The 56892-nt window shown below is 60.8% G+C and carries 49 protein-coding genes and 5 pseudogenes (1 of these 54 only partly in view); 24 read left to right on the top strand and 30 right to left on the bottom strand.

Translation table 11 applies throughout. From position 1 onward, the window contains the following. Positions 1–260: the beginning of a type I secretion system permease/ATPase gene (locus tag EFR00_RS31170; protein WP_052272551.1), read on the bottom strand. It extends 1492 nt beyond the left edge of the window; 260 of the gene's 1752 nt are visible here — the first part of the coding sequence; its start codon is at positions 258–260; its stop codon lies beyond the left edge, outside the window. A gap of 138 nt (positions 261–398) precedes the next feature. Beyond that, positions 399–5036 (bottom strand): cadherin-like domain-containing protein, encoded by a 4638-nt coding sequence (locus tag EFR00_RS31165; protein WP_125864894.1) that lies wholly within the window; start codon positions 5034–5036, stop codon positions 399–401. A 486-nt stretch (positions 5037–5522) separates the two neighbouring features. On the opposite strand from EFR00_RS31165, the gene EFR00_RS31160 reads away from it, so the two are divergent. Next, positions 5523–6023 carry a GFA family protein gene (locus EFR00_RS31160; RefSeq protein WP_077989441.1) on the top strand — a complete coding sequence of 167 codons (501 nt, stop codon included), beginning with the start codon at positions 5523–5525 and terminating at the stop codon, positions 6021–6023. A gap of 307 nt (positions 6024–6330) precedes the next feature. Here EFR00_RS31160 and EFR00_RS31155 read toward each other — a convergent pair whose 3' ends face one another. After that, entirely contained in the window at positions 6331–6720 is a 390-nt protein-coding gene (locus EFR00_RS31155) for a winged helix-turn-helix transcriptional regulator (protein WP_051649832.1), read from the bottom strand. 126 nt (positions 6721–6846) lie between these two features. On the opposite strand from EFR00_RS31155, the gene EFR00_RS31150 reads away from it, so the two are divergent. From EFR00_RS31150 to EFR00_RS31140, 3 genes are all read left to right on the top strand, one after another. Beyond that, on the top strand, positions 6847–7695 hold the full coding sequence (locus tag EFR00_RS31150) for an SDR family oxidoreductase (protein WP_077989443.1): 849 nt from the start codon (positions 6847–6849) through the stop codon (positions 7693–7695). Positions 7696–7711: 16 nt separating this feature from the next. Next, positions 7712–8107 (top strand): DoxX family protein, encoded by a 396-nt coding sequence (locus tag EFR00_RS31145; RefSeq protein ID WP_077989444.1) that lies wholly within the window; start codon positions 7712–7714, stop codon positions 8105–8107. Between the two features lie 271 nt (positions 8108–8378). Beyond that, on the top strand, positions 8379–10151 hold the full coding sequence (locus tag EFR00_RS31140) for an SLC13 family permease (protein ID WP_077989445.1): 1773 nt from the start codon (positions 8379–8381) through the stop codon (positions 10149–10151). Between the two features lie 87 nt (positions 10152–10238). Here the strand turns inward: EFR00_RS31140 and EFR00_RS31135 are convergent, their stop codons facing one another. From EFR00_RS31135 to EFR00_RS31125, 3 genes are all read right to left on the bottom strand, one after another. Further along, on the bottom strand, positions 10239–11768 hold the full coding sequence (locus EFR00_RS31135; protein WP_077989446.1) for a SulP family inorganic anion transporter: 1530 nt from the start codon (positions 11766–11768) through the stop codon (positions 10239–10241). Between the two features lie 4 nt (positions 11769–11772). Beyond that, on the bottom strand, positions 11773–12477 hold the full coding sequence (locus EFR00_RS31130; protein WP_010058543.1) for a carbonic anhydrase: 705 nt from the start codon (positions 12475–12477) through the stop codon (positions 11773–11775). A gap of 329 nt (positions 12478–12806) precedes the next feature. Next, positions 12807–13433, bottom strand: a complete 627-nt coding sequence (locus EFR00_RS31125) for a class I SAM-dependent methyltransferase (protein ID WP_077989447.1) — start codon at positions 13431–13433, stop codon at positions 12807–12809. A gap of 360 nt (positions 13434–13793) precedes the next feature. Here EFR00_RS31125 and EFR00_RS31120 point away from each other — a divergent pair, with 360 nt between their 5' ends. After that, complete coding sequence (locus tag EFR00_RS31120) at positions 13794–13985, top strand: DUF6494 family protein (protein WP_020920657.1); 192 nt, start codon at positions 13794–13796, stop codon at positions 13983–13985. Between the two features lie 230 nt (positions 13986–14215). Then, positions 14216–14566 carry a DUF2200 domain-containing protein gene (locus EFR00_RS31115; RefSeq protein WP_077989448.1) on the top strand — a complete coding sequence of 117 codons (351 nt, stop codon included), beginning with the start codon at positions 14216–14218 and terminating at the stop codon, positions 14564–14566. A gap of 30 nt (positions 14567–14596) precedes the next feature. Here the strand turns inward: EFR00_RS31115 and EFR00_RS33780 are convergent, their stop codons facing one another. Further along, positions 14597–14956: a hypothetical protein gene (locus tag EFR00_RS33780; protein WP_225888080.1), complete on the bottom strand. Its 360-nt coding sequence runs from the start codon at positions 14954–14956 to the stop codon at positions 14597–14599. 3 nt (positions 14957–14959) lie between these two features. After that, a complete protein-coding gene (locus EFR00_RS31105; protein ID WP_077989449.1) occupies positions 14960–15163 on the bottom strand; it encodes a hypothetical protein in 204 nt (67 codons plus the stop codon). A 600-nt stretch (positions 15164–15763) separates the two neighbouring features. Between EFR00_RS31105 and EFR00_RS31095 the strand changes: the two genes are divergently transcribed. From EFR00_RS31095 to EFR00_RS31085, 3 genes and pseudogenes are all read left to right on the top strand, one after another. Further along, positions 15764–16120 (top strand): response regulator, encoded by a 357-nt coding sequence (locus EFR00_RS31095; RefSeq protein WP_077989450.1) that lies wholly within the window; start codon positions 15764–15766, stop codon positions 16118–16120. A gap of 460 nt (positions 16121–16580) precedes the next feature. Then, positions 16581–17543 carry a sterol desaturase family protein gene (locus EFR00_RS31090; RefSeq protein ID WP_077989451.1) on the top strand — a complete coding sequence of 321 codons (963 nt, stop codon included), beginning with the start codon at positions 16581–16583 and terminating at the stop codon, positions 17541–17543. 168 nt (positions 17544–17711) lie between these two features. After that, a pseudogene (locus EFR00_RS31085) lies at positions 17712–18032 on the top strand (ATP-dependent DNA ligase); the annotation flags it as partial. Between the two features lie 894 nt (positions 18033–18926). Here the strand turns inward: EFR00_RS31085 and EFR00_RS33775 are convergent. Further along, a pseudogene (locus tag EFR00_RS33775) lies at positions 18927–19116 on the bottom strand (CopG family transcriptional regulator); the annotation flags it as partial. A 182-nt stretch (positions 19117–19298) separates the two neighbouring features. Here EFR00_RS33775 and EFR00_RS31070 point away from each other — a divergent pair. Further along, on the top strand, positions 19299–21005 hold the full coding sequence (locus tag EFR00_RS31070; protein ID WP_077989452.1) for an adenylate/guanylate cyclase domain-containing protein: 1707 nt from the start codon (positions 19299–19301) through the stop codon (positions 21003–21005). A 100-nt stretch (positions 21006–21105) separates the two neighbouring features. Continuing rightward, the gene (locus tag EFR00_RS31065; RefSeq protein ID WP_077989453.1) at positions 21106–21471 is read left to right on the top strand and encodes a DsrE family protein; all 366 of its coding nucleotides are present in this window, start codon (positions 21106–21108) and stop codon (positions 21469–21471) included. Positions 21472–21782: 311 nt separating this feature from the next. Here the strand turns inward: EFR00_RS31065 and EFR00_RS33220 are convergent, their stop codons facing one another. The 5 genes from EFR00_RS33220 to EFR00_RS31035 all read right to left on the bottom strand — a co-directional run bounded on the left by EFR00_RS33220 (position 21783) and on the right by EFR00_RS31035 (position 27382). Further along, a complete protein-coding gene (locus tag EFR00_RS33220) occupies positions 21783–22067 on the bottom strand; it encodes a tetratricopeptide repeat protein (protein ID WP_167482310.1) in 285 nt (94 codons plus the stop codon). Positions 22068–22072: 5 nt separating this feature from the next. Further along, entirely contained in the window at positions 22073–23563 is a 1491-nt protein-coding gene (locus EFR00_RS31055) for an adenylate/guanylate cyclase domain-containing protein (protein ID WP_077989455.1), read from the bottom strand. 560 nt (positions 23564–24123) lie between these two features. Beyond that, positions 24124–25551 carry a TRAP transporter large permease gene (locus tag EFR00_RS31045; RefSeq protein ID WP_077989457.1) on the bottom strand — a complete coding sequence of 476 codons (1428 nt, stop codon included), beginning with the start codon at positions 25549–25551 and terminating at the stop codon, positions 24124–24126. Next, positions 25548–26192, bottom strand: a complete 645-nt coding sequence (locus EFR00_RS31040) for a TRAP transporter small permease subunit (protein WP_077989458.1) — start codon at positions 26190–26192, stop codon at positions 25548–25550. Before EFR00_RS31040 ends, EFR00_RS31045 begins: the two co-directional genes overlap by 4 nt. Positions 26193–26251: 59 nt before the next feature. Further along, the gene (locus tag EFR00_RS31035) at positions 26252–27382 is read right to left on the bottom strand and encodes a TRAP transporter substrate-binding protein (protein ID WP_038687480.1); all 1131 of its coding nucleotides are present in this window, start codon (positions 27380–27382) and stop codon (positions 26252–26254) included. On the opposite strand from EFR00_RS31035, the gene EFR00_RS31030 reads away from it, so the two are divergent. After that, positions 27375–27782 carry a hypothetical protein gene (locus EFR00_RS31030; protein WP_125864892.1) on the top strand — a complete coding sequence of 136 codons (408 nt, stop codon included), beginning with the start codon at positions 27375–27377 and terminating at the stop codon, positions 27780–27782. The two genes, EFR00_RS31035 and EFR00_RS31030, sit on opposite strands and share 8 nt — an antisense overlap. A gap of 103 nt (positions 27783–27885) precedes the next feature. Here EFR00_RS31030 and EFR00_RS31025 read toward each other — a convergent pair whose 3' ends face one another. From EFR00_RS31025 to EFR00_RS30980, 10 genes and pseudogenes are all read right to left on the bottom strand, one after another. After that, positions 27886–29094 (bottom strand): MFS transporter, encoded by a 1209-nt coding sequence (locus tag EFR00_RS31025; protein ID WP_077989460.1) that lies wholly within the window; start codon positions 29092–29094, stop codon positions 27886–27888. 59 nt (positions 29095–29153) lie between these two features. Continuing rightward, entirely contained in the window at positions 29154–30134 is a 981-nt protein-coding gene (locus tag EFR00_RS31020; RefSeq protein ID WP_077989461.1) for an AraC family transcriptional regulator, read from the bottom strand. 43 nt (positions 30135–30177) lie between these two features. Beyond that, positions 30178–31446: an MGH1-like glycoside hydrolase domain-containing protein gene (locus EFR00_RS31015; RefSeq protein WP_077989462.1), complete on the bottom strand. Its 1269-nt coding sequence runs from the start codon at positions 31444–31446 to the stop codon at positions 30178–30180. An 18-nt stretch (positions 31447–31464) separates the two neighbouring features. Next, a complete protein-coding gene (locus tag EFR00_RS31010; RefSeq protein ID WP_077989463.1) occupies positions 31465–32523 on the bottom strand; it encodes an ABC transporter ATP-binding protein in 1059 nt (352 codons plus the stop codon). A 13-nt stretch (positions 32524–32536) separates the two neighbouring features. After that, positions 32537–33394 (bottom strand): carbohydrate ABC transporter permease, encoded by an 858-nt coding sequence (locus tag EFR00_RS31005; protein WP_038687489.1) that lies wholly within the window; start codon positions 33392–33394, stop codon positions 32537–32539. Further along, positions 33391–34242 (bottom strand): carbohydrate ABC transporter permease, encoded by an 852-nt coding sequence (locus tag EFR00_RS31000; RefSeq protein WP_077989464.1) that lies wholly within the window; start codon positions 34240–34242, stop codon positions 33391–33393. Before EFR00_RS31000 ends, EFR00_RS31005 begins: the two co-directional genes overlap by 4 nt. A gap of 72 nt (positions 34243–34314) precedes the next feature. Continuing rightward, positions 34315–35589 carry an ABC transporter substrate-binding protein gene (locus tag EFR00_RS30995; protein WP_039618442.1) on the bottom strand — a complete coding sequence of 425 codons (1275 nt, stop codon included), beginning with the start codon at positions 35587–35589 and terminating at the stop codon, positions 34315–34317. Between the two features lie 42 nt (positions 35590–35631). Beyond that, the gene (locus EFR00_RS30990) at positions 35632–36642 is read right to left on the bottom strand and encodes a LacI family DNA-binding transcriptional regulator (protein ID WP_077989465.1); all 1011 of its coding nucleotides are present in this window, start codon (positions 36640–36642) and stop codon (positions 35632–35634) included. A 145-nt stretch (positions 36643–36787) separates the two neighbouring features. Continuing rightward, positions 36788–36943 (bottom strand): annotated as a pseudogene (locus tag EFR00_RS34345) (SDR family oxidoreductase); the annotation flags it as partial. Between the two features lie 406 nt (positions 36944–37349). Further along, positions 37350–37657 (bottom strand): annotated as a pseudogene (locus tag EFR00_RS30980) (DUF982 domain-containing protein); the annotation flags it as partial. 632 nt (positions 37658–38289) lie between these two features. On the opposite strand from EFR00_RS30980, the gene EFR00_RS30975 reads away from it, so the two are divergent. Further along, the gene (locus EFR00_RS30975) at positions 38290–39360 is read left to right on the top strand and encodes an acyltransferase family protein (protein WP_077989466.1); all 1071 of its coding nucleotides are present in this window, start codon (positions 38290–38292) and stop codon (positions 39358–39360) included. A gap of 36 nt (positions 39361–39396) precedes the next feature. On the opposite strand, the gene EFR00_RS30970 is transcribed toward EFR00_RS30975, so the two are convergent. Further along, the gene (locus tag EFR00_RS30970) at positions 39397–39900 is read right to left on the bottom strand and encodes a nuclear transport factor 2 family protein (RefSeq protein ID WP_077989467.1); all 504 of its coding nucleotides are present in this window, start codon (positions 39898–39900) and stop codon (positions 39397–39399) included. Positions 39901–40069: 169 nt separating this feature from the next. Between EFR00_RS30970 and EFR00_RS30965 the strand changes: the two genes are divergently transcribed. From EFR00_RS30965 to EFR00_RS34340, 4 genes and pseudogenes are all read left to right on the top strand, one after another. After that, a complete protein-coding gene (locus EFR00_RS30965; protein ID WP_210299761.1) occupies positions 40070–40852 on the top strand; it encodes an AraC family transcriptional regulator in 783 nt (260 codons plus the stop codon). A gap of 89 nt (positions 40853–40941) precedes the next feature. Beyond that, a complete protein-coding gene (locus tag EFR00_RS30960; protein WP_077989468.1) occupies positions 40942–41907 on the top strand; it encodes an alpha/beta hydrolase in 966 nt (321 codons plus the stop codon). A gap of 11 nt (positions 41908–41918) precedes the next feature. After that, positions 41919–42449 carry a nuclear transport factor 2 family protein gene (locus EFR00_RS30955; protein WP_077989469.1) on the top strand — a complete coding sequence of 177 codons (531 nt, stop codon included), beginning with the start codon at positions 41919–41921 and terminating at the stop codon, positions 42447–42449. 13 nt (positions 42450–42462) lie between these two features. Then, a pseudogene (locus EFR00_RS34340) lies at positions 42463–42561 on the top strand (cytochrome c); the annotation flags it as partial. Between the two features lie 62 nt (positions 42562–42623). Here EFR00_RS34340 and EFR00_RS30945 read toward each other — a convergent pair. Then, positions 42624–43559, bottom strand: a complete 936-nt coding sequence (locus tag EFR00_RS30945) for a DMT family transporter (RefSeq protein ID WP_077989470.1) — start codon at positions 43557–43559, stop codon at positions 42624–42626. A gap of 86 nt (positions 43560–43645) precedes the next feature. On the opposite strand from EFR00_RS30945, the gene EFR00_RS30940 reads away from it, so the two are divergent. From EFR00_RS30940 to EFR00_RS30920, 5 genes are all read left to right on the top strand, one after another. Then, a complete protein-coding gene (locus EFR00_RS30940) occupies positions 43646–44125 on the top strand; it encodes an Lrp/AsnC family transcriptional regulator (protein ID WP_009997140.1) in 480 nt (159 codons plus the stop codon). 326 nt (positions 44126–44451) lie between these two features. Further along, positions 44452–46224: an adenylate/guanylate cyclase domain-containing protein gene (locus tag EFR00_RS30935; protein WP_077989471.1), complete on the top strand. Its 1773-nt coding sequence runs from the start codon at positions 44452–44454 to the stop codon at positions 46222–46224. 159 nt (positions 46225–46383) lie between these two features. Continuing rightward, positions 46384–46911 (top strand): cytochrome c, encoded by a 528-nt coding sequence (locus tag EFR00_RS30930; protein WP_077989480.1) that lies wholly within the window; start codon positions 46384–46386, stop codon positions 46909–46911. Positions 46912–46972: 61 nt separating this feature from the next. Further along, positions 46973–48328, top strand: coding sequence for a PQQ-dependent sugar dehydrogenase (locus tag EFR00_RS30925; RefSeq protein ID WP_208655993.1), 1356 nt, complete (start codon positions 46973–46975; stop codon positions 48326–48328). Positions 48329–48639: 311 nt separating this feature from the next. Then, complete coding sequence (locus EFR00_RS30920; protein WP_077989473.1) at positions 48640–50415, top strand: adenylate/guanylate cyclase domain-containing protein; 1776 nt, start codon at positions 48640–48642, stop codon at positions 50413–50415. 66 nt (positions 50416–50481) lie between these two features. Here EFR00_RS30920 and EFR00_RS30915 read toward each other — a convergent pair whose 3' ends face one another. Then, positions 50482–51576 carry an extracellular catalytic domain type 1 short-chain-length polyhydroxyalkanoate depolymerase gene (locus EFR00_RS30915; RefSeq protein WP_245435286.1) on the bottom strand — a complete coding sequence of 365 codons (1095 nt, stop codon included), beginning with the start codon at positions 51574–51576 and terminating at the stop codon, positions 50482–50484. 446 nt (positions 51577–52022) lie between these two features. Continuing rightward, the gene (locus EFR00_RS30910; protein ID WP_077989474.1) at positions 52023–52901 is read right to left on the bottom strand and encodes an NAD(P)-dependent oxidoreductase; all 879 of its coding nucleotides are present in this window, start codon (positions 52899–52901) and stop codon (positions 52023–52025) included. 136 nt (positions 52902–53037) lie between these two features. Here EFR00_RS30910 and EFR00_RS30905 point away from each other — a divergent pair, with 136 nt between their 5' ends. Continuing rightward, entirely contained in the window at positions 53038–53940 is a 903-nt protein-coding gene (locus tag EFR00_RS30905; RefSeq protein ID WP_077989475.1) for a LysR substrate-binding domain-containing protein, read from the top strand. Between the two features lie 40 nt (positions 53941–53980). On the opposite strand, the gene EFR00_RS30900 is transcribed toward EFR00_RS30905, so the two are convergent. Beyond that, positions 53981–55051: a GlxA family transcriptional regulator gene (locus EFR00_RS30900; RefSeq protein ID WP_077989481.1), complete on the bottom strand. Its 1071-nt coding sequence runs from the start codon at positions 55049–55051 to the stop codon at positions 53981–53983. A 180-nt stretch (positions 55052–55231) separates the two neighbouring features. Here EFR00_RS30900 and EFR00_RS30895 point away from each other — a divergent pair, with 180 nt between their 5' ends. After that, entirely contained in the window at positions 55232–56308 is a 1077-nt protein-coding gene (locus EFR00_RS30895) for a class I SAM-dependent methyltransferase (protein WP_077989476.1), read from the top strand. A 253-nt stretch (positions 56309–56561) separates the two neighbouring features. On the opposite strand, the gene EFR00_RS33215 is transcribed toward EFR00_RS30895, so the two are convergent. Next, complete coding sequence (locus EFR00_RS33215; RefSeq protein WP_167482309.1) at positions 56562–56738, bottom strand: hypothetical protein; 177 nt, start codon at positions 56736–56738, stop codon at positions 56562–56564. Between the last annotated feature and the right edge of the window lie 154 nt (positions 56739–56892).

Here is a 56892-nt window from a genome sequence, read left to right as displayed (position 1 = left end):
ACCCGGTCGGAAAGCTCCCGGTCGAAGCGCTCGCCGATGCGCAGCAGGATGCGCTGGCGAAGGATGTCGAGCGCCGCCTGAAAACCGTAAAGCCAGAGCGCGAGAACACCGAGGCCGACCAGCGTCGGAACGCTTCCGCTCGCCAGAACCCGGTCGTAGATCTGCAGCATGAACAGCGGCGAGGTCAGCGCCAGCAGGTTGATGACGAAGCTCGCGGCAACAAGACCGCCGAAAACGCTGAGGTTCAGGAAAGCAAACATGATACTTCTTCTTTCAAGTACCGCAGGCGGCTTTTACCCGTGCTTCCGTCGTGCCGATCGAAAAGATCGGCTGCAGGCCCGCCACCGCGATGAAACCGCCGCGGTGGCGAGATGGCCGAAAGCTGGCCGCCCTTTTGATCAGAGGAGGAAGTCCGAATCCGTCAAGCCCAGGTTTGTGCCTGTCAAGACGATCGTCGCTTCGTCGGTATTCGCGTCCCCGTTGGTATCGAAGTGAAGGATCGTGTTGCCGCCGCTTTCCGTGTACCAGGCACCGTGGGCCGTCACCGTTGTTCCACCCCAGGCGAAGGCTTGATCACCCGGCGTGCTGGGATTGACCGTGTAGGCGTCGAGCCCGCTCACATCGATCTTGTCAAACCCATGGTGGAAGTCACGGATCGTGTCCGGGGAGACGGACGTGCTGTCGCCCGTGGAGATAAACACAAATGTGTCATTGCCGGAGCCACCCCAAAGGTCATCCTGCTCGCCGCTGCCACTGAGCGTGTCGTTGCCGGAGCCGCCGTACAACGTGTCCAGGCCTTGGCTTCCGATCAGTATGTCGTTACCGGCCTGGCCGTAGAGCTTATCGGCCCCGTTATTTCCATTCAGCGTGTCGTTACCTGCCTGGCCATAGAGGATATCACCAGAGTTGCCGCCGCTGATCGTATTGTCACCCGCATTTCCGACCTTGGTATCGACACCGTTGGTTTCGCCCCAATTTGTCGTCGTGGCGTTCGCCGTGTCCGTATCGTGGTCATTGCTCGTATCGCTGTCGCTTTCGATCACGTCGGTGATGCCGAGATGGAAGTTATGCGAGGCGTCCGGCGTGCCGCCAACCGTTGCGTCATTCACACTAACGGTCACGTCGTAGCCGGCCTTCGCTTCGAAGTCCGCGCCACCGTTGAAGTACAGCGCGCCGTTCAGGATCGTGAATGAGGCGGCGTCACTTCCAGACAGCGACAATACGTTATTGCCGGAATCGACATCCGTGACCGCGATATCGGCAACTTTGATCACGCCCCCATTTTCGGGCGTCGACGTCACTGTGTTCGACAACACAACCGCCGTCGGCGCATCGTTGACCGCATCCAGCGTGAAGCTCTGGCTTGCCGGCACACTGCCGCCATTGCCGTCGGTGACGGTGTAGCTGAGGCTGACCGGGCCGTTGTAGTTGGCATCAGGCATGAAGGTCCAGCTGCCGTCATTATTGTCGATGAGCGCGCCATGATCGGCGGTGAGGCCGGAGACCGACAGCTGGTCGCCGTCGACATCAGTGAAGCCGGCCAGCAGGTCGGCGCTGCTGAACGTGTAGGGCGTGTCCTCGCTGCCCGCCGCCAGCGTCGCCGCATTGCCGCTGAGAACCGGTGCATCGTTGACGGCATCAAGCGTGAAGCTCTGGGTCGCCGGGACACTGCCGCCATTGCCGTCGGTGACGGTGTAGCTGAGGCTGACCGGGCCGTTGTAGTTTTCGGCCGGCGTGAATGTCCAGGTGCCGTCATTATTGTCGATGAGCGCGCCATGATTGGCGGTGAGGCCGGCGACCGAGAGCTGGTCGCCGTCGACATCAGTGAAGCCGGCCAGCAGGTCGGCGGTGCTGAATGTGTAGGCCGTGTCCTCGGTGCCCGCTGAAAGCGTTGCCGCATTGCCGCTGAGAACAGGGGCGTCGTTGACCGCATCAAGCGTGAAGCTCTGCGTTGCCGGCACACTGCCGCCGTTGCCGTCGGTGACGGTGTAGCTGAGGCTGACCGGGCCGTTGTAGTTGGCATCAGGCGTGAAGCTCCAGGTGCCGTCATTGTTGTCGATGAGGGCGCCATGATTGGCGGTGAGGCCGGAGACCGACAGCTGATCGCCGTCGACATCGGTAAAGCCGGCCAGCAGGTCGGCGCTGCTGAACGTGTAGGCCGTGTCCTCGGTGCCTGCCGAAAGCGTCGCCGCATTGCCGCTGAGGACCGGTGCATCATTGACCGCATCAAGCGTGAAGCTCTGCGTTGCCGGCACACTGCCGCCATTGCCGTCGGTGACGGTGTAGCTGAGGTTGACCGGGCCGTTGTAGTTGGCATCAGGCGTGAAGGTCCAGGTGCCGTCATTGTTGTCGATGAGGGCGCCATGGTCGGCGGTGAGGCCGGTGACCGACAGCTGATCGCCGTCGACATCGGTGAAGCCGGCCAGCAGGTCGGCGGAGCTGAACGTATAGGGCGTGTCCTCGCTGCCTGCCGCCAGCGTCGCCGCATTGCCACTGAGGACCGGCGCGTCGTTGACCGACGCCAGCGTGAAGCTCTGCGTTGCCGGGACACTGCCGCCGTTGCCGTCGGTGACGGAGTAGCTCAGGCTGACCGGGCCGTTGTAGTTGGCATCGGGCGTGAAGGTCCAACTGCCGTCATTGTTGTCGATGAGCGCGCCTTGGTCGGCGGTGAGGCCGGCGACCGACAACTGATCGCCGTCGACATCGGTGAAGCCGGCAAGCAGGTCGGCGGTGCTGAAGGTGTAGGCCGTGTCCTCGGTGCCTGCCGCCAGCGTCGCCGCATTGCCGCTGAGAGCCGGTGCATCGTTGACGGCATCAAGCGTGAAGCTCTGGCTTGCCGGCACACTGCCGCCATTGCCATCGGTGACGCTGTAGCTCAGGCTGACCGGGCCGTTGTAGTTGGCATCAGCCGTGAAGGTCCAGCTGCCGTCATTGTTGTCGATGAGCGCGCCATGGTCGGCGGTGAGGCCGGAGACCGACAGCTGGTCGCCGTCGACATCGGTAAAGCCGGCCAGCAGGTCGGCGGTGCTGAAGGTGTAGGGCGTGTCCTCGGTGCCTGCCGAAAGCGTTGCCGCATTGCCGCTGAGAACCGGAGCATCGTTGACCGCCGTCAGCGTGAAGCTCTGGCTTGCCGGCACACTGCCGCCATTGCCGTCGGTGACGCTGTAGCTGAGGCTGACCGGGCCGTTGTAGTTGGCATCAGGCGTGAAGGTCCAGCTGCCGTCATTATTGTCGATGAGCGCGCCATGATCGGCGGTGAGGCCGGAGACCGACAGCTGGTCGCCGTCGACATCAGTGAAGCCGGCCAGCAGGTCGGCGCTGCTGAACGTGTAGGGCGTGTCCTCGCTGCCCGCCGCCAGCGTTGCTGGGTTGCCGCTGAGGACCGGTGCATCGTTGACCGCATCAAGCGTGAAGCTCTGGCTTGCCCCGACACTGCCGCCGTTTCCATCGGTGACGCTGTAGCTCAGGCTGACCGGGCCGTTGTAGTTGGCATCAGGCGTGAAGCTCCAGCTGCCGTCATTGTTGTCGACCAGGGCGCCATGGTCGGCGGTGAGGCCGGCAACCGACAGCTGGTCGCCGTCGACATCGGTGAAGCCGGCAAGCAGGTCGGCGGTGCTGAAGGTGTAGGCCGTGTCCTCGGTGCCTGCGACCAGCGTCGCCGCATTGCCGCTGAGAACCGGTGCATCGTTGACGGCATCAAGCGTGAAGCTCTGGGTCGCCGGGACACTGCCGCCATTGCCGTCGGTGACGGTGTAGCTGAGGCTGACCGGACCGTTGTAGTTGGCATCAGGCGTGAAGGTCCAACTGCCGTCATTGTTGTCGATGAGCGCGCCTTGGTCGGCGGTGAGGCCGGCGACCGACAACTGATCGCCGTCGACATCGGTGAAGCCGGCAAGCAGGTCGGCGGTGCTGAAGGTGTAGGCCGTGTCCTCGGTGCCTGCCGCCAGCGTCGCCGCATTGCCGCTGAGAGCCGGTGCATCGTTGACGGCATCAAGCGTGAAGCTCTGGCTTGCCGGCACACTGCCGCCATTGCCATCGGTGACGCTGTAGCTCAGGCTGACCGGGCCGTTGTAGTTGGCATCAGCCGTGAAGGTCCAGCTGCCGTCATTGTTGTCGATGAGGGCGCCATGGTCGGCGGTGAGGCCGGAGACCGACAGCTGGTCGCCGTCGACATCGGTAAAGCCGGCCAGCAGGTCGGCGGTGCTGAAGGTGTAGGGCGTGTCCTCGGTGCCTGCGACCAGCGTCGCCGCATTGCCGCTGAGAACAGGGGCGTCGTTGACGGCCGCCAGCGTCAAGCTCTGAGTTGCCGGGACACTGCCGCCATGGCCGTCGGTGACGGTGTAGCTGAGGCTGACCGGGCCGTTGTAGTTGGCATCAGGCGTGAAGGTCCAGGTGCCGTCGTTGTTGTCGACCAGGGCGCCGTGATTGGCGGTGAGGCCGGAGACCGACAGCTGGTCGCCGTCGACATCAGTGAAGCCGGCCAGCAGGTCGGCGGTGCTGATCGTGTAGGGCGTGTCCTCGGCGCCTGCCGCGAGCGTCGCTGGGTTGCCGCTGAGGACGGGGGCGTCGTTGATGCCGTTGATCACAACCGTCAGCGTGCCGACGCTGAGCGTGCCGTTCGACATCTTGATCGTGTACTGGATCGTGTCGGTGAAGGTTTCTCCGGCATCGAGCGCGTTGATCTGCGCGCTTAGACCGGCTGCGTCATAATGGATCTTGTTGTCACTGCCGATCCAGAATGTTGCTCCCATCTGGCTGGTTTGGCTGAAGCTAATGCCCACGCCGTCCTGCATCAGCAGGTCCTTGTTGTAATCGACAAACGCCTTGTTGGTGACGATGATCGCTGCCCCTCCGTCATCGTTCTTGACGCCGTCATCCACCGAATAGATCGTCGTCTTCACGCCGCCGCCGCTTGCGCCCAGCACGTCGAACGTGAACTGAAGGCTGCCGTCCTCGGTGCCGGATTGTGTCAGATTGGCTGCCGCACCTGAATTCGAAAACGTGACGGTCGTGCCTGAAACTGTCGTAGTCGCCATTTACAATTCCCCCCAGTGATACTCCGAACGACGAAAGTGTTCGCCGCCCAATTACTATTTCCAATCTGGGTGCCCCACCACGTCGCCGAAGAAAGCGCGGAATAAACATGCCCCATCTGCAAGCTATATTATATTTTTCCAAATAGTAACCCAGAAGATGCATAAAATGGTGCTACCTATACAATAGAGTTAAAGTTGATTGTGGATAAACTCGTTCGACAATTCATATGATTATTTGCGCCGGCGTCCGAATTGTCCGCACTTTCCGTTTATCGACATGGAAGATTCCCCACCTCCGACGGCGTGGTGCGGTGCGCGGAAAAAGGTTGGGGCCTGCTGCGGGAACTCTGTTCCCAGAAAACGCGAACGAAGAGCTTCGATGGTTGGCGGACAAATCCGTGTCGACGCAGGCGATGGAGCTGGACGATCGGAAGACGACAACCTAAAAGAGTTGCGGCCAAACCCGCTTCTTGCAGGAGACGAAAAATGCAGCGGATCGAGAGGGAAGTGAGCGGCGGCTGCCAGTGCGGCGCCGTGCGCTACCACGCAAGCGTCATGTTCGACAATTCGCATCTCTGCCATTGCCGCATGTGCCAGAAAGCCTCGGGCAGCATCTTTGCCGCGCTCGTCGCCGCGCCCGATGATGCGCTGACCTGGACACGCGGCAAGCCGAGCGTCTGGAAGAGCTCGGAGCTTGTCGAGCGCGGCTTCTGCGCCAATTGCGGCACGCCCTTGTTTTTCCATCACCTGGAGAACGGCCGCACCAACCTGTTGATCGGTTCGCTTGACGATCCCAACGCCTTCCCGCCGCTGGCCAACACCTGCACCGAAAACATGGTGACGTGGTTCGATACGATCACCGGCCTGGAAAATACCGGTGCGACCGAAACCAACGGCGCCGACTGGGCGGCGGCGATCAAGGCGAGTAACAACCAGCACCCCGATCACGATACTGCTTCCTGGGCGGTGAGGGGGCGTGACGGCTGAGACCTGCCGCTGCCGGCGGAATGAAGCACCGAAATGGCGCGGGGATCATTGAACATGGCGGTTGCGCTACAGCCATCCGCCTCGGCGCCCCTCCCGCAGATTGCCCGGCAAATCTGCAAGACTGACAATCGCCGGACGCACTGATCGCTTCGCCACGGCGAAGCGGTGCGGCCGGAGGGCCGGGCATGTTTCCGCCATGATCAGAGGCGACCGGCTCGGACGTACCTGGAGGTATGCCCGTCGCCAATTGCCTCTGCCCCGACGAAATCTGCTCCGGCAGAATGCTTCAAGCTAAGCTGGAAAAGCTCTAGCGGTTGTCGAAGTCCGCCCGAGCCTTCTCGATCACAGGGCGATTGTCGATTGCCCAATCGCTGAGTACTCGCAATGGCTCGATCAGCGAACGCCCGGCGTCGGTGAGAGCATATTCCACCTTCGGCGGGATGGTGGCATAGGCCGTGCGCGACACCAATCCATCGCGCTCAAGACTGCGGAGAGTGAGGGTCAGCATCCGGTGAGACACGCCGCCGATCTCGCGCATCATCTGGTTGAAGCGCAACGGTCCCCGTGACAGCACTCCGACAACCATGATGGTCCACTTGTCGCCAATGCGATCAAGAATCTGGCCGAGCGCACGGCAGTTGTTGTGATCTTCGCTCGCAGGCAAGTCCCCGGCCTGCGTGGCGGCGGCGGTGTTCATTGGCAACTCCATCGAGGCACGCACATCCCTGTGCGTGGCGCACTTTCGTGTGCATTCTTGTGCATGTACCCGATATCGATCATATCGTCACGTACATTTTGTTCGTTAACAGAAGAGGACGACGACATGAAGATCGGCATCAACGGCGCAAGTGGGAAACTGGGTGCGGCCATCATCGAAGAACTCAGCTCACGCGGAGGCGGCCACCAAATCGTCGCCATTTCCCGCTCGCCGGAGAAGGCAGGTAGCGGGGTCGAGGCTCGCAAGGGTGACTATGACCAGCCAGAGACGCTTCAGGACGCCTATGCCGGGCTCGACCGTCTGGTGCTGATCCCAAGCGCAGACCTACGTCCGGGCGTGCGCGGTGCACAGCTCAAGTCCGCCATCGACGTGGCCGTGAAGTCAGGTGTGCAGCATATCGTCCTGCTGTCGGCGGCAGGCACACGCGAGGCTGCCATTCCTGCACTCGGCGAGTCCTACTGGACAGCCGAACAGCATCTGATCAGGTCAGCTCCACACTGGACGATCCTGCGCATGAATTACTTTGCACAGTCCATGATCGACGAGGTCATGATGTCACAGAGCCAAGGAATGCTCGCTGGACTTGGCGAAGATCGCGTCGCCTATGTCTCGCGCAACGACGTGGCCGCAGCGACAGCAGGAGCCGTATTGTGCGAAGGTCACGCGGGCGCGATCTACAATCTGACGGGACCAGATGCGCTAACAGGGCATGACGTCGCCGCCGTTGCTTCAGAGGCACTTGGCAAGGCCATCGTGTTTGCCTCGATTACCGAGGAGCAACTGCGTGGCGGCTTAGGCCAGGCCGGGCTGCCCGATCTTGTTGTCAATGCCATCATGGACATCAAGAAGACCTTTGTCGAAGGACACTTTGATGTGCTTACACATGATGTCGAGCGGCTGTCGGGCCGTGCGCCTGTCTCTTTCCGCAACGTGTTCGCGGCAACGAAGTCCTGAGGAGAACCGCGTAAACATGACCCGCAAATACATTTATTGGATCAGCACCGCGCTTCTTTCGGCGTTGTACCTTATGTCCGCCACCTTCTATCTCACCCAAGGCGACACGGTGCGACAACTGTTGGGTCAGCTTGGCTTTCCTGGCTATCTGGTGCCGCTCCTGATTACGGTCAAACTGCTCGGAGTGGCGGCGATTCTTTCCCGCATCAGTGTCGGACTGAGCGATCTCGCCTACTCCGGAATGTTGTTTCACCTGCTGCTGGCGCTATCGGCTCATCTGAACGCGTCCGACTACGCCGGATCCGTTCCGGCACTCCTCGGTCTGGGCGTCCTTGTCGTGTCTTTCACGACCCAAAATGCCGCACGAGCAAAGCCATCGCCGTATGCGGCCTCCCAGCCGGTCGGAAGCTGAAACTTTTGCGATCTGCGTCCCGATCCAGTTTCGGGCGCAGTCGTCATTAGGCCGTCGCGCCTGTCGCATATGCTCGACATGCCGACTTGTTGCTGATGGAGACCCAAACCATCGCTGAGGAGCAGGAGTCGACGGGACCCAACCGCCAGCCAGCTGTGAGCCGTCAGGAGGTTGATCATGACGGCAGGGAACTTGCGCAGGCAAACGACGTTCCCCGACTATCTTCTTCCGCTCGGTTGTCGGCGACATCCCAGCCGCTTTCCAGGTCCGCATGACGACACAGCAGATCATCGCATTTTCTGTCATCGGGCTCATGATGGCGGTCTTTATCTGGGATCGCTTCCGCTATGATGTCGTCGCCTGTTGCGCGCTGGTTCTGGCGGTCGTGACGGGGATCGTCCCGCCGGAAAAGGCCTTTTCCGGCTTTTCGGATGACATTGTCATCATCGTCGGCAGCGCCCTGATCGTCAGCGCCGGCGTGGCCCGCTCGGGCATCGTCGATGTCGCGATCAAGCGGTTTTTCCCGAACCTGAACACGCTTCATACCCAGCTCGCGCTCCTGATGATCGCCGTGGCCTTGCTTTCGGCGTTCATCAAGAATATCGGTGCGCTCGCCATCATGATGCCTGTCGCCTTTCAGTTCGCCAGGAAATCCGGCGCTTCTCCCTCGAAATACCTGATGCCGATGTCCTTCGCTGCCCTGCTCGGCGGACTGATGACGCAGGTCGGCACGTCGCCGAACATCGTCGTATCGCGGCTTCGCCACGAGATGACGGGAGAATCCTTCACCATGTTCGACTTCACGCCGACAGGCGCCATCCTGACCGTCGTCGGCATTACCTTTCTGTTGTTCTTCCACTGGCTGGTGCCGAGCCGCACCAAGCAGGACCACGCCATCGAAGATGTCGTCGAGATCAAGAATTACACCAGCGAAGTCGCAATCACCGGCCAGTCGCCGCTGCTGGAGCGGGCACTGAGCGACCTCGTGAAGCTCGGCGATGGCGAGGTCATCGCCACGGCCGTCCTGCGCGGCGGCACCAGGATGGCGCCCTTTCCTGATCTCACGCTCCGCTCCGACGATATTGTAATGCTGGAAGGTCCCTCGGCGGCAATGGACCGCATCGTATCACAAGGCAAATTGAAGCTGTCCGGCAAGCCGCTGACGAAAGAGGGTCAACCGGACACGCATATTATTTCGCTTGAGGCGATCGTCAGCCAGGACTCCTCCCTCGCCGGTCTTTCGGCCAAGGAGCTGGCGCTTTCCTACACGCGCGGGGTCAACATTCTGGCGATCAGCCGGCGCGGCGAACGCCTCAAGGAACGGTTGGGCAGCTTGACCCTCGGCGTCGGCGATGTCCTGCTGCTGCAGGGCAGCCGGGCAAGCCTGGCCGCACTGCTACAGGATTTTGGCCTGTTGCCGCTCGCCCAGCGGGAGGTGATGCTCGGCACCCGGCGCCGTGCCTTCATTCCGCTTCTGATGCTGACCCTCGCCATGGCAACGACCGCCATTGGCCTCGCGCCGGTTCCGGTGGCTTTCTTCGCAGCGGCGCTGGGCATGGTCGTCTTCCGCGCCATTCCGCTGACGGATTTCTATAAAGCGGTCGACGGGCCGATCCTGGTGATGCTTGCCGCCCTCATTCCCGTCTCGGATTCCCTGCGCACCTCCGGCGGCAGCGACCTGATCGCCGGCTGGCTGGGTGCGGTGGCAATGAATCTACCGGCATGGGGGGCGCTCGGCCTGATCCTGGTCAGCGCCATGGCTGTTACACCCTTTCTCAACAATGCCGCGACCGTTCTCGTCATGGCACCGATCGCCGCGAGCTTTGCGACCAGCCTCGGCTTCAGACCGGAAGCCTTCCTGATGGCGGTGGCAATTGGCGCCGGCTGCGACTTCCTGACCCCGGTCGGCCATCAATGCAACACGCTGGTCTTCGGACCCGGCGGCTACAAGTTTTCCGACTACCCGCGTCTCGGCCTGCCGCTGTCGGCATTGATCATCCTGGTCAGCGTGCCGACGCTGCTCGTTGTCTGGCCGGTGAGATAGCCGCTGGGGCGGTGGCCGCGGTCGGTTTGAAACCTGAGGGACAGGAAGTGGATTGGGGAGGGCGGCGGTTGCCCTCCCCAGTCTCTATCAGGCGACTTCGGTCGCAAAACGCTGAAACAGCGGTGTCAGGCGGGGGTGGCGTGCCGCCGGCGGCGGATGGATTTCAATGGCCCGACCGGCCCTTGCCTCGCGTCGTAGCCATTCGCTGATGGTTTCGGCGCTGGTGTGATCCATGTAATGGAGGTCCTCGCCGACAATCTTGACCTTGCGGCCCTCGGGCAGCTGCTCGAGCGTGTTGAGCAGAACGGGCACATCCTTGCAGGTGGCTGCGCCGCCGAGCCGGACATGGATTTCCTCGTCTATCTCGGCGTGTCTGATCGCGAGTTTGCGCCTGAGGTAGGGCACGATCTCGATGATCGACAGCGCCAGGCCGAGTGCCACGCCGACCAGCAGGTCCTGCAGGACGACCATGGCGACGGTCACCGCCCAGATGCCGACCGGAACCAGTCCATGATGCTCGAACAGGTGTCTGACATGGCGCAGGCTGATCAACCGCCATCCGGTGACGAGCAGAACCGCGGCGAGGGCCGACAAGGGAACCAGGGTCAACAGGCTTGGCGCCAGCGCCACCAGGGCCAATATCCAGATCCCGTGGAAGATGGCGGAGGCCCGCGTGCGTGCGCTGGCCTGAATGTTGGCCGAGGAACGGACGATGACGCCGGTGATCGGCAATCCGCCGAGCAGGCCGCAGAGCCCGTTGCCGACGCCCTGGGCAAACAGTTCCTTGTTGAACCGGGTGCGCACGCCGTCATGCATCCGGTCGACGGCGGCGGCCGAGAGAAGGGTTTCGGCACTCGCGATGACGGCAATCATCACCGCCATGAGAATGACGCCGGGCTCCAGCAACCGGGCGAAGTTTTCCGCGGTCGGCAGTGTGATGCTGTCGACGAGCGAGGTGGGGACTTCGACGCGCGCGATCGGCAATTGCAACGCGGCGGCAAGTACCGTCGCCGCCGCGACACCGACCAGCGCTCCCGGAACCAGCGCCAGCGATTTCGGGCGGCACTTCTCCCAGCACACCATTGCCAGCAGGGATATGAGGCCGACCTTCAAAGCGGTTGCCTGGCTCGTCAGGCCAGTTCCCCAAAGACGGGCGAGACTGTCCTCCATCGCCGCGACGTTCTCCATCCCGCCGGCAGCGGGCTTGGCATCCATCAGCACATGAATCTGCCCCAAAATGATCAGGATCCCGATGCCGGCGAGCATGCCGTGAACGACGGCCGGCGAGATTGCCCGGAACCAGGAGCCGACCCGCAGGAACCCGCCGGCGATCTGCAGGAAACCGACGGCGATCAGGACGGGGGCGAGCATGGCGACGCCGTATTCCTCGACGAAGCCGAAGACGATGACGGCAAGTCCGGCGGCAGGCCCGGAGACCTGCAGCGGCGAGCCCGACAGGACGCCGACGACGATGCCGCCGATGATGCCGGAGATCAGGCCCATCGACGCCGGCACGCCGGAGGCGATGGCGATCCCCAGGCACAGTGGGATGGCGACGAGAAAGACGACCAGCGACGAGGCGAGGTCGCGCGAAAAGGCGGAGCTGATTGCTGTCATGGCGCTACTCCGCGGCAAGCATTGCTGCGATTTGCGGCATGACATGCGGCCGATCGCGGCCGGTCACCGCAACCGGCAGCGGCTCTCCCTCCTGCGGCACGGTGAAGGTCGCTTTCGCCCCGTCATAGACCTGGACTTCGCCGGTCTCGATGTCGAAGAACCAGCCATGCAGGGTGATCTCGCTGGTGGCGAGTTTCGCGGCCACGGAAGGATGCGTCTTCAGGTGATCGAGCTGAACGACGACGTTTTCCATCGCCACTGCGCGCACGCGATCACTTTCGGAAAGGTCGTCCGGATAGGCCCGGCAGACGATCGAATGGGCGGCGTGGCTGTGGCGCAGCCAGGCTGCGACATTGGGCATCGGTTCGAGCAGCTCTGGATGGCACAGGCCCTTCATTGCTCCGCAATCCGAATGGCCGCAGACGACGATGTCGCTGACGCCAAGCGCCAGGATCGCATATTCGATAGCGGAAGATACGCCGCCGTTGAGGGTCGAGAAAGGCGGAACGATATTGCCGGCATTGCGGCAGACGAAGAGATCGCCGGGACCGGCCTGCGTGATGGTTTCGGGCATCACCCGGCTGTCGGCGCAGGATATCATCAGAGCCTGTGGTTGCTGGCCTTCCCGCGCCAGCTTGCGATAAAGCGCCGACTGGTTGGGAAAAACCGCGCCGCGAAAACTGGAGATACCTTTCAGGAGATCACCCATGTTCGGATCCTCTTTCTGGCCGGACGTCGGACTGGGAGGAATGTCTCTCGTCCGGCGGGTTACAGAAGCGAGTTGTTCGCAGGTGCGAAAAGAACAGCAAAAAGTGTGCGGTGCAACCAGCCGATGCGAGATCGCGATCAACAACACGTGAAGAGGGTGCCGAGGTCCGACGAGGGGTGGCCATTCCTTCGCCTGGAACGCAAGGTCAGCAATGCGTCCGCATGTCGCCACAGTGGCGATCTTGCCTTCGCCGGGAAGCCGACAGTCCGGTGATTACCTCGAGTTCATGGTCGCGCCACAACCGGCCATTCCCAGAAGTTCTGTTTGCCTCAGGCCCGATTCGCCCGAACGCTCAGCCACCGATCATGGGGTTTTCCGACGTACGGAATTACATCGCTGACAATCCAGTCGGCGTCTGTGAGTGCCGACCGCAGGGCAGGCTCGCGCCAGTACGTTTCGACGTAGCGCCGGGGTGCTGCAGCACTGCCGTGTGTGGATAGATCCTCGCCGTCACCCTCCCTGACCGAGACGTGCAGTCGGCCACCGGTCCGGGTCGCTTCGGCAAGCCGTCCAAGCACCGTGCCGAAATCATCGCGCGCGACATGAATGAGGCAGGCACAGGCCCAGATCCCGTCATACGGCATGCCGGGACGCTGCGGGTCGGCCAGGTCATCGGTCAGCGGGTCCAACAGGTCGGCCTTGAAGCCACTTTCGCGCAGCAGTTCGACGAAACCCTTCGAAATGTCGGTGCGCCGGACGCTGATGCCCCGCTTCTCAAGCTCAAGTGCATCTCGCCCGCCGCCGCTTCCGATCTCCAGCACTCTGCCCGAGCCACCCAGCTCGGTCACGAACACATCGATCTCTGTCGCGACCCATTCGGGCATCACCGCGGCCTCGGCAGCGTACTCCGCCGCGACCGCATCATAGGACCGCACAGTATCCCGGTCGGTGCTCATCCCAGCGCTCCTCCTTCAAGAGGTCCAATGAGCGAGAGGCCCATCAGCCCGTTGCGCCCTTCACACTTCGGCAGTTGGTGACATCGCGGGCGATACTCCCCAGCTTTAGCAGAAATGAGGTCAGAGACACCACCGACCGACTGCCAATGCTGCCGGCGGCAATGGGCTGGGAGCGGTCATCTGTCGCTGCCACCTTGCCACAGATATCGCAAATGCCGCGTCTCGACCCGAAGCGGCCCCTAACGCGGAGCTAGTGGCCGAAATTTTTCGCGTCAGATTCTGGGGCATAGGGCGTCGTTGCTGCTTCCTTGACGATTTACCTTCCATTACAATCCCTTCCGCACATAGAGGAGTTCCGCCATGAGCGAAGACGCCTTCAACATGTCGATCCGCAAGTTCCTGAAGGAAGTCGGCGTCACGTCGCAGCGCAAGATCGAGGAGACGGTGCGCAAGGGGCAGGTCGGCGGCAATACGTTGAAGGTCCGCATGACGCTAACGGCGGAAGGCACCGGCCTCAACCACGTGGTGGACGGCGAGATCGAACTTCCGTAGGCCGGGCGAAACGATCGTACGAACCGTCCGGCTGCCCCAAGTTCATTGTCCACATCCGCGCGTAATCGAAGCATGGCCGCTCTGGGCCGACAGCAGACCAGTGGCTTCGGCTGGATTGCGCCAATTGCGGTCATGGCCGGCGGCGCTGTAGAGTTTGCGTCCATGAGCCAAGTTCCCTGCGCCCCGCCGCAGGAGGGTTGCTCATTGTCGGCCATCGGCTCGGAGGACGCATGACGAAGCATCGCATCTATTCGGTCGGCGTCGCGAGCGTCTATCCCCACTATGTCGCCAAGGCGGAGAAGAAGGGACGCACGAAGGCGGAAGTCGACGAAATCATCTGCTGGCTGACGGGCTATAGCCGAGAGAGCCTGGACGACCAGTTGGCGAGGAAGACCAATTTCGAGGATTTCTTTGCGCAAGCACCTGAGATGAATCCCTGCCGATCGTCGATCACGGGCGTGATCTGCGGCGTCCGCGTGGAAGAGGTCCAGGAAACGACCATGCGGGAAATCCGCTACCTGGACAAACTGATCGACGAACTCGCCAAGGGCAGGGCGATGGAGAAAATCCTGCGAAAATAGGCGGCGAGGAGACCGGCCGCATCTGGAGAGTTAGAGCCTTTCCTGGTTAGATTGAAGCGTTCTGCCGGAGCAGTTTTTTGTCAGGGCAGAGGCGATTGGCGACGGGCATGCCCCTTGGTACGCCCGAGCCGATCGCCTCTGATCCTGGCGGAAAACATGCCCGGCCCTTTCCTTGAGCGACACATAGTCTGCCCGATCGCAGCGCTGGCAACGGAACCGGCTTGGCAGTCGATCGAGGCTGATATTCTTGGTCAGCTTCAACAGATCCCGCGGGAAATAGCGGTAGGTGGTTTTGCAGAATTGGCAGGTGACTTCCAGCAGCTGGCCGGCCTCGTCCGCATCGCTCAGACTCCAGCCGCGCAACTTTTTGGAATAGTTCATTTCCGGCATTGTTCAGTCTCGGTCGCATCTCGGCCGCCACCCCCGCGTGATCCCTCGACCCATCGCGCCTTCTGTCAAAACCAGCTGCCAACGAAGATGGCGGATGTCATTCAGGAGGGTTCCGATCGCTGCTTGTGCGTCCCCTTGGTGATAGGCGAGCACCTCCGCAATCTCATCATCAACCATGGCTTCGCCGATCATCGGCTGCTCGCGCATATCCGTGCTCCATACTCCAGTTTTCAGATTGGCGGCCGCCTCGCCGATGTTCTTATTATGTTCACGTCTGGTGGTGAGTCAATAGCGCAAGCGAAATTGTCCGCTGGTCACTGCTATTAGCGTCGACGCCTCATTGCTGCTGGTGGCTACTGGTGTGGGAGGAGACCGCCCTGTTTGTCCCGAAGCCCAAGCTCGCACTCATCTGAGATCCTGCGCAGGTGCTTCTCGTGCTGGGCCTGCAACTGGCAGAAGTATTCTAACAGATCCTGAGCGTCTTCGGTCGGTAAACCCATCAGGCGCAATCGCTCAATCAAAGCGGTCTGGTCAGCGATGTGCTTCTCGCCCTCCAGTACGTGCCTTGCAACCATCTCGGCCGGCGTCTCATTGCTACCCATACGTTCACTATACGCCGCGATGGATGGCTTGGCGACGGCGGACCCTAATTCCTTTCAATCACTTCCTGATGTGATCGGCATGCGAAGCCGCCATAGGCCACGAACTGCTCGGAGACAACAAGCCTGGAACTGATGTGCGGTCTGAGAAGTTAGAGCGGGCGCAAACTCTGAGCCGTGCCAGTGAGCAAACACGATGTGAGGGGAGATGGCAGAACGCATCCGGTCCGTGCTGGTCGTCGAGGACGAATTTTTTATTGCACATCAACTCCAAGACGCACTTGAGGCAGGAGGATTTCGGGTGCTTGGCCCAGCCGCAACAGTTTCGCAGGCGGTGGAACTGATCGACGGTGAACGGCCTGATGCAGCGGTATTAGACTTCAATCTCGGCGGTGAGAGCGTCACACCGGTAGCACTCCATCTAAGGACGCTCGGAGTGCCTTATGTCCTCACTACGGCGTACGACAAAGCGCGGTTAGCCTCGAGCTTCCTCTTCGCCGACGCTTTGAATCTCGGGAAGCCAACAGATTTGCAGCGTCTCGTCGAGACGATCCGGTCTCTTTAGGTCAGCACAGGGTATCCCGCGATCGGCTGTGACCTGCCCGGCGTCGAGGCCCGCGATAATCCATCTGGGTCAATTGCTTTTTAAGCTGTTGCTGATGAACTGCCCGCATGACCAAGCCGCCTTGCAAGCCTGCCAAGCCGCTGCTCAGTGAAGCCGAAGCACCGCTCCGCAGCCGGCCTCGCCGCCGACGCGATCCCGCCCAATCTTAGCTACTTCTCGACTGCCGCCGCGCATCGAAACGTGCCTACCTCTAATTGTTCTCGTCCTGATAGTTCTTTTTATGAACCTTTCGGTCAGTTGTAATTTTTTCGCAGTGCTCCTCGACCCTCTGCATGCCTCCTGGGACTGCACTTCCACCGCCGGTAATACGTCAAAAGGACGCCCCGATCGTCCTTTGAGCAATCTGGCAACAAGCGCATCGTCAGGACTAAGCTGTACGGGTTCGTGTTTGGAGTAAGCCATGTGGCTGGTTGAATACTGCGTACACAAGCTTGGAAGCTTTTTTTACAACACTTACTATCTGAATGGTAAGGCAATGGCGCTCAGTTTCGCCATTTCCATCGGCCTGGTCCTGACGGTTTTCGTGGTGGAACTCACCTATGTGGGGTTCGGCAATTCCGGGTTCCGTCGGGTTTTCTTCGAACGCAGCAAATCCACAATCACCGACATCGTCTATTTCGTCCTTCAGGCGACGGGAATGATTACGCTCTTCGCGGCGCTCGCATCATTTGGTCTGTCCTATGCCATTACCAGCGCGGCTCAGGATGCCCCCCACCTGGACCTTGCCCGGACGCTGCCGGGCTGGGCACATGTTCTCTTGTTCCTAGTACTGACAGACTTCTTGAGCTACTGGCAGCATCGGTTGATGCACCGGCTGCCCGTACTATGGCGGCTGCACGAATTTCACCACGCAGCCGAAGAGTTCAACGCGCTGACTTCGTCGCGGGAGCATCCGCTGGAGAAGGCCATAAACGTCGCCATTATGGTCGTTCCGGCGCTGCTTATCGGCCTGCCAACGGCCGATTTCGCCATCGTGACCATCGCCTTTGGCGCCATTGGTCTGGTCAAGCACAGTGCCATTCCCTGGCATGGCTGGTTTGGCAAATACGTGATCCAGTCACCACGCGACCACTTCATCCATCACTCCCGAGTGCGGGAGCATCACGACAAGAATTTCGCCAATTATTTCCCGATCTGGGATCATTTGTTTGGCACCTATTACGAGGGCGATGCACACGGTGCAAAGCTCGGTCTGGACCGCGACTACTTCAACAAAACCGATCCGTTCCGCGAAACCGTCGCCACAGAAATCCGTTTCTTCCAGCGCGCGGGGCAGGCTGCCAAGGCCAAGTTCGGCATAAGCCGCATAGGCGGAAAACCTGCCTCGCCGCAGGGACTGTCGGGCTCGGAACAGCGCCCGTAGCGCGAAGCTGGCATCGCTCTGTTGTGCTAAGCGGCAGCTTTCTGGAATCCACGAACTCGCTCCGATTGACAGAAAAGGTCGATCGCAGCCACCGCTTGTCGTCTTAGTCGAAGTCAATAACACGTATTAGGCAATTGCTTTTCAAGGTATTGCTGATGTGATGGTGGCATGACAAAGCCGCCCAGCAAGTCTTCCAAGCCGCTGCTCGGTGAAGCCGAAGCGCCGATCCGCAGCCGGCCGCGGAAGAAGCGTGATCCGGCCCAGCCTCAACTTACCCTGGACCCAATGCCGGCCCGCATCGATCCGTGCCTGGCGCTGCTGAAGCCGTGGCCGCCGAAAGGGCGACAATGGACTTTCGAGGTGAAATGGAACGGCTATCGGTTGGCCGTCCACATCGAGCCGTCAGGCGTGCGCATCATTACGCGCGGCGGCCATGATTGGACCGGCCGCTTCCCGGCGATCGGACGATTTATATCCCCGCTAAGCGTCGGTTTACGAAGTCGCCGGCTAGATCGCGCAAGGCTTCCTTCACTGGGGGAAGCTCCGGCACGCCTGATATAAGGGGCCGCGGGACGCGGCCGGATGGGGCGGCGGTTTACGAGGTAGACGACACCGCGAAGCTCTAACACCGGCCAACCTAATGCGTCTCGTCGATGCTAGTCTGCAAACAGCTACCCCCTCAATCGTTGCTAGTAACTTCCACTTGATTCCTTCTATTCGGCCTTTTGATTCTCTTGGCCAGCAAAACGGTCGCCGAGATCCCACCGCTCAGCATCTTAAGAAAAAGTATATTGAAAATCGTGAGAGAATACGCATTTCCGACAAATGTTGTCGAAGCGCCTGTACCGTAGATCGGCAAAGGAAAGAGGAAAGCAAGAGAAAGGAATGTGAGCAAATATGCCGCGGCGTGTTTCACAAAGCTCTTTAGATCCGTAACTATAATTTCTCGGCCCAATGGGGAAGAAATGATATAAAGCGAAAACAATAGTGTCTTCACGACCGTGAATATGATCAGAAAAAACGAAAGACATGTGTAAAGGGCGACCTGTTCGGAATGGTTCTCCGCGAGCCATGGCAGTTCATAGTGATATTTCGGTAGAATAACCAAAAAGTATCTTAGGTGCGGGGCGATGTAATCCAGTACGCCTCCTCTGGTCAGCCAAAGAAACAAGGTCGATATAGACAAAATAGCCAGATCAAGCGGTGGGCCGCTAATATGGCTCTCGTATCTCTTGATAAAAGACTGATTGTGAAGGCGGACGAAAAGGTCAACCCAGGCGAAAGTTTTAAACATATTTACTTCTCAGCCTTTGTCTCCGGACTATACATGAAAAAATCAATCAGTAGTGAAGGCGACGGAGTTTCTGTCAAGCATGACGCCCGTCAACCATTTCCGTCGACCTCTCCATCTTCGTCGAGGTCGTGAACCCATCCACTCGCGGACGATATAGCTGATCGTGTCGTTGCGTGTCATCCCCAGTTCACCGGCCACGTCGCGGAGGACTTCTTCAACGTCATCATCCATCGAGACGGCCGCCGCATTGCGCAGCCGAGGCGCGGCGTTGCTCCACATCTATTCCCATGCGTATCAAAATTGCCGCCATCGCCAGAATGAGAATAGAATGGCTAGCGTACGCAAAGAAGGGCCCAACGGATGGAGGTGGAGATCGCCTGGACATCACCTCTTACCATTTGTTGACTGACCCGTAATTGAGCAATAACTTATGGACCCCCGGTCGTTGGGCTTGTCCTCACATGACGGATCGATTTCTTCAGCGTCGCCTTGCTGCCATCGTCGTTGCCGATGTGGTGGGATATTCACGTCTGATGGAGGCTGATGAAGCCGCGACGCTTGATAACCTCAGGGAACTCCGTTCTGGCGTCATCGAGCCGGCTGTGATGCGCCATAACGGTCGCATCTTTAAGGTCATGGGCGACGGATTCCTGATCGAATTCGCTAGCGCGGTGGACGCGGTCGCTGCAGCGTTGGAAATGCAACAGACCACCACTGCTATCGAGGCTTCCGGAGACCGGCGCCTGCTTTTGCGTATAGGCGTCAATCTGGGAGATGTCATTGACGATGGTTCAGACATCCTCGGCGACGGCGTCAATGTCGCCGCGCGCCTCGAGACGCAGGCCGCACCGGGAGGTATCTGCATTTCAGGCAGCGTTCACGGCGAGATCGTCGGCAAGATCGACGACCGGTTCTTTGATGCAGGCGAACGCTACCTGAAGAACCTCACTCGCCCGGTTCACCTGTGGCATTGGCCGGATGCGCTGCAAAGCATATTGCCGCTGCCCGAATGTCCCTCGCTCGCTGTCCTGCCGTTCACGAATATGAGTGGCGATGAAGCGGACGAGTCTTTCGTCGACGGCTTGACCGAAGACCTGATCACCGACCTTTCCCGTACGGCTGGCCTGTTCGTCATCGCACGCAATTCCGTTTACGGCTACAAGGGCAAGCCGGTCGACGTACGGCTGGTCGCCCAGGAACTCGGCGTCCGCTACGTCCTAGAGGGGAGCGCCAGACGCGCAATGGGCCGTGTCCGCATCAATGCCCAATTGGTCGATGCGCTTGGAGGCCAGCACCTGTGGGCCGACCGGTTCGACAGGACGGTGGAAGATGTTTTCGAATTACAGGATGAAGTCAACGCCAAGATCGTTGAAGCTCTCGTCGGCCGGCTGACCATCCCGACGCCGCGCAATCGGCCGAAGAATTTTGAGGCCTACGATCTGTGTGTGCGCGCCCGCCTCCTGACGGAAGAGTCGCCGCAAACAGAGCGTGAGGCCTATATGCTGCTCCAACGCGCGGTCAAGCTCGAGCCATCATATGCCGAGGCGCTCGGTCTGCTCGCCTATAACCGTTGGCTTGCCTGGACGCATTTCGGCGAGCCCGAAGATCCTAACCGTCGGATGGCGGTGACATCAGCGCAGAAGGCGGTAGACCTGGATCCCAACGATGCCGGCTGCCGTTACGTCCTGGGTACCATTTTGGCTTATGAGCGGCGATGGGAGGAATCGGATGCCGCCTTCGCCAAGGCCCTGGAGCTGGACCCCAACCACGCCGACACCTGGGCGGCCATGTCGGACATGTCCGTGCTGGACGGCAGGGTTGCCGACGGACTGGCGCAGATCGAAAAAGCCCTGCGGCTCAATCCCCATCCAACCTGCTGGTATCTGTGTCATCTTGGGCAGGCGCAATATGCCGCGCGTGACTATGAGGCGGCAACCGCCACGCTCCGCAGGAAAGAAACCTATCGTACCAACTCACGCAAATTCCTGGCTGCTGCGCTTGCGCAGTTGGGCCACCTCGAGGAGGCGCGGCGAGAAGCAGAATTGTTTCTGATCGCCCACCCTCATTTCACCATCCGCCATTGGCTCAGCTCCCAGCCGCTGCGCGATGCAGCTGTACGAGACCACTTCGTCGACGGCTTCCGAAAGGCCGGCCTGCCGGAGATGTGACAGCGGATGAGGCCACGAAGGCGGAGATCGACGAAATCATCTCCGGAAACTTTAATCGGGGTGATATGGTGGCTTTCGCCCATTTCCAGGGAGGGTGATGATGGCCAAGATACTCGTGCATGTGACCGTAGGGCCGAGCGACCCGACAAAGGCTGCTCTTGCATTCTTCGTCGCTAGAGCTGTCATCGAGGAGGGCCAGCAACTGGTTCTGTTTGTCGCCGGCGATGGTGTGCATCTCCTCACCGCAAAGAGTGCAGCAAGCGTGGAAGGGCTCGGCAGCGGAAGGCTTTCCGACCACTTCGAGGCGATCAATGCCGCCACAACAACCGAGATCTACTATTCGGGGATGTCGGCCGAGGTCCGCAACATTGCCCCCGATGACATCGTTTTGCGGGGCGCTACACCGGGCAACCCCAACAAGTTGGTGCAATTGATTGCAGAGTGCGACAAGGTCATAAGCTATTAAACGACGCAGGCAGCCGACATCCTGAAAAGGCGGCCGAGCCAGCGGGGCTTGCAGCGAACTGCTGGGCTCGGCCTGGTCCGGGCGCAGCATAGTTGGCCCTTCGGGGCCGTGAGGGCAGCGGTCCGTTTGGGATTTTGCCCGCCAATTGTCCGACTCGCGTTGGCATGCTTTTCGTGATCAGCGTACGCTGGCATCGTGGCAAAAGCAGCAAATATACGAAGCCGAAGCGTCCGAGCGCGAAAACCGCCTGTATGAGGCAATTGATCGTAGAAGGACGTAACCGATGCTGAATGCCAGGCCGAAAGAATGCTCTAATCTGGTAAGCCGGCGTCGCGTAGCACGTCCACGATACGCTCAAGCGTCTTGCGAAATTTGTAGGGCTTCTTGCGGGCATAGGTTGACAGGCTAAACATTGGATCGGCGGCGATGATTTCCTCTGAGATCTTCCCGGCTTCGCAGTGTGATCCATTCAACTTGTAATCACTGCAGAGTATGATACGGGCTTCAACTTGCCGTGGGTCGACGCGGAGCGCCTCTCTTGCTGCCGGGATAGAAAGAGCCACCTTGCCGCTATCGCGATAGACGGTCGCCAGCACGTTGATCAACCAGGGTGGATAGTTGCGCTCCAGCAGGAGCGCTTCCCTAGCACTTTTGATCGCGCCGGCTGAATCGCCACAGTAATTCCGAACCTCCGCGAGAATTCCGTGGGTGAGCGCACAGTTGGGGCGAAATCCCAACGCCGTCTCGCAGTTGGCCAAAGCTTCATCATGCTTTCCTTGCAGGAGTTGTAGGTATCCGGCCGCATATGTCCAAGACCGTTAGTTGTATCGTAGCCGATGGCGATGTCTGCCCACTTCGTTGCTTCGGCCAGAGAATGCTCCTCCGAGGGTGACCAACCAAACATTGCGTCGATCAGGTGGACCACCGCGATGAGGCTTGCAGCGTGGTCGGTGTCAGGCTGAACACGATACAACTCGTGGAAATGGCGCAGCGCCGCGACATTGTGATCCTTGGTACCCGCGTAGAAATGACTGATGCCCCGATGGTAAAGCTCGCGTGCTTTGGGATTGGTGAGCTTGTCGTACCAAATCCTGGCCTTTTCGCCGCCGATGAGCTGAACATCGAGTGAAATCAAGACTTCCCGTGTGATCTCATCCTGGACTTTGAATAAATCATCGACGTCGCGGTCATAGCGTTCTGACCATATGATCTCGCCCGCCTTGACGTCGGTGAGCTGAATGGTAGCCCTGAGTTGGCGTCCGAGCTGTTGCACGGCACCGCCAAGGACATACCGCGCATCGACCGCAGCCCCGGCCTGCGCCGACGGGATGTTCTGATTTCGAAACCCGTCCACCGCACCCGTGCCGATCAGGAAGAGGCCGGAAAGCTGTACCAGGGACGAAAGGATACCGAGCCTCAGTCCGTCAGCGAGGAAATTCTGATCGGGGTCGCCGCTCAAGTTCTCGAATGGAAGAATTGCGATCGAAGGTCGCTCAGGTGCACCGAATCCAAGATCAGGCAGAGGCGGCGCTGATTGCGTGGGACTCGTTGTCGACTCCCCGTCATCACCAAGAAGAATCTGATAGATGCGTACCGGGTCTTCTATATTGCGGAGGGCTTGATCGCCCATATCTTTGATATCGTGGCTAATCTTCCCAAATAGCTGATTGTAGACCGTGCCGCTTATGCAGATATTGCCGGGTGTTGCGAGCGTCTCTAACCTTGCAGCGACGTTCACGCCATCGCCGTAGATGTCATCGTCGTCGACGATAACATCGCTTAGATTGATCCCGGCTCGAAATAACATCCTCCGACGGGCAGACACTTCGGCGTTGCGACGAGACATTCCCTGTTGAACCTCAACAGCGCAGCGCACGGCATCGATTGCGCTGGCGAATTCGAGCAACAACCCATCTCCGGTCGTCTTGACGATGCGACCTCGATATTCTGCGATCTTCGGGTCGATCAGCTCGCGCCGATGGGCTTTGAGGGTAGCTAGGGTCCCTTCTTCATCTTCGTGCATCAGTCGGCTATAGCCCGCGACATCAACAGCCACAACGGCGGCGAGCCGCCGGATATTTGTGTCCTGCATCACCACACCGACTCCTGTGTGACTTTGTCCTGCCCCGACTGTAGTCCGTGCATTGATCAGAGTCTAATCATGCGCCGTGTACAGAAATCATCCCAGCGCTGTAGCAACGGCGACAACAACGGGCTATCGCGAGTGATGGCGTGCAGTCGTTGAAACTGGTCGTCCATTGAGTGCGACACTTCCAATCTATCTCGCGTTTTCCACGCACTGCGAGGACACCTGGCACGAAAGCGGACATGCGAGGCTTCGGTGCGGAGGTCCAGGATCGGGCCGTAGGTCGATGGACGAACGGGCTTTTGCAGCGGATTGCCGTCACGAAAGGGCGGCGGTTGAAGATTGCAGTCTATCCAGACGATTTCGACGGGCGTCGCCGAAAGAGCTGATCCCAGATGTCGTACCCCGCAGGGACAATCCCGATCAGCAGTGCAGCGGCCAAATCGAACCGTGGAACAAACGCCAGGATGACCGCGCAGAACGCGACAAGCGTCACGAATGGAAATATTGCAAAAAACCGGCTTCTGTTCATCGGTCTATCCTTTCGGAATGGGCCAGACACTGCGTCATCTCTGTCCTCCATAGAGTAGATCAGGCAGCATGTAGACGATGCCCGGGAACAGATAGATGACCACCATGCAGAAAATGACGATAAACATATACGGCATCATGCCGCGGAAGATGTCGGCCAGTTTGACATGCCGAGGCGAGACCCCCTTCAAGTAGTATGCCGACATCGCCATGGGTGGTGATAGGAAGGCCGTCTGCAGGTTGATTGCCACGAGGATACCGAAGAACAGCGGATCGATCCCGAAATGCGGCAGCAGCGGAATGAAGATCGGGATGAAGATGACGATGATTTCAGTCCATTCCAGAGGCCAGCCGAGAATGAAGATGATGATCTGGGCCAGGATCAGGAACATCAGCGGCGACATGTCGAGGCCGGTCACGAAGTCACTGATGAACTGTTGGCCGCCGAGATAGGCGAATACCGATGCGAAGGTCGCCGAACCGACGAACAACCAGCAGACCATCGCGGTCGTTCGCGCCGTCAGATACACCGACTCCTTCAGTCGCTGCCAGGTCAGCGCCCGATAGGCCGCAGCAAGCGCCAGTCCGCCCAATGCGCCGATCGCGGCGGCCTCCGACGGCGTTGCCAGGCCAAAGAGAATGGCACCCAGCACCGCAAGAATCAGAAAGGCGAGGGGCGCGAAGGATGTAAGCATCATCCAGGCGAGTTGGACCGGCGTGTGCTCGCCCACATCTTCTTTCGTTGGCCGCGGCGCCAGTTGCGGCTGCAGCATTGCTCGCACCACGACATAGATGAGATAAAACCCCGCCAGGGCGAAGCCGGGCAGGATTGCCGCCGCATACAATCGGACGACCGAAATCCCGGAGGTGGCCGCATAGACGATCAGCAGGATGGAAGGCGGGATCAGGATCCCGAGCGTGCCGCCCGCGCAGATCACGCCCGTCGCGTAGCGCACGTCATACTTTGCCTTCAGCATCGCTGGCAGGGCGAGCAGTCCCATCAACGTCACTACGGCCCCGACGATGCCGGTTGCCGTGGCAAAGAGTGTGCAGGTGACCAGGGCCGCGACCGCCATCGAGCCGGGCACCCGGCGCGTGACGCTGAATAGCGTCGAGAACAGCCGATCGACGATGTTGGCTCGCTCGACGATGTAGCCCATGAACAGGAACAACGGGATAGCCGTCAGCACGTCGTTCTGGATGACCGAGTAGGTCTGGTTGACGAACAGATCGAAGATCCGGTTGTTGAAGAAACCGCCGATCCAGGTCTGCGCCAGTGTAAACGTATCGGCGCCGGATTCGAGCGCGCGGTCATAGCCGCGCCACATGCGGCCGGCATCGAAATAGGCATAGTATCCGAAGCCGACACCCAGCGCCATCAAGGTGAACGCCACCGGGAAGCCGAGGAAGATGGCGAGGATCAGGATGAGGAGCATCCCGACGGCGATATGTGCATCCGTCATGTGTCCCGATCCCGTGGTTCACGTCCAGCGTCAAGTTCCCGCGACGGAAGGAGACCCTCGTCCTCGGTCTTGAGCACGTCCAGGCTTTTTGTTTCCAGTAGTACCTTTTCCAGTTCTTCGACATCTTCGGCCTGCTTCGGCCATTCGCCCGTCCTTATGCAGAGAATGCAGCGGAAGACCTGCGCTACGCCCTGCAGGAACAGGAGAATGCCGGCGGCGACGATCACAGCCTTGAACTGGAAGATCGGTACACCGGCCGGACTGTTGGAACTGACCTCCAGGTAGCGCCAACTGCGTGCGGCATATTTCCAGCCCGAGAACACAAGCGCGGTTATACCGGGAAAGAAAAAGATGAAGTACAACACCAGTTCCAGCCTGGCCTGCGTGCGCGGTTTCCAGAGCCGGTAGATGAAGTCGCCGCGCACATGGCCATCACGCGAGAGGGTATAGGCTCCCGCCATCATGAAGATCGTTCCATAGAGCATGTAGCTCAGATCGAAGGCCCAGGGGGTCGGCGCGCGAAAGAGGTAGCGTGCAACAACCTCATAGCCGACGCCGAAGGCCATGATGAGTATCCCCCACGCGAACACCTTGCCGAACCACGCCGACAATTCGTCGGCGAATGCAATGTAACGGAGCATGCAAGGGCCTCCCTAACCTCGATGAGGGACGAGGCCCGGAAATACCGGGCCTTCACCATCTATTTTCCGAGGTTCAATTTTCCGGGGAAATAGTGCTCATAGGCGAGTGCGAGATCGGCGGAGTTCATCAATTCGTAGTACACGACCCTCTCCACCCACTGCCGCTGACTGTCGAGCACCTTCTTCATGAACGCATCCGCTTCAAGCGTCGGGATGATCGCATCCCAGGCCTTCAGTTGCGCATCCAGAATTTCCTTTGGAGTGCGGTGCACGGTCACGCCATGTTCGGCCTGGAGTTTTTGAAGGTCGCTTGAATAGTTGTCCATTGCGGACGCTGTTATCGCCGTGCTTGCTGCCTCCACGCCATATTCCAGGATCGCCTGCAGATCTTCGGGAAGGTCGTCAAACACATCCTTGTTGAAGAGGAACTCGAAAGATTCGCTCGCTTGATGGTAGGACGACAGGATGTAGTTCTTCGCGACATCCTGCGAACCAAACCGTATGTCAGAGGAGGGATTGTTGAACTCGAAGGCGTCGATGACACCTCGCTCCATTGCCGGCACGATCTCGCCGCCCGGAAGTTGAGCGACGCTCATGCCCATGTTCTGCATGAGATCGGCGGCGAGCCCGACCGTACGATATTTGAGGCCGTTGATGTCGTTCACGGTCGCGACCGGGTTCTTGAACCAGCCGAACGGCTGCGCGGGCATCGGGAAGCCATAGAAGCCGTAAACGTTCAGCCCCATGATGTCCTGGGTGAGTTCTCGGTAGAGATCCTTGCCGCCACCTTGATGGAACCATCCGAGCATGGTGGTTGCGCTGCCGCCAAATACCGGCCCGGTACCGAAGAGGGAAGCTGCCTTGTGCTTTCCGTACCAATAGACGGGAACGGTGTGGGCTGCGTCGATCACGCCATCGTTGACGCCGTCGAGCACCTGAAACGCGCCGACGACCGTACCGGCAGGCATGAGTTCGAACTTCAGGCGTCCGCCGGACATTCGTTCGACCCGCTCGACGTACAGGCGGGCAAAATCCATCCAGATGTCCGACGCGGGCCAGGATGTTTGCATTTTAATGACGGTGGGTGCCTGGGCCAGCACGGCCGGGGCGGCAAGAGCCCCAACTGCGGTTGCTCCAACGAGGGTAGATGCTCCCAGCAACTCTCGACGCGATACTGCCTTTTTGTTCATTGTTCTTCCTCCCTGGATTGTAGTCGAATTCTCCCTGCATTTCCTGATGGTCTGCTCAATTGAAGAGGAGGGCTCCCAACCTCTCCGCGACCAGTATCAACAACTGATTGTTCTCATTTGTCTATTATGCACACTTTTTGCAATTCTGACAGACGTTCAATTGTTGTTGATAACAGCTTGGGGCTGTGGTCCAACGGCCAAGGCACAGTACCTCTACTCCGCGTTGTCCGGACTACCTCAGCTTGGAAAGAAAGAGCTGCTTTCGCCCGTCGACGATGAACTGGAGCCATGTGCTGAACTGGAACCATGTGCTCGTTGGCGCTACGGCTTCGAGCCGCTTGGCGCGATCCAGGTCGGTTCGTCGCTTGAGGCTCGTCCCGATGTTGCGGGGTCCCGTTGAGCTTCTGTTCGATCCGATAGTTTGTGGCATGCGGGGCCCTTTGCCGAGGGCCCCTAGTCGCGTGATAGCGATGATCTGCTCACCTTGGCCGGAGCTCCAAGAGTCAGCTGCGGGGTTGAAGCAAGGCCAGAACGATAGTCGATGCCGCCAAGACGGCTGTAAATGTCAAAGGCGCTGAGGCACCAAAGTGGTCGACCACATAGCCGCCGAACAGCGCACCTATGCTGATGGCGACCTGGAACGAAACGACCATCAGGCTGCCGGCAGCCTCCAAGGCGTCTGCTGCGCCCCGGGACAGGTTGGTGGGCAGTACCACCGGAGCCATCCCAAAAGCGAAGCCCCAAAGTGTAACCAGGGCAAAGGCGATGCCGCTCTGTGCACCCCAGAGTACGAGAGCAAGCGCCGAAAACGCCATCAATACGCCGGTGACAGCGAGCGCCGTGTGGATATTTGCGTCTGCCAGTCGGCCGCCGGCGACATTGCCGATCACAGAGGCGATGCCAAACCCGAGGAGCGCCAGGGCAATCGGGCCGGTGCCGAGGAGCGTCACCTGTTCGAGGAAGGGTCGCACATAGACCGAACCGGCAAAATGTCCCGTCATCAGCAAGAGGATGGCAAGCATTCCGAGTTGCACAGTGCGCCGTTTCGTCAGCCGGAAGACGTCGGAAAGACTATTGCTTGTGCTTGCGGGCAGCGTCGGCAAGCTGAGTATCTGCAACAGCATCGCAATCGCTGCGAGCCCTGCGGCCATGGCCGTGGCGGCACGCCAGCCGATCCAATCGCTGATCAAGGCGCCCATGGATGGTGCAGCTATGGTGGCAAGCGAGACACCGAGGGTGACGATAGCCATACCCCGACCTGTCGCATTGGTGCCGACCAATCTCGCCACGACGGCAACCGAAAGCGCCCAGAAACCACTGAGCGCGACGCCGAGCCCGGCCCGGCCCAACAACAATAGCCAAAAATCCGTCGCGAGCGCGGCCAGGAGATTGGAGCCGATAGCCAAGGCGCTTAGGCCAACCAGGACAGTCTTCCGGTTCAGTTTGCCGATAAGAACATTGCTCAACAAGGCCGTCACCGCGCCAACAGACGCGGTGGCGGTGACAACCTGACCGGCGGTTCCCTCGCTGACGCCAAGGTCACGCGCCATCGGCGTCAACAGACCTGCCGGCAGAAATTCAGCTGAGACGAGTGCAAAGCTTGTGGCTGCCATTGAAATAACGGCAAACCAGGTTGTTGGGCTCCATGTACTCGGAACGGTAGAATCGAGGCCAATCGCGGGGCCGTCAAGCTGTGATGTTGTGTCCGTCATTGAAGTACCTCCAAGTGTTAGAGGTCTTAATAGCGGAGTCTTTCAGGATGATATGTGTCCTAAAGTCCGAATTCCATATCCGTTCGTCCGGAAATTGTGCGGCGCACAACACCAGGCGAGACGCTGGTGATGCGCTTGAAGGCGCGAGCGAAAGAAGCTTCAGATTCATAGCCCAGTTGCGAAGCGACTGCGGCAACCGACATGTTTTGACCGAGCAACTCTCGTGCAAGCTGCATGCGCAGACGGGCGAGATAGCGTGCCGCGCCTTCGCCCAGGATGGCGCTGAAGCGTTCCGCGAAGATCGAGCGCGATTGACCTGCCACGCTGGCAAGGGTCTCGAGCGTCCAGTCATGGCCGGGATCCCGGTGCATGGCTGCCAGCGCACGACCGATATGAGGATCACGGATCGCGGCGAGCCAGCCGCTGGTCGAGGCGCCGCTGCAATTGACCCAGCAGCGAATAAGCCGCGCGACGAGTACATCCGCCATGCGTGACAAGACCGTGGCGCTGCCTAACTGGGGCTGCGACGCCTCTGCCGTCATGGCGGCGAGGAGGGGGCCGACGATCGGATCATTGCCGGCAACGTCACAACCCTTGATGATCGGTGGCATCAGAGCGATCAACGGGTTGAGGGCATTCGCACCCAAAGCCATGGAACCGCAGAACAAGGTGCTCGTCGCTCCTGTTCCTTCCTGCACCACTTCGCAGACATTGCCGCCCAGCTTGGTGACCTGGCAGCTCTTGAGCGAGTCCCCGACAACATCAGGCTTGCTGGCCAGTCGGTGTTCGACGCCCTGTGGCAACAACACCAGATCGCCGCCTTGCAACTCCTGCCATCCTTGGGCTTCGGTATGGATCCAGCACGGCCCCTCACTGACGAAATGAAAGCGAAGCAGCTGTTGCTGCGCAAAGGCGATGCTCCATGGATGACGCAGCTCGCAGCGGCCGTAGTTGACTCCACTCAGGCGAAAGTCCCGAAGAATTTCGCTGAGTGCGTCCGTAGGATTCTGCGTCGGAGACTGGGATGAACGATCAAGCATTGGGATAATTTATATGCCGACCGTCCGGATTGCAAGTCAGGGCTTAGGCGACGCTGACGTGTCGCTCAAGCCACAGATAGGCTGCAGCCGTCCAGGAAAAGCCGAGGCCGCCGCAGCCTTGGCCGGTGACCGGGTCGAAATATTCGGCGAAACCTTCCGTCTCGATCGCGGCGAGGGTGGATTTCCGCAGCTCTTCGGCGACAGCCGTGTGGCCATTGCGCTTCAGTCCGTCGATCAGCAGCCAGTTGATGATCGCCCAGGCGGGGCCGCGCCAGTAGCGCTTCGGCTCCCAGCTGGCGATGCCGGGTTTGGTCGTCGGGAAGGCGACCTTGAGATCCTTGGACCAGGCTTTCATTTCCGAGACCAAGGCGTCGGCAACCTGCTTGTCGAGGTCCAGCGAGAGGAGGGGGATGAAGCCGGCTTGCGTGGCGGCTTCGACATCTTCGCCGGAGATCAGGTCTCGAGAGACGAAGCGGGCAAGCTCCGGCCGCCACTGGGCCATTAGCGCCTTGCGGGTGCGGTCGTTGAAGGCAGCGATCTCGATCGCCTCCTCGGTCCGATCGAAAAGGCTGGCAAGGTGTTCCAGATCTTCGCCGGCCTTGAGCAGAATGGCGGTCGTCTGGATCTCGGCGACCTTGAAGGACGCCTTCTCCCATTGTTTCGCCGGATCCCAGCCGCAGGCGGCATAGGTATCGACCAGATGAATGAAGCGGCGGTAATCCTCGTCGCGCGGACGCATGTCGGCATTGACATGGCCGGTATCCTTGCGCACGACGGGGGTATCGGTGGTCGTGGGTACACGAGCGAGCGCGATGTCCCAGGCGGGAGAATTGTCGCTGCCGCTTTCCCAGGGATGCAGGAGCGCGACGAGCCCGGTGCCATCGGGATCGCGGGCAGAATACCACCAGCGGTGCCATTTCAGCGCCGCTTCGTAGAGCGGCAGGGTACGGGCTTCGGCCCCCTTGCCGGCGGCTTCATGCAGCTTGCGCAATGCGATCGCGAAGACCGGCGGCTGGGTTATGCCGGAGGTCGGGATCGCGTGTTTCGTGTGCCAGACATCCGGTCCAGGGAAATAGGTTTCGCTTGGCGCGTGGAAGACGATATGCGGGATCATCCCGTCCGCCCACTGGCCCTCGACCAGCCGTTCCAGCTCGCGGTAGGCGCGGTCGGTATCGTAGAGCGCGAATCCCATGGCGACGAACGCCGAATCCCAGTTCCATTGAAAGGGATAAAGCCGGTCGGTCGGTACGGTATAACCGCCGCGATCGTTCTGGGCGAGGATGCGTTTCGCCTGGTCGATATGCATGTTCATTTCGGTGCTCCGGTATTCTCAGGCCAAGACGGCCGGAAAGGACTTGCCGCTTTCGGGCGAAAGCCAGGTGATGCGCTTCTGGTCGAGCTTCAGACCGATGGTCTCGCCGCTCTTCACGGTCTCCGAAGCCGGCAGGATGACGCGGACCGGCTGGTCATGGATCGACCCAGTCAACAGCAGATGCGAGCCCATCGGCTCGGCCACGCGAACCCGCATTTCGAGACCCTGCGGCAGCGGCGCGAGTTCGACGGCCTCGCCGCGCAGACCGAGGACGATTTGATCGCCGGATTCCTGCGGCGCCACGAGCCGTTCGTCGCCTACCGCCACCTGGCCGTTCTCAACCGGCACCTTGATGAAGTTCATCGGCGGATTGCCGATGAAGCCGCCGACGAAACGTGTTGCCGGGTGATTGTAGATCTCGACCGGATGGCCGACCTGTTCGACCACGCCGCCATGCATGACGGCGATGCGGTCGGAAAGGCCCATCGCTTCCGTCTGGTCGTGGGTGACATAGATCGTCGTGGTGCCTGCCGATTGCAGCACGGTCTTGAGCTCGGTGCGCATTTCGAGACGGAGCAGCGCGTCGAGGTTCGAAAGCGGCTCGTCCATCAACAGAACCTTCGGTTCGACGGCAAGGGCGCGAGCGACCGCGACGCGCTGGCGCTGGCCGCCGGAAAGCTTGTTCGGGTAGCGGTCGAGATACTGTTCGATATGCAACAGGCCGGCGGCCTTTTCGACCTGCGTCTTCACGCCTGCGTCGTCGACCTTCTGCATCCGCAGCCCAAAGGCGACGTTCTCGTAAACAGTCATATGCGGAAAGACGGCGTAGTTCTGGAAGACCATCGCAAGGCCACGATCCTTAGGAGGCAAGCCGATCACCGACTTGTCGCCGATGCGGACATCGCCCGATGTTGCGGTCTCGAGGCCGGCGATGATCCGCAGCAGCGTGGTCTTGCCGCAGCCGGACGGGCCGAGCAGCGAGACGAATTCGCCGTCGTTGATCGTCAGCGAGACCTCTTTCAGCGCCTGGAAGGCTCCGAAACTCTTGCGGATGCGGTCGATGACAATATTGGCCATGTCGATGGTCCCGTTATTTGGAGGAAATGCCCCAGATCGCGAAGAGGTAACGCCTGACCGCGAAGATGAAGACAACCGAGGGAAGGATGAGCATCAGGCCGCCGGCAAAGCGGTAGTGCATCGGGCTTTCCGAGAGCACCGTCAGCAGGTAGGCGGTCAGCGTGCGGTTGCGCACCGTCAGCACCGACGCGGCAAAGACCTCGTTCCACGAGATGACGAAGGCAAAGACCGCTGTCGCGACGATGCCGGGCAAAGCCAGGGGCGCGACCACCTTGAAGAAGGCCTGGATGCGGGTGCAGCCGAACACCCAGGCGGCTTCTTCCAACTCTCTGGGCACGCCGAGGAAAATGCCCTGCGTGACGAGTGCCGCGAACGGAAGCGCCAGGACCGTATGGATGAGGCCGACGCCGACGATTGTGTCGTAGAGGCCGAGCCGGATGAAGGAGACCGTCAGCGGCAATGCCAGGATTGCCAGCGGAAAGGCGCGGGTCAGCAACACCAGGAGGCGGTAGCTGTCCTTTCCGCGGAAATCGTAGCGGGCGAGCGCGTAACCGGCCGGCGCGCCGAGCAGGATGGAAAGCGCCACCGTGATGCCGGCTGCCCCCAGCGAGTTGAGAAAGGATTGGACGACGCCTTCGGTCTTCAGGAAGAGAATGAAGGGATCCAGCGACAGACCAGTCGGCAATCCCGTCTTGGGCCAGACATAAACACCCTGGCGGCCGCCGAGTGCGCCGAGCGCGACCAGATAGATCGGCACCAGTACCCAGGCGCAAAGTGCTGCGATGCCGCTCCACAGCAGCCAGCGCCGCGAGGAGACGAAGCTGGCGGCGTTGCGGGTGTCGGCGCTCGTGTTGACGGTATCCGCGGTCATGGCAAGCGCTCCGGATCGACCTTCAAGGCTTTCAGATAGATGAGCGTGGCGGCAAGCGAGATGATCATGATCAGCACCGCATAGGCGGCGGCGACGCTGTAATTCTGGTTCTGGTTCTGCCAGTTATAGGCCTCGCCGACGAGAACCGGGAAGTTGCGGCCGCCTAGCGCATAGACCACCGCGAAGACCTCGAAGGCGAGCACGGTGCGCAGGATCAGCGCCGATTGCAGGGCGGGGCGGATCAGCGGCAGGGTGATGCGCCAGAAGCGCGTCCACGGGCCAGCCCCGAAGATTTCGGCGGCTTCCTTGAATTCCTTCGGCACCTGGTTGAGACCGGCGACGATGATGACCATGACGATTGCCGTGCCGCGCCAGATTTCAGCAACCGCAATCGCGATGAATAGCGCGACCGGCGTCTGGTAGGAGAGCCAGCTTGCCTGCCTGCCGATGATGCCGAGGCCGAAGAGCAGCGAATTCAGATAGCCGGTATTCTGCAGGATCGACAACCAGACGAGACCAGCGGCGAGGTCGGAAATGCCGAGCGGGATCGTCCAGATCCACAGGATCGTCTCGCGCCCGCGGCCGACCTTGGCGACCATCGTACCCATGGCAAGCGCGATGGCGATCTGTACCGGTACGACCGCGATCGTCAGCAGGAAGGTGTTCTTCACCGAGCGGCTGAAATTGATGTCCGTTACCATGCGCTCGGCATTTGCGAGCGAAGGCGCGCCATTGTCCGAAACCGCCAGCCAGATCGTCTGTACCAGCGGCACGACGAAGAGCAGTGCCAGGAAGGCGACGGATGGTAGGATCAGCAGATAAGGGATCCAGGGTCGGCTGTTGGTCATCGGCTCCGGCCTTGACGAGCAGAGAGGTGAAAGGGCGTCCGGGCAGTTTGTCCGGACGCTTGCTACGTGGATTTATTGAACCGGGCAGGGGCCATCGCTCTTGGCATCGGGCGCCCAGCAGGCAGCCTTCGTGTCGGCCATCAGCTTGGCCATCGTGGCGCCCTGGGCCTTCAGCACGTCTGCAACGGGCTCGTTCTGCAGCACGATGCGCTGAAAACTGTCCATGTAGACTTTGTTGAACTCGCCGCCCTTGTCACCGAGACCGACCGGGAGCAGCGAGATGACCGCGTCCTTGGAAGCCTGGGTGGCGGTGACGGCACCGGCGAGCAGGGCGACGCCGGCATCGAGATCCGGCGGCAGCTTGACGTTCAAGGTCGGGAAGAAGCCGACCTTGGAGGCGGTCAGGAGCTGCGTGTCCGGCATGGACAGGTGTTCGATGATTTTTTCTGCACCGGCCTTGTCGGGCGCGCCTTTCGGAATGGCGAGACCGGCAACCACCGGCATGTAGCCGCGACCCTTGGGACCGGCGGGGGCGGGGAAGACGACATAATCATCCGGTGCGGCGGAAATGGCATTCTTCAGGCGGGCGATATGATCCCAGGCGACCATGACTTCGCCGGCGGCCAGCGGCTCCTGCATGAAGTCGTAGCTGGTGGAGTTCGGTGTCACATAGGCCCACAGCGCCTTCAGCTTCTCCCAGCCGGCAGCCGCGTCGGCACTCTGGAAGGTGCGCACGACACCTCCGGTGAAAGACGGATAGAAATAGCCCTGGAAGTAACGCGCCATCAGCCCCTTCGGGCCGGCCGGAAAGCCGATCTGCGGTTGGCCGGTCGCCTCCTGCATGTTCTTGCCCCATTCGATCAACTGATCGTAGTTCAGCGCGTTCACGTCGGCGCCGGCAGGCAGGTATTGCAGGGCTTCCTTCTTGGCGGCCATCACATAGGTCGCTTGCATCCACGGGATATATTGCTGGGTCGACTTGCCGAGCTTGCCGAGGTCGAGCAGCGACTGCGGCATACCACTCGCCGCCAGCTTCTTGGCGAGGTCGTCGAGCGGTTCGAGTGTGTCCTTGTCGGCGAGCGGCGAAAGCTCGCCATGCAGCGCGCCGACGAGGCTGACGGTGCGCTTGCCGGCCTGGCGTTCGGCTTCCATGCGGACGGCAAACTGCGGCGGCTCTTCGACCACGTAATCGACCGGGCCGACGTCCTTCAGGAGTTCCTCGCGCACGACGGTCGCCTCCTCGATCGGGCGAAGCTGGGTGGACACGAAAACCGTCTGGGCGAGCACCGGCGAGGCGAAGGCCAGCACGGTGGAAGCCAGAATTCCAAATGACATGATATGTTTCATCTTCTCCTCCTTCATTGTTCTTTGTTTGAGATGCACTGCTGTCTATGCCGCTCTGAGCGGACGGCGATGGCTGTCGCGATCGACGAATTCGATCACGTGAAGCTCCTGGAGTTCTTCGGCGGGTTCGCCACCAATGGCGCGCAGCAGCAGCGAGGCGAAGCTCGCGCCGAGGTGTTCGCCAGTCATGCGCATGGTCGAGAGCGGCGGGCTGGTGAAGGCGCCCATCGGCAGGTCGTCGTGGCCGACAATGCTGATCTGGTTGCCGCCATCGACCTCGCGCAGTGCGCGGAGTGCCCCGATCGCCATTTCGTCGGTGGCGCAGACGAGTGCGGTCGGACGCGACGGTTGGCGCAGAAGTTCGAGTGCTGCGAGATAACCGCCCTGTTCCAGCGGCGCGCCCTCGGCGCAGAGATCGGTCGCAAGGTCGCATTCCTCCATCGCCGCCCGCCAGCCGCGGCAGCGGTCATGTGCGAAGTAATATTCCTGCGGGCCGGCGATATGGCCGATGCGGCGGTGGCCGGCGGCATGGAAGCGCAACGTCGCGGCCCGGAAGCCGGCAAAGCCGTCGCCATCGATATAGGGATGGGGCATCAGGCTTTCTGTGCGGCCGTTGGTGACGAAGGGGATGCCGCGCGACTGCAAGAATTCGACGCGCTCGTCCTTCCGCTTGGTGCGAACGAGAAGCATGGCATCGACGCGGCGGCCATCGACGAAGCGGCGGCAGATGTCGAGTTCGCTCTCGCCGCGCGGTACCGGCGCAATCACCAGATTGAGGCCGGCAGCAGCAAGATGTTCGGCGCAGCCCGACAACATATCGAGGAAATGCGGAGGGCCGATATGACCAGGATCGCTCGGCAGCGTGACGGCAACCAGTTCGGCGCGCTGCTTGCGGAGGCGGCGGGCCGAAGCATTCGGCCGGTAGCCGACCTTGTCGGCAGCCTCGCGAACTCGCTCGCGCGTGACGGCCGACACATCGGCATAACCGTCGAGAGCTCGCGACACCGTCGTGATCGAAAGCCCCAAGGATTGCGCGAGTTGTTTAAGATTGGCCAAGCTCTTCCTCCCGAACCGAGGAAACGATTGTCCAAAACGTTTTGGGAGTCAAGCCAAAACGTTTTGGACTTGCTTTATGACCAGCGACTTGCTGCCTCGCGCCGTGGCACCGGCACATTTACGCGGCGCTCTTCCGTTGCCGGCCAGCGGTGGAGCTGTTGATGATCGCGCCGGATTTGTCAGCCATGATCGGAGGTCACGAGCCGCCTGAACTGAGGACGTTCATCAGCTAGACGTCCATGCCGGTATGCCATTGCTCGTCGGTAATTTCGATAATCTGGGCGCGCGGACCATGGCCGCCATGGCCGGCGATCATGAAGCTCTCGCTCTGGACACATTTTATTTTCAGCCAGCGCCCGCGCGGCCACTGCGGTAGGGGCGGTCGCGATGCGCTACGTGAGGTAGACACGGATCTCATTGACCAACTGGGCTGAATACGCGGGAGATGTTGAAAACATTTACCCGCGTTTAAATCTAGTCGCTAGCGCTGGATTGGCCGCGGCAGGGCGCGAGGCGCAAGCGGAAATTATATCTCCCGCATCGTCACGGGAGCCCTATGGTTCGACGATCGTCTCCGCGGCGGGGGAGCCGGTGTCGGAGGCAAACGAGCTTTGGCGATCATAGCTCATGCTTTGCGAGCCCGCGACGTGATCTCGCAAGGGCAACGCTAGGCTGACAGCCGAGCGGCTGTTCGGCAGAGGACTTACCTCGCGCTGCGAGGACATGCTCGGTCGCCGAACGGACGTTGGTGGCTGCTGGACGACCGCTAGAACTGTGATACCCGCCTCATTGGCCGCACGCAAAAGGGCCTCCCGGAATCGCTCCGGGGCAATTTCCCCGTAATTGCGTCGACGCAGGCTTTTACGGCGGCGACATATTCCTCGCCATCGTCGGAAGGCCAGTCTTTGAGCAGGAGATGCGCTGCGTCGCCCAGCGTCCGAACGATCTTGCGCGTTGCCGGGCCGCGCAAAGCAAGCGCGACGGGCGTGAATGCCGATGACGTATTCCAGCCCATGTCTCCAACCCCTCAAGACACCGATACTGCAACCCCGTCTGCAATATACGCGCGTATTCTGAAATTTGGAATTGAAAAAAGTACAAGCCGCACTGCCTGAACGCGAGCCGCGATCGCAGAAGAAGGCAGGCGGGATCAACGCGTCCACCCGCAACGACAAATTCGCCGCCAACTTCCTCAAAACGGCTCAACCCGCCTCAATGCGGCTGTGGCTTGATAGCGTGCTGCGACCGCATCCTTGCACGAGAAGAAGAGGGCAGCAGCCCGCCGAGATGACGCCGATCGGAAATTCGGACCCATATTGGTCGGCCCCCGACTGCCGGTCTCAAGCGTCTCTGACGAAAGCCGCGCCTATCGGCTTAACGTCCGCCGCTTCCAAAGCATAGCGCGCGTAACGGAAGTCACGGATCGCAAGCAGCGAATCCCCGGCCCAGCTGAGAACAATGAAATAGGCAGGGGTGCGCAGGACAGCGCCCTGCTCAAACACCAAGGCGGCGGGGCGACCCTCAACCAGGCCGGGGGCGAGCCACCACCGGTGGACCAGAGATTATCGCGCACTGTTGCACAACGGCTCGTGACAACATTCAAAGCCCACCTTAATGCTCTGCGGAATTGTCAAAGCGGGGAATCGCATGCCCGGGCGCGGGGTCACAAGGCCATTTTACCCAAACGTCAACATCATCAGGCTCATCGCAGCCTCCACCGTTATCTTCTCGCATGCCTTTCTCATCTCGGAAAAGACCGAGGCCAACGAGCCCTTTGTGCGGTTGCTCGGCGACGACAAGATCCTTGGCATATTTGGGGTCTATGCATTTTTCATCACGAGCGGTTTCCTCGTCACGCAGAGCGCGCAGTTCGGCAGCGTCGGCGGCTTTCTCTGGCGACGGGCGCTGAGGATCTATCCGGCGCTTGTCGTCTGCATCCTGCTCAGCGTGTATGTTCTGGGCCCGTTGTTCAGCCCGCTGGGCATCAGGCGTTACTTGCGCTGGTCGAATCCCCTGGAGACGACCGTGCTCTCGGTGCTCAATCCGAGCTATGGCATGAAACTGCCGAATGTGCAGTTCTATGATCCTGCAATCTCCTGGCTTGCCACCTTCACCAACGGCTCTCTTTGGTCGATCAGCCAGGAAATCTTCTGCTACCTGATCCTTGCAGCGTTGATGGCCATCGGTCTTCTGCGAGCGCCGTTCATGGCGCTTGCCCTTGCCGTGGGCGTGACCTGGCAGCTTTTCTTCGAGCATCCGTGGCCAGACACACAGTTGATAACGGATTTCACTTTTATCGCGCCCTACTTCTTCTGCGGTTCGCTTCTCTGGTTCGTGATGGAAAAGTGGCAGCCGAACCTTGTCCTGGCGTCGATCTTCGCGGCGCTCGGCGTGCTCTGCCTCGTCTTCTTGCCCGGCTATTCTTACGGACCGATGTTGTTTGCCTATCCGCTTGTCTACATCGCGATCTCGCCGAGCATACAGCTGCCGACTCTCGACCGATTGGGCGATGTTTCCTACGGGACCTATCTCTACGGCTGGCCAGTGGAGCAGGTGGTGAACCATGCCCTCGGCCAGTACAGCACGTGGTGGACAGTGTTCGGCGTTTCCCTGCCGATAACATTGTTGCTCGGCTGGCTTTCATGGCATCTGCTGGAAAAGCATGCGCTGCGGTTGAAGCGAATCTCATTCCTCCAACGGCAGCCTGTCAGTCCGTGAGCGATGGCCCCCCTACGGAGCCATACTGTCTGATGCTCACTCAGTCTTCAGACGGTCGGGCAGCGGTTTGAGCCGATATGCTTGCCAGAAGAAGCTGTCCGCGGCGGCCTGATCGAAAGAAAAGTTGCGGGCTTCTTTGATCTTGCCGTTCTCGATCTTGAACGCAAGTACCCAGACCGTTTCGACATTGGCAAGGCCGTCACGGTTCGACCAGCCGCGATGCATATCGATGACCCAGTTCTCGTCCGCTATCAGCGCGATCAGCTCTGCCCGGAAATTGCCTTTTCCGAGCTGCTGAAAGAAGGCGGCCACTTCCTGCTTGCCGCGCTTGGTGCCGGCGAGCGGATGGTGGCCGGGAATGTGCCATAAAATGTCGTCGGCGAAAAAGGATGCGACCTTGTCCATGTCGCCCGAGGCATAGGCGGCGTAATAGTCGGAAATCATCTTGCGGTTCTCTTCGGGGCTTGCCGCCCGGGCGATCCCGCCCATCAGGATGAAGGATGTTAAAACGGCGCCGCCGGCGATGGCTCTGAGTGACATTGATGCTCCCTTTCCTACATGGTTTCGCGGCAAGGGTGCCGGAATGCGGGCGCTTCGACATGCGCAATTCTTGCGCGTCTTTGGGCGATTGTTGCTATTGCTGAGGGGGCCATCGTCGATGAGCGCACATGCAGGTTGATTTTCCGCCGCGCCTCACCAGCTTCTTTCCATGAGCAATGCAGCGCGGCGCGACTGGGGAGTGACGGCATGCAGGTACGATGTTCCTGCCGGCGGCGGCGCTTTCGCACTGTCGAGTCTGACGATCGGCCTGTTTTTGGTCGCACAGGACGAGCATCGCCTGGCCCTCGGCTCGGACCGCCGTCACCATATTCCGCTTTCCGCCGATGAGGGCTGGATCCTGCCCGGGGGTGCCGCCGGCATATGCGAATTCGACAACGCCCATTCTTATCTGACGGTATCCTTCGACAATCACATGCTCGACGATGTCGGGCTGGATACGCGCACGGCGTTCAGACCGCACGTCGGAGGCCTGGAACCACTTCTAGCGCAGCTCGTCCGGCTTGCCGCGGATCGCGCCGAGGATTCGTCTTCACTCTATCGGCAGACGATGGATTTGGCCCTGGCCACCCATTTGGCCCGGTTGCTGGCGCCGCATGCCGAACTTTGCGCCAGTCTCGATGACCGCCGGCTGAGGAAGGTGATTGCCTATGTCCAGGAAAATCTGACCGACGATATCTCGCTTGACCAACTCGCCTCGGAGGCGGCCATGAGCCGGTATCACTTCGCGCGCGCCTTCAAGGCCGCGACGGGCAGATCGCCGATCCAGTATGTCATAGACGAGCGCCTCGACCGGGCACGGCTTCTGTTCAAGACGACGTCGGCAACGGTCGCCGAGGTCGCCTTCCGCGTCGGCTATGCCGATGTCTCGCGCTTCGGCCAGCATTTCCGCAAGCGGGTGGGCATCACGCCCGCACAGTTCCGGTCGCAATAGCAACATACGCCGTAAGTCGAGCAATTTTCGCGCCTGCACCGCGCCGGCGATCCTGGCACTCTCGCCTTGTTCAACAGCGGAGAGTTCAGATGAAACAGTTTGCACTTGCGGCAATCCTTGCCACCGTGGCGGCAACGACGGTGAGCGCAGCGGAAGTCACCAGCCGGAAGGTCACATTTCCAAGCAATGGTGAAACAATCGTCGGCACGCTCTACGTGCCATCGGACAAGGCTGCCGATACACGGCGGCCCGGTATCATCGTCGCCGCCTGGACCTCGATCAAGGAGCAGATGTCGGGCCTTTATGCCAAGGAAATGGCCGAGCGAGGCTTCGTGGCGCTGGCGTTCGACTATCGCGGCTGGGGTGAATCGAGCGGCACCATCCGTTTCAAGGAAGACCCGGCGATGAAGACTGCAGACATCATCGCCGCCGCCGATTTCTTGTCGACGCTGTCGGAGGTCGATCCGGACGCGATCAACGGCCTCGGCATATGCGCCTCGGCCGGCTACATGGCCGATGCCGTCAGCGGCAATCCGAGATTCAGGTCCCTATCGCTCGTCGCGCCATGGCTGCACAACAGGGCGATCGTCGAGCAGGTCTATGGCGGTGCCGAGGGCGTCGCCAAGCTGATCGCCGTTTCGCGCAGCGCCGAGCGTGCCGAAGAGACGGGAAGCCCACGGGTGATCATTGCGGCCAGCGCCACCGATGAATCCTCGCTCATGTACCAGATCCCCTATTACACCGAAGCCGATCGCGGTCTCGTTCCCCAATATGACAACAAGTTCAATCTCGGTTCCTGGGAGCCCTGGCTCACGTATGATTCTGTCGCCACCGGCTCGCGCGTCGACAAGCCCGTCCTGCTGGTCCATTCCGAGGCAGCGGCCGTTCCCGAGGGCGCGCATGCCTTCCTTGGCCTGTTGAAGGTCGATGCGACGACGCGCTGGTTCGAGGCCGTCACCCAGTTCGATTTCTATGACCGCCAGCAGCATGTCGACGCCGCGGCCGACGCAGTGGCCGAGCACATCGAAAAAGTTCTCAGGCGACAGTCGAATTGAGGAGCGAGCCCATGAAAATGATCGTTGCAAGTCTCGTTGCCGTCATGATGATGGTGGCACCCTCCATCGCGACGGCAGAAAGCATGAAGCCTGAAGACCGCCTCGCCATCATCGATGCCATCACCGACATCGCCGCCGGCGCCGATCGCCATCAATGGCCGCGGGTGCGCGGCGCCTTCGCCGAGAAGGTGACACTCGACTATACCAGCCTCTGGGGCGGCGAAGCTGTGACACAGTCAGCCGATGAAGTGGTCGCGCAATGGTCGAACTTCCTGCCGGGCTTCGACAGGACGCTGCATCTCGTCACAAACCACGCGATTGTGGATGCATCAGGCGACACGGCGACGGCCGAGGCCGATTTCCAGGCGACGCATAGTTTAGGCAAGGATTTCTGGGTTCTCTCCGGCCACTATCGCTACGGGCTGGTGAAATCAGCCGAGGGCTGGAAGGTCACACATATGACGATGACTGCCACTCACGAGACCGGTGATCGCAGCCTTGTGGGCAAAGCCGCCGAGCGCGCTGCGAAGAAGATGGACTAGGCGGAATCTCCGCATTACGCCCGACAAGGAGACCGGCATCGGCAGCTGGACCAGGGAACAGATTGTGACTGCGCTTCAGACCGGGCAGCGGCCGGATGGCCGCCTGCTGGCGCACTGTCGGGTTTCACGCGCCCAGCGGCCGGCTTGTGCGACAAACATGCGACGTAGCAGATACTAGGACTGTTGCGACACTTGGACCAGCTTCGCAGGCTTGCTGAAAACTGCGATGGCGGAACAGACGCCGGCGAACTGAATAATCACTCCGATCGCCTCGGCGGGAGAAGGAAACCGGCCCTCGAACATGAATCCATAGGCGAGGCCGAAGACTGTTTCGGCAACGATAAGCTGGGCCGCGAGCGCCAGCGGCAGGCGACGGGAAGCGATCACCCAGCACCAGGTTGCAAACCACGAGCCGGCCAACCACATCACCAACGCCCATACGACGAAGCTGGCGATTTCTGAGGCGGAAGCCGTGCTCGTGAGATCGAAGGAGGCCAGCGGCAACAGGAGAAGGCTTCCGATCGCCGCGCCTATGCCTTGCAGCCCTGTCCATTGCAGACCGGCTGGCGCGTCCGCTGACCGCATGACGGCTGCATTCGCCAGACCGTAGGCGATCCAGATCACCAGCGCCGCCGAACTGGCGAGAACACCGAGAAGGATCGATGGCGTATCCGCAACGTCGGCCGCGCCGATCGTCGCGGCGTTTACGATCGCCACGCCGATCGCGATCAGCACCAGGGGAAGCGTCAGAGATTTCCATGATGCTGAGCGGTCCCGAATATTGGCGATGATCGCCAAGAAAACCGGCATGGTGCCGATAATCACAGGCGGAACAGCCGCACCGGCGAGTTGGACGGCAAAGGCCGCGCTGATGAAGTAGCCGACATAACCCGCGCCGCCGAGCAGCAGGCCGGTCACAAGCCGCGCGGGGGCCATGCCGACTGGCCGGAACCGTCGATCGGCCATCAACAGCAAGCAGGCTAGGCCGAAGACGCCATAGCGGGCAATGGTCAAATCCCATGCCGTGAGCGGTGCGACGGCGCGCGGGGCAATGAAAGTCAGCCCCCAGAGGGCGCAAGTGATGAGGCCGGCGACGATCCCAAGCAGCATGATTTTCTCCTACTGGAGCCATCATGCAATAGGCTGCGTCTCGATTTATATGGAAGTGCAAGAGCTAATCGCGTAGTTTGACCGCGATGTCGAAGGCAAAAGCACCTCGGAACCTTCAAACTGCAAAATCTGCGCTGGACGCGACGGACGCGCAGATTCTTGCCGCGCTCGATAGCGATGCTCGCCTCTCGATGAGCGAGCTTGCCCGCCTGGTTGGCATGTCCGCACCAAGCGTGTCGGAGCGTGTTCGCCGGCTTGAGGCGGCGGGCGTCATCCGAAGCTTCACTATCGACGTGGACACGCGCGCCATCGGCTACCAGATCAGGGCGATTGTGAGAATCCGGCCGCTGCCCGGCAAGCTCCACCTTGTCGAACGGCTCATTCAGGAGCGGCCGGAGTTTGTCGAATGTGACAAGATCACCGGCGATGATCCTTTCCTTGCTCGCCTCGTGGTCCACACAATCGAGCAGATGGACGATGTTCTTGAAGCCCTCTCGGAGCACGCCGTCACCAGCACAGCCGTCATCAAGGGAACTTCCGTTAAACGACGCCTGCCGCCCCTGTAGAGGACGCAAAAGGCGCGTCGTTTCGGCCGGAAGAATATGGCGGGACCATTCCAGCTGGACAAAGCATGCGCGGTGGCAGGCCAAAGGACGTGCAGCCGCACGGAGATTGCCGCTTCAGCGCAGAGCAGCCAAATCTCTCAACAAGAAGTATCTCCGCAATGGCGCCGGAAGGGGGCTGGCAGCTTCGGGCCGGGAGCCTGACAGGGCAGTCATTGCGTAGGGCTACTTGGCCAACTCGATCTCACCCAAGATCGCTCTGAGCCGCGGCTCAAAGTTCTTTCTTGCCTTCTGTCACCCTGCTATCGTGGAAGCGAGGAGACGGCGCCATGAGCGAGACCCGAAAGCTGGCCGCAATCCTGGCCGCGGACGTGGTTGGGTACAGCCGGCTTGCCGGCGCCGACGAGGACCGCATCCTGGCGAGGTTGCGGGCACTGCGCAGCGATCTCATCGATCCGACGATCGCCGTGCACCATGGCCGGGTGGTGAAGCGCACCGGCGATGGTGCGCTGGTCGAGTTCCGCAGCGTGGTGGACGCCGTACGCTGCGCCATTGAGGTGCAGAACGGCATGGTGGAGCGCAATGACGGCGTGCCGCAGGACCGTCGCATCGAGTTCCGGATCGGTATCCATTTGGGCGACGTCGTCGAGGAAAGCGACGGCGATCTGATGGGCGACGGCGTCAACATCGCCTCGCGATTGGAGGGCGTCGCCGCGGCGGGCGCGATCTGCCTGTCCGAGGATGCCTATCGCCAGGTCAAGGCGAGGCTCGACCTCTCGGTCAGCGATCTCGGCAACACGCAACTCAAGAACATCGCCGAGCCGATCCGGGTCTATTCGCTGCAAGTCGGCGGCGCCGGGACAAAGGCAGCCGCTACCTCGGAAACCGCGCCGAGCCGACCGGCGACGGCAGCGTCGCCGAAGCTGTCGATCGCCGTCCTGCCCTTCGCCAACATGAGCGGTGACGCCGAACAGGATTACTTCGCCGACGGCATCTCGGAAGACATCATCACGGCGCTATCGAAGCTGTCGCAGCTCTTCGTCATCGCCCGCAATTCGTCGTTCACTTTCAAGGGCAAGAACGTCGAGGTGCAGGAGGTGGGCACGAAGCTCGGCGTGCGGCATGTCCTTGAGGGCAGCGTCCGCAAATCGGGAAACAGGGTACGCATCACCGCGCAGCTCATCGACGCGACCACCGGCGGGCACCTATGGGCGGAGAGGTTCGATCGCGAGCTCACCGACATATTCGCGGTTCAGGACGATGTCACGCAGCAGATCGTCGACGCGCTGGCGGTCAACCTGACGGAGGGCGATCGGAAAAGACTGGCGCCGGGGCAGACCCGGCATCCCGAGGCGTATGACTGCTTCCTGCGTGGCCGGGAGCTGTGGCACCGGCTGACGAAGCAGACGAACAGCGACGCCCGCGAGCTTTTGCAACGTGCCGTCGAGCTGGACCCGAACTTCGCCTCTGCGCACGCCTTCCTCGCCCTTACCCACGGGCTGGACTACCTGAACCGGTGGAGCGAGTCGCCGCAGCGCTCTATCGAGCAAGCCGAAGAGGCCGCGACGCTGGCGGTAGCGCGGGATGATAGCGATCCCGTGGCGCACTGGGCACTGAGCGTGGTCAAGCTTTACTCGCGACAGCACGATAAAGCCATCAGCGAGGCCGAGCGTGCGATAGTCCTCAATCCGAACTTCGCCGAAGGGCAGGTCAGCCTCGGCGAGGCACTCATCTATTCAGGCAGAGCCGGGGATGCACTCGCCTATTTCGATCGGGCGAGGGTCCTGAACCCGTATTTTCCGGATGTCGTTCTCCATTTTCAGGCCTTGGCCCTGTTTCAACTGCGAAGGTACGAGGAGGCCGTCGAACTGTTGCTGCAGCGCGTGAACCGCAACCCCGTCACCGATGTCTCGCGCGCGCTTCTGGCCGCCTGTTACGGACATCTCGGCCGTTTCGAAGAGGCTCGCGCGAGGTGGCAAGAGGTGTTGCGTGTCAATCCCGACTACTCCTTGGAATACCGTCGCAAAGTCTTGCCCTTCAAGAACCCCGCCGATTTCGAGCTCGTCATGGAGGGGCTGCGCAAGGGCGGGGTCGTACAATGACGGGTCGATGTCCGATCTTGAATCTGTCGCCGCCATTCGCCTCGAGGATGAGCAATAACCAGTCGCAATCTTCGTTAATTCAATATGGCTAATATATGGAACATGTTCATCGTGATATTCAGTTCGATGGCCGTTGCGAGCTGTATCATGGAGGGGATGATGTTTCGATTGAGCGTTCGGTTGGCTTTTTTGGCCGCCTCAGCATTGGGGCTGCACGCGAGCGCGGCAGCTGCCGACGATGCGCAGACTGCGCGCGGCGAATATCTCGTCACGATCGGCGGCTGCAACGATTGCCACACACCGGGATATTTTTTCGGAAACCCGGACAGCTCGCGATTTCTGGGTGGATCGGATGTCGGTTTCGAGATCCCGGGGCAGGGTGTTTTCGTCGGCCGCAACATTACGCCTGACAAGGAGACCGGGATCGGCAGCTGGACCAGGGAACAGATTGTGACGGCGCTTCAGACCGGGCAGCGGCCGGATGGCCGCCTCCTGGCGCCAATCATGCCGTGGCATGCATTCGCGCAACTCACTGAAGAAGACGTGACATCAATTGCAGTCTTCCTTCAAAGCCTGAAACCGGTCAGCCATCAGGTCCCTGGACCTTTCAAGCCGGGGGAGAAGGTTTCAACCTTTATGTTCCGGATCTTGCCGCCGGGTGAAACCGCGGCTGCCGCACCAAACTAGAACAGCGCCACCGCACGCGGACAAGTGGAGAAAGCACAATAGCAGCGACTGCTGCATCTCGATGGTTGTCCGCCTCCAAATCGGCGTGCGCGGTTCTGGAGTCCGCGTCAGCCAGTTCGCCATCAACGCTGGAAAGGCTGGGAGATGGTCTACCGGCATCGCGTGGGTGTGGCTGAGCGCGAGGCCGGACCGCTGTAGGCACTCGACAGGTCCGGAAGCGCCGGAGATTGGGAGAGCAGATATGACCAGAAAAGCAGCTATGCTGTTGAGTGTTGCGCTTGTTTCAGCATCCGCCTGGGCGCAGCAAGAAGGCGTGCTCCACAAGGTCGAGACGAATGTTTTCAGGCCGAAGCATCAGCCATTCAGCGAGGATGTCGTCAAGCGGCTCAAGGTTCCGGAAGGATTCGAGGTCAGCATCTTTGCCCGTGACCTCGACAATGCCCGCATGATGGCGGTCGCCGAAGACGGCACCGTCTACGTGACGCGCCCCGAGCAAAAGGATGTGATCGCCGTCAAGGAAGGCGATCCGAAGCCTCGCAAGATGGCCTCTGATCTTGACGGCATCCATGGCATTGCAATCCGGGACGGTCGTATCTTCCTTTCCACGGTCCATGCCGTTATGGCGGCCGATCTGAACGAGGACGGGACGATCGGCAAAATGGAGAAGATCATCGACGACCTGCCCGACGGCGGCCAGCACGGGCGGCGGACGCTCGCCTTCGCGCCCGACGGAGCGCTGCACATCAACGTCGGCAGTTCCTGCGACGCGTGCTTCGAAAGCAGCGACGAAAAGGCTGCCAACCTTCGGCTCGACATAAAAGACAAGAAACGCACGGTCTTCGCGAAGGGGCTGAGAAACATGCTCGGCTTCGATTGGCATCCGGAGACCGGGGTCATGTGGGGCGTCGACCACGGTGTCGACCACCTCGGCGACGAGCTGCCGGGCGAGGAACTGAACAAGATAGAGCAAGGCTCGCACTACGGCTGGCCGTTCTGCTACGGCGACAGACAGCCCGACTGGGCGAGTTTCACCATGTCCGAGGGTGCGCCCAAGGACGATTTCTGCAAAACCAAGACCGCCGCGCCAGCGCTGACTTTTGATGCGCATGCGTCGGTGATCAACATTCGCTTCTACGATGCGCAGCAGTTTCCGGAGGACTATCGCAACGATGCCTTCGTCACGCTACGCGGTTCAGCGAACCGGGCCGATCCGGCCGGATATAAGGTCGTGCGGGTCAACTTCGACAAAGGCGAGCCGACGAGCACGGAGGACTTCCTTACTGGCTTCCTGAGCGAGGACCGGAAGACTGAATCTGGCCGCATCGCCGGGCTGGCGATAACTCCCGACGGCTCACTGCTCGTCTCGGAGGATACAAACGGCGTGATCTACAGGGTGAGCTACAAGAAGGGCGGATAGCGTCCGTCCGTGCGGCGTCTCCCGCCGTCCCATCGCTTGGCGGAGCTGTTCGCAGCCTGACAAAGAGCAGGTTGAAGCCGGCGGTTACGGGGGACCATCATCCGCGTAGCCCTTTGCGCATCGCACGCGCCGTAGCGACCGGGCGTTCCCGCTCGGCACTCGGAAAGCCGAAGAGAGAAGCGGATCCCTCGGGTGCAGCATCAGCGCATTCCGCTCAGGATTTTTCTTTCCTGGCCTGATTCGCCCGGCTCCAGAGCGCTTTCGCATTTGCTTCTCAGGCGGTAGGGTATTTCCCTGGCGGAGGGGCAAGCGTGGAACGTCGTCTTACCACAATAATGGCTGCGGATTTGGTCGGCTATTCTCGTCTCATGGCGGCGGACGAGGAAGGCACCATTTCGCGGCTGCGCGACGCGCGAACCAACGTGATCGACCCGGCAATTATGGAGGGCGGTGGCCGCATCGTCAAAACCATGGGCGACGGGCTCCTGGTCGATTTCCCATCGCCGGTGTTGGCGGTAAGAGCGGCTCTTCTCATGCAGCGCAATTTGATCTCGCGCGAGTCTCCTCAAAGGGAAGACCGACGCCTGCGTTTCCGCATCGGTATTCATCTGGGAGATGTGGTGATCGATGGCGACGACATCCTCGGCGACTGCGTCAACATCACTGCGCGTTTGGAAACCATCGCACCCGCCGGAGGCATCTGCATATCTCGTGCAATCTACGATCATGTGCAAAGCAAGATAGACGCTGGGATGACGTGGCTCGGGCCACAGTCCGTTAAGAATATCCCCGAACCAATTGATGTGTGGCAGGTCGAGCTGGACGGCACGGCGCCCAGCCCGGTTCGGCTCTCCGGACAGGTACGTGCTTCGATCGCGGTTCTCCCATTCCAGAATTTTTCTGTCACCCCCGATCAGGACTTCTTTGTCGACGGACTGGTCGAAGACGTCATTACGGAACTAAGTCGCTTTCGATGGTTGTTCGTGATCGCCCGCAACTCGTCTTTCGCCTACAAGGGAACAGCCAAGGACGTACGCAAGATCGCCCGGGAACTTGGTGTGCGCTATGTCGTGGAAGGATCGGTTCGGAGGTCCGGTGAACGGCTGAGGATCACTGTACAGCTAATCGACGCGCTGTCCGGAGCCCACATCTGGGCCGAGCGCTGGGATCGTCCGATCGCCGATTTTTTTGATGTGCAGGACGAGATAACGCGCCGGATTATCGCGGGCATCGAACCAGAGCTGGGAGCGCACGAACGGAGCCTCGCCCTCGCCAAATCGACGGACAACCTTACTGCTTGGGAACTTTGTCACCGCGGCTTCGCTGCATTGCTTTCCTTCGAAGCAGGTTCGCAAGCCACTGCCGAGAAGTTCCTTCGACAAGCGCTCGAACACGATCCGAATTTCGCACTCCCCTACGCCTATTTAGCTCGTCACCGATACGCACTCGTCCTTTGGGGGCGTGCCGCAGACGTGCCGGTCGCTGTCGAGGAAGGACTATCGTTCGCCACGAAGGCCTTAGAAATCGACAGGCGGAGCGATATCGCGTACGCGATGATGTCCCTCCTTCTGACCGTGGACGGGCGAGCGGCTGAGGCCATGCCTGTCGCTGAACAGGGCCTTGCATTAAATCAAAACTACGCGTTTCTTCACTTCGCACATGGAATGGCAGCCGTGCGGCTCAGGGACGCCGATACAACGATTAGAGCCGCACAAAATGCCATCGATCTCAGCCCTCACGATCCGTCTATGTTTGCGTTCAAGACACTGCTCGGTATTGGCTTGATGCTGAGGGGCGAGCCCGATGACCTGTCAACGGCCCGGATGCATCTACGGGAAGGCGCGTCCTTCGAACGCACAACCTATTATCCATTCATTGGGGCAGCGTTGCTCGCCCTCAGGGCGGGCAATACCGATGAGGTGAGGATGTGGATCTCTGATGCTTTGAAGAAGTTTCCAAACCTGAACGCGGAATACGTCCGAGAGGGGGCCTACCCATTCTATGAAGGTAGTCCTTATTGCGACTACCTCGACAGGTTGATCGAGCACGGGCTCCCACCGGGAGAGAAGCGTCTGATCGAAGAATAGTATACCCCTGTCGAAGTTTCCCGCCTTGTGATCAAGGTGATCATTTCCCTTGCCGCGATTGTCTGGCTATCGCATCAGCCCCGCCGCTCGAAGCGCGTCGTTTATGACCTTGGCGATCTTGCCGTCGGGGGCGGCGCTCGCGGCCTTGGCGCGCGGCCTGGCATAGCGCGATGCTCTTCCTGTCGTGGATGGAGCGGCGTCGGGCTCTTGCCCGCGGACGAAGTCTCCGCCTGCCTCAGCCTCCTCGACGTCTGCTTCCGTCGCCAGCTTCCATGCATGGGCTATACGAACGGTCGAGGAAATCCCTGCCTCGAGCATATGGGGGCCGGCTCTGCCGATGGCGCGATCGCCGCTCGTCGCCAGGGGAACGCCGTGGCCCATGCCCTTGACGAGATAGATCTCCACGGCCTCCATGCCTTTGGCGTCGAGCCAGACTTTGCGCCTATGGCCGTGTATCAACTCGCTCCGCGTCGGCTCGGTGGCAAGGGCGTGCACGCCGCTCCATTGCTGGGCGATCTGATCGGCATTCCTGGCTCGGACCGTCTGGTCATGCGTGCCGTGCCAGATCGAAATCTTGGGCCAGGGCCCGCGGTGGTTCGATGCGCGCTTGAGGGCCGATTGCAGCCTGGAGACAGTCGGCGGGTTGCGGCCTTGCATGCGCTCGAAAGCCTCTGCCACGGTGCCTGCCACGCCATAGGGCAGCCCGCCGATGATTGCGCCGCCTGCAAATATCTCAGGGTAGGTCGACAGCATGACGTTCGCCATCGCACCACCTGCCGACAGGCCGGTGATAAAGATACGCTTGGGATCGATGCCCTGCGACTGGACGAGATGGCCGATCATCTGCCGGATGGACGATGCCTCGCCCGCATCCCGGCTGATATCGCCGGGCTCGAACCAGTTGAAGCAGAGATTGGCATTGTTCGACCGCTGCTGCTCGGGATAGAGCACCGCAAATCCGCGCCGCTCGGCGAGCTCGGACCAGCCGGAACCGGCGGCATAGCCCTCTGCCGTCTGTGTGCAGCCATGCAGCGCCACGACAAGCGGAGTGCCGGGAGCCATGATCGAAGGCAGATACAGCCACGCCTTCAATGACCCCGGATTGGAGCCAAACCTCCCGATTTCGACCAAGCTGTGATTGTGTGGGGGCTTGTCGAGCACTGTCGTCTCCTATGGCCGCCAATCGGCCTGAGCTTTCGATGTGGGGACGATTGCTGCGCCGCACAATGGAGTTCTCAAGTTAATTCGCCCGCGCGCAGATTTATCCGAGGTCTTACCGGCGCTGAAAATTCCATTGGGAGCGGCAGAACAGCCGAAAAATCAGGGGCAGGAATGCCCAGCGGTCCCGCCGATCGTTGCGGCCGGCGCATAGCTGCAGTGCAACATAGACGCTGGCGGATGGCGCCGGTGCGAGTATGATTATCTCCATCGAAGCGATGCACCTCCTCCCGCAACGCTTCGACATTCAGACGGCCCACTCCTCCTCCCGAAGGGACGTCTGTTGGAACAGCGGCACTCCTCCTCCCAAGTCGCTGTTCGGTTCTTTTAGGAAAGCCTGCCGCACCTCCTCCCGCGGCAGACTTTTCTATTTGGGGAGATGGAGCCCTTCAGCTCATAGCGCTGTTCCTGCTCCGGATCAGCTCAAACACGCCTGAAATGTCTTCGTTGCCATGTCCGGCACCGTCGCGCTTGCGGAATAGGTCCAGCATCGGGTCAAGCAGATCGGTGGCGACACCCTGCTCGCGGGTGGCAGTGAGGATGTTTTCGAGCGCTGCGGTCTGCATCGCCAGATTCGACGCGACATTGACGCCGTGGCGGCCGGTATCGATCTTCTCCGCATAGCCGGGAAATTCACCCATCATCGCGGTCATCCAGGGGCCGAGCAGCTTCAGAAATGCACTTGCGCCGATGCCTTCGGAACCGACAAGGGCGCTGGCGTGAAAGAAGCCGGCAAAAAGCCCATACATGCCGCTGAGAAGGGCGAGATCGTGGAGCGACGCCAGTCCGGCATCCGCACCGAGATAGGTGGCGGCGCCGAGCGCCTTAAGCGTGCCGACATGCGCCTCGAAAGCCGCATTCGAACCGCTGTAGAGGATAAGTGCATGTTCGCCTCCGATCATCGGAGGCGTCGCCATGATGCCGCCGTCGAGATAGGCGGCGCCGAGGCTTTCGAGCCGCTCGGCGGTGGCGCGTGCCTGGGCCGGCGTGCCATTGGTGAGATTGACCACCGCACGCCCGGCAAGCACCGAGGCCGCACTGTCGAGCACAGAGTTCGACGCGGCGTAGTCCAATAGGCAGATCACGGTGACGTCGCTCGAGGCGATGGCGTCTGCCGCGCTGCTGCTTTCGCGAGCTCCTTTGGCAACCAGAAAGCCAGCCTTGCCGGCCGTGCGATTCCAGAGGGTGACCGAATGCCCTTGCTGCAGAAATCGGGCGGCCAGCGCCTGTCCCATCGCTCCCAAGCCGAGAACCGAAATATTCGCCATATGTGTCATCCTTCAACGTTCCGGTTGCAATACCGCCCCTGTGGGCGATTTGGCGAAAGATGCAATATTGGACGAGCGCGGAGTAGTGGGCTATTTGTGGACCCATCGTCTGTAAATTGGAACGACGGACAGGTGAATGCTCAATCTCAACGACCTGCTGGTTTTCGTTAAAGTGGTGGATCACGGCGGTTTTGCTGCAGCCGCTCGCGCGCTGCACCTTCCCAAGTCCACGCTCAGCAAGCGGCTTTCCGAGCTGGAGCGGAAGATCGGCGTCCGCCTGATCCAGCGGACCTCGCGCAGTTTCGCCGTGACCGAGATTGGCCGGGATTTGTATCGTCATGCCGCCGCCATGCTGATCGAGGCGGAGGCGGCCGAGCATGTCATCAAGGGCCGTCTGGCGGAACCAAGCGGAACTGTTCGGATCACCGCATCGCTGCCGATTGCCCAGTTTCGTTTGGCGGCGCTGCTTCCCCGCCTGGCAGCGAGCTATCCGAAGATGCGCATCACGCTCGACGTTTCCGACAGGTTCGTTGATATCGTGCAGGAAGGTTTCGACATCGCGATCCGCAACCATTTCTCCCCGCTGCCCGACAACGATCTCGTGCAACGCCGGATCGATGACGACCCCACCTGGCTCGTCGCCTCGGCCGATTATATCAGGGAGAAAGGTGTGTGTTCGCGCCCCGAGGAAGCGAGTGAGCTCGATGGGCTGATGGCATCGCCCTCGGAATCGGTTTGGACGCTTCGCAATGGCGATGGCGCCGTCGCCAAGATCACGCCCATGCCGCGCTACGTGGCCAACGAGACGATCTCGCTCTTGGAGGCAGCCAAGGCCGGTCTCGGTGTTACCTGCCTTCCGAGCAGCTTCTGTGCTCAACTCATTGCATCTGGCGCACTTGTTCGCATTTTACCCGAGTGGACGGGAGGCGGCGTGACGACAACCCTGCTGATGCCGCATCGGCGCGGGCAGCTCCCCTCGGTTCGAATGGTGGCGGACTATTTGATCGCAGAACTCTCCCGGCCACGCCAAGACGCCTGATCGTGGAGCGGAGTCGCCGGGAAGCGACGCAAGGGCCGCATCAGCCGTGCTGCTGCGATGACGGCCGCTTGGCATAGGCCGGCACCTGGAACCGGCGACGATAATTCCCCGGAGCCAGGCCGGTTATCCGCCTGAACAGACGTCGAAAGAAGGCGGGCTCCTCATAGCCTACCTGCCAGCTTATCTCGTCGACGGAAGCTTCGGTTCGCTCCAGCCGCCGCTTCGCCTCCTCGATCCGCAGCCGTTGCACATAGGCGATCGGGCTCATGCCGGTCGCCCGGGTGAACCGCCGCTTGAAGGTCCGTTCCGTCAGCCCCGCCTGCCTGACCATCTCCTCCAGCGGATTGGCGACCGAAAAATGGGCGGCAAGCCAGTCCTGTGCAGTCTGGATCGCCTGGTCGCCGTGGTCGCGCCGCCCCTCGAACACCATGTAGGGAGCCAGCCCGTCCTGGTGCCATTGCAGCGCAAAATAGCGCGCCACCGTCTGCGCCGCCGTCGCCCCGGCATGGCGGGCGATCAGGTAGAGCACGAGATCGTGCCATGTCATCGAGGCGCCTGATGTAATCAACTCGTCCCGCTGGCCGGCGACCACCAGCACCTGCTCCGGATGGATCGTGACCTCAGGATAGGCGTCGCGGAAAGTCTGGGCGTAGCCGAAATGGACGGTGGCGTCGGCGCCATCGAAGACCCCGGTCTCGGCAAGCAGGAAGATGCCCGAACAGGCCGAGCAGATCAGCGCCCCCTTCACGTGCATGCTCCGGCACCATTCCACCAGTTCAGGATAGCGGCGCTTCACCCAGCCTTCCGGCCCGAGCACGACCGACGGCACGATGACGATGTCGGTTCGTTCGATGTCTGCGACCGGCCGCTGCACCACCAGCGGCACGCGGCTGGCGAGCGTCAGCGGGCCGGCCCTTTCGCCGACGATCTCGACGTGGAAAGGCGGCGTCTTGGTAATGCCGTCGTCCGGCGGGACGATGGAAAAGGCGTTCATGACATCAAAGATGCCGCTCAAGGTCGAGACTGCCGCCTCCGGCAGCGCCACCAGGCTGACATGGAGCGGCTGCGGCCCCGGCGCCCGCTCCGCCTCCTGCTGCGTTCCCGTCATCATCGGTTCCCCCTTGGCAGCAATGATAACCCCGGAGCGCAGCGGGGGCCACTGCGGACGCGACAGCTTGCTGGCGTGGCGCAAATGGCCCGATCATGGCCGGCACCGCTCTGCCGCTCATGCCCACGGTCTGCGATCCTTCCCCGGACCTCGAACGGAGGTTTGCAAACAGGGAGAAACATCATGGATACAATGCAAAGCAGGACCATCGACAGTGCGAAGCTCGACACGCTGGTCGGCCGCGTCGTCAGCGATCTTTCCGCCGGCTATGGCGGGGTCATGGTCAGCCTCGGCCACCGCCTCGGTCTCTACAAGGCGATGGCCGACCGCGGTCCGCTCACGTCTCGCGAGATCGCCACCCGCGCCCGCTGCGCCGAACGATATGTGCGCGAATGGCTGAATTCGCAGGTGGCCGGCGGCTATGTCACCTATCATGCGGTCAGCGGCACCTATGAGCTGACGCCGGAACAGGCTTTCGTGCTGGCGAACGAGGACAGCCCCGTCTTCATCCCGAATGCCTGGGCAACGCCGGCTTCCATGTGGGCCGACGAGGAAAAGGCGGTCGAGGCCTTCCGCACCGGCGCCGGTATCCCTTGGGGTGACCATGATGGCCGGCTCTTCTGCGGCGTCGCGTCCTTCTATCGCAACGCCTACCGCGCCAGCCTGGTGCCGGAATGGCTGCCGGCGCTCGACGGCGTGGTGGAGAAGCTGAAGGCAGGCGCACTGGTCGCCGATGTCGGCTGCGGCCACGGCCATTCGACCGTGCTGATGGCGCAGGCCTTTCCGAATTCGAGATTCGATGGCTTCGACACGCACGAAAAGTCGGTCGACCAAGCACGAGAGGTGGCGGGCGAGGCGGGCGTTTCCGATCGCGCCACCTTTTCGACCGCGCGGGCGGAGACCTATCCGGGGACGGGCTATGACCTCATCTGCTTCTTCGACTGCCTGCACGACATGGGCAATCCGGTGGCAGCCGCCACGCATGCGGCCAAGGCCCTTGCCAAGGACGGCACGGTGATGCTGGTCGAGCCCTTCGCCAACGACCGGGTGGAGGACAATATCTCGCCTGTCGGCCGGCTCTATTATGCCGCGTCGACGACGATCTGCTGCGCCCATGCGATTTCCGACGGCGGTCACATCGTGCTCGGCGCCCAGGCCGGCGAGGCAAGGCTCAAGCACGTCTTCCGCAAGGCGGGCTTCACCCGCTTCCGCAAGGCAATGCAGACGCCCTTCAACCTGATCCTCGAAGCCCGCCTCTGACCAGACCGGCGACCGAGAGCTCCGGACTTCCACCCACCCTCGGTCGTCGTCGGCGATCGCGGCCGTGGATCCCAGGCTCGAGGCCACTGCTGTCCGGTTTAGCAAAAACGGTTGCAGAGGATTCCGAGACTCGCAGTAGATGTGCCGATTTACTGTTTTGACTCGTTATTTTCGCGACAAGACGAAAGATGGCGAGACTTGGCATCCGCGTCAGAGAAAGTTCCGAGGCGGAAATTGTGCAAAAAATTCGATTTCAGCCTGCATCACGTACTATAAAATCGATACCTATTTCCCAATAACGGTTTGTTTTATAAGCATTTAAAAAGGGAAAATTTAAAACGGACAGCAGTGGCTCGAGGCCTGGGATGACGGAGGGTGGGGTGCTGTTGCTGCCATACTGCAAAGCGCCGCCTATCACGCCGGCGCCCATCCCACCCTCCGTCGTCCTCGGGCTTGACCCCATAGGCGCTAACTTAGTCTTGACGATGGTGATCGCGAGTGATTCACCTTGGTCATGAGCGATTCGTTACAAGCACTGGATTGGGGTGAGCTGGTCGAACGACTGGGCTCGGCGGAAGAGCTGG

Origin of the sequence: Rhizobium sophoriradicis, from assembly GCF_003939025.1 — a bacterium.
Lineage (GTDB): Bacteria > Pseudomonadota > Alphaproteobacteria > Rhizobiales > Rhizobiaceae > Rhizobium > Rhizobium sophoriradicis.
Note: the sequence above shows the minus strand (reverse complement) of the source record. Positions and strands in the feature narration are given on the sequence as shown.

What these genes read in the sequence shown, in the direction of transcription:
- EFR00_RS30955 (WP_077989469.1), top strand. Translation starts at nt 41,919, where the DNA reads ATGAAAATGATCGTTGCAAGTCTCGTTGCCGTCATGATGATGGTGGCA.
- EFR00_RS31020 (WP_077989461.1), bottom strand. Translation starts at nt 30,134, where the DNA reads ATGCTTGATCGTTCATCCCAGTCTCCGACGCAGAATCCTACGGACGCA.
- EFR00_RS31065 (WP_077989453.1), top strand. Translation starts at nt 21,106, where the DNA reads ATGGCCAAGATACTCGTGCATGTGACCGTAGGGCCGAGCGACCCGACA.
- EFR00_RS33215 (WP_167482309.1), bottom strand. Translation starts at nt 56,738, where the DNA reads ATGGGCGCCGGCGTGATAGGCGGCGCTTTGCAGTATGGCAGCAACAGC.
- EFR00_RS30940 (WP_009997140.1), top strand. Translation starts at nt 43,646, where the DNA reads ATGTCGAAGGCAAAAGCACCTCGGAACCTTCAAACTGCAAAATCTGCG.
- EFR00_RS31070 (WP_077989452.1), top strand. Translation starts at nt 19,299, where the DNA reads ATGACGGATCGATTTCTTCAGCGTCGCCTTGCTGCCATCGTCGTTGCC.
- EFR00_RS31005 (WP_038687489.1), bottom strand. Translation starts at nt 33,394, where the DNA reads ATGACCGCGGATACCGTCAACACGAGCGCCGACACCCGCAACGCCGCC.
- EFR00_RS33780 (WP_225888080.1), bottom strand. Translation starts at nt 14,956, where the DNA reads ATGCCGGAAATGAACTATTCCAAAAAGTTGCGCGGCTGGAGTCTGAGC.
- EFR00_RS31165 (WP_125864894.1), bottom strand. Translation starts at nt 5,036, where the DNA reads ATGGCGACTACGACAGTTTCAGGCACGACCGTCACGTTTTCGAATTCA.
- EFR00_RS30965 (WP_210299761.1), top strand. Translation starts at nt 40,070, where the DNA reads ATGAGCAATGCAGCGCGGCGCGACTGGGGAGTGACGGCATGCAGGTAC.
- EFR00_RS30925 (WP_208655993.1), top strand. Translation starts at nt 46,973, where the DNA reads ATGGTTGTCCGCCTCCAAATCGGCGTGCGCGGTTCTGGAGTCCGCGTC.
- EFR00_RS31125 (WP_077989447.1), bottom strand. Translation starts at nt 13,433, where the DNA reads ATGAGCACCGACCGGGATACTGTGCGGTCCTATGATGCGGTCGCGGCG.
- EFR00_RS31120 (WP_020920657.1), top strand. Translation starts at nt 13,794, where the DNA reads ATGAGCGAAGACGCCTTCAACATGTCGATCCGCAAGTTCCTGAAGGAA.
- EFR00_RS30900 (WP_077989481.1), bottom strand. Translation starts at nt 55,051, where the DNA reads ATGATGACGGGAACGCAGCAGGAGGCGGAGCGGGCGCCGGGGCCGCAG.
- EFR00_RS31155 (WP_051649832.1), bottom strand. Translation starts at nt 6,720, where the DNA reads ATGAACACCGCCGCCGCCACGCAGGCCGGGGACTTGCCTGCGAGCGAA.
- EFR00_RS31135 (WP_077989446.1), bottom strand. Translation starts at nt 11,768, where the DNA reads ATGACAGCAATCAGCTCCGCCTTTTCGCGCGACCTCGCCTCGTCGCTG.
- EFR00_RS31160 (WP_077989441.1), top strand. Translation starts at nt 5,523, where the DNA reads ATGCAGCGGATCGAGAGGGAAGTGAGCGGCGGCTGCCAGTGCGGCGCC.
- EFR00_RS30905 (WP_077989475.1), top strand. Translation starts at nt 53,038, where the DNA reads ATGCTCAATCTCAACGACCTGCTGGTTTTCGTTAAAGTGGTGGATCAC.
- EFR00_RS30935 (WP_077989471.1), top strand. Translation starts at nt 44,452, where the DNA reads ATGAGCGAGACCCGAAAGCTGGCCGCAATCCTGGCCGCGGACGTGGTT.
- EFR00_RS31130 (WP_010058543.1), bottom strand. Translation starts at nt 12,477, where the DNA reads ATGGGTGATCTCCTGAAAGGTATCTCCAGTTTTCGCGGCGCGGTTTTT.
- EFR00_RS30995 (WP_039618442.1), bottom strand. Translation starts at nt 35,589, where the DNA reads ATGAAACATATCATGTCATTTGGAATTCTGGCTTCCACCGTGCTGGCC.
- EFR00_RS31055 (WP_077989455.1), bottom strand. Translation starts at nt 23,563, where the DNA reads ATGCAGGACACAAATATCCGGCGGCTCGCCGCCGTTGTGGCTGTTGAT.
- EFR00_RS31095 (WP_077989450.1), top strand. Translation starts at nt 15,764, where the DNA reads ATGGCAGAACGCATCCGGTCCGTGCTGGTCGTCGAGGACGAATTTTTT.
- EFR00_RS30930 (WP_077989480.1), top strand. Translation starts at nt 46,384, where the DNA reads ATGTTTCGATTGAGCGTTCGGTTGGCTTTTTTGGCCGCCTCAGCATTG.
- EFR00_RS30960 (WP_077989468.1), top strand. Translation starts at nt 40,942, where the DNA reads ATGAAACAGTTTGCACTTGCGGCAATCCTTGCCACCGTGGCGGCAACG.
- EFR00_RS31150 (WP_077989443.1), top strand. Translation starts at nt 6,847, where the DNA reads ATGAAGATCGGCATCAACGGCGCAAGTGGGAAACTGGGTGCGGCCATC.
- EFR00_RS30975 (WP_077989466.1), top strand. Translation starts at nt 38,290, where the DNA reads ATGCCCGGGCGCGGGGTCACAAGGCCATTTTACCCAAACGTCAACATC.
- EFR00_RS30945 (WP_077989470.1), bottom strand. Translation starts at nt 43,559, where the DNA reads ATGCTGCTTGGGATCGTCGCCGGCCTCATCACTTGCGCCCTCTGGGGG.
- EFR00_RS30970 (WP_077989467.1), bottom strand. Translation starts at nt 39,900, where the DNA reads ATGTCACTCAGAGCCATCGCCGGCGGCGCCGTTTTAACATCCTTCATC.
- EFR00_RS31040 (WP_077989458.1), bottom strand. Translation starts at nt 26,192, where the DNA reads ATGCTCCGTTACATTGCATTCGCCGACGAATTGTCGGCGTGGTTCGGC.
- EFR00_RS31010 (WP_077989463.1), bottom strand. Translation starts at nt 32,523, where the DNA reads ATGGCCAATATTGTCATCGACCGCATCCGCAAGAGTTTCGGAGCCTTC.
- EFR00_RS31015 (WP_077989462.1), bottom strand. Translation starts at nt 31,446, where the DNA reads ATGAACATGCATATCGACCAGGCGAAACGCATCCTCGCCCAGAACGAT.
- EFR00_RS31000 (WP_077989464.1), bottom strand. Translation starts at nt 34,242, where the DNA reads ATGACCAACAGCCGACCCTGGATCCCTTATCTGCTGATCCTACCATCC.
- EFR00_RS30910 (WP_077989474.1), bottom strand. Translation starts at nt 52,901, where the DNA reads ATGGCGAATATTTCGGTTCTCGGCTTGGGAGCGATGGGACAGGCGCTG.
- EFR00_RS31025 (WP_077989460.1), bottom strand. Translation starts at nt 29,094, where the DNA reads ATGACGGACACAACATCACAGCTTGACGGCCCCGCGATTGGCCTCGAT.
- EFR00_RS30895 (WP_077989476.1), top strand. Translation starts at nt 55,232, where the DNA reads ATGGATACAATGCAAAGCAGGACCATCGACAGTGCGAAGCTCGACACG.
- EFR00_RS31105 (WP_077989449.1), bottom strand. Translation starts at nt 15,163, where the DNA reads ATGCGCGAGCAGCCGATGATCGGCGAAGCCATGGTTGATGATGAGATT.
- EFR00_RS31145 (WP_077989444.1), top strand. Translation starts at nt 7,712, where the DNA reads ATGACCCGCAAATACATTTATTGGATCAGCACCGCGCTTCTTTCGGCG.
- EFR00_RS31140 (WP_077989445.1), top strand. Translation starts at nt 8,379, where the DNA reads ATGACGACACAGCAGATCATCGCATTTTCTGTCATCGGGCTCATGATG.
- EFR00_RS31045 (WP_077989457.1), bottom strand. Translation starts at nt 25,551, where the DNA reads ATGACGGATGCACATATCGCCGTCGGGATGCTCCTCATCCTGATCCTC.
- EFR00_RS31115 (WP_077989448.1), top strand. Translation starts at nt 14,216, where the DNA reads ATGACGAAGCATCGCATCTATTCGGTCGGCGTCGCGAGCGTCTATCCC.
- EFR00_RS31035 (WP_038687480.1), bottom strand. Translation starts at nt 27,382, where the DNA reads ATGAACAAAAAGGCAGTATCGCGTCGAGAGTTGCTGGGAGCATCTACC.
- EFR00_RS31090 (WP_077989451.1), top strand. Translation starts at nt 16,581, where the DNA reads ATGTGGCTGGTTGAATACTGCGTACACAAGCTTGGAAGCTTTTTTTAC.